The organism is Clostridium sp. 1001283B150210_160208_E6 (assembly GCF_015669365.1).
Lineage (GTDB): Bacteria > Bacillota > Clostridia > Clostridiales > Clostridiaceae > Clostridium > Clostridium paraputrificum.
In genome coordinates, this window is record NZ_JADPAA010000008.1 from 6,493 (window position 1) to 64,163 (window position 57,671).

At 29.0% G+C, this 57,671-nt stretch carries 45 protein-coding genes and 2 tRNA genes (1 of these 47 running past the window's edge); 38 read left to right on the forward strand and 9 right to left on the reverse strand.

Annotated features, from left to right (window positions below; genetic code table 11):
• The first annotated feature begins 105 nt into the window (after nt 1–105).
• The 4 genes from I4V16_RS09845 to addA all read left to right on the forward strand — a co-directional run bounded on the left by I4V16_RS09845 (nt 106) and on the right by addA (nt 8,540).
• Nucleotides 106–196, forward strand: a tRNA-Ser gene (locus tag I4V16_RS09845).
• Nucleotides 197–322: 126 nt separating this feature from the next.
• Nucleotides 323–1,309 carry a serine hydrolase gene (locus I4V16_RS09850; RefSeq protein ID WP_099329186.1) on the forward strand — a complete coding sequence of 329 codons (987 nt, stop codon included), beginning with the start codon at nt 323–325 and terminating at the stop codon, nt 1,307–1,309.
• A 105-nt stretch (nt 1,310–1,414) separates the two neighbouring features.
• The gene (gene addB, locus I4V16_RS09855) at nt 1,415–4,849 is read left to right on the forward strand and encodes a helicase-exonuclease AddAB subunit AddB (protein ID WP_195966668.1); all 3,435 of its coding nucleotides are present in this window, start codon (nt 1,415–1,417) and stop codon (nt 4,847–4,849) included.
• The gene (gene addA / locus I4V16_RS09860; protein WP_195966669.1) at nt 4,836–8,540 is read left to right on the forward strand and encodes a helicase-exonuclease AddAB subunit AddA; all 3,705 of its coding nucleotides are present in this window, start codon (nt 4,836–4,838) and stop codon (nt 8,538–8,540) included. Before addB ends, addA begins: the two co-directional genes overlap by 14 nt.
• 7 nt (nt 8,541–8,547) lie before the next feature.
• Here the strand turns inward: addA and I4V16_RS09865 are convergent, their stop codons facing one another.
• Entirely contained in the window at nt 8,548–9,756 is a 1,209-nt protein-coding gene (locus I4V16_RS09865) for a CCA tRNA nucleotidyltransferase (protein WP_099329189.1), read from the reverse strand.
• 135 nt (nt 9,757–9,891) lie between these two features.
• A complete protein-coding gene (locus I4V16_RS09870; protein ID WP_099329190.1) occupies nt 9,892–11,061 on the reverse strand; it encodes a L,D-transpeptidase in 1,170 nt (389 codons plus the stop codon).
• Nucleotides 11,062–11,208: 147 nt separating this feature from the next.
• On the opposite strand from I4V16_RS09870, the gene I4V16_RS09875 reads away from it, so the two are divergent.
• The 6 genes from I4V16_RS09875 (at nt 11,209) to I4V16_RS09900 (ending at nt 18,930) form a co-directional block, all read left to right on the forward strand.
• The gene (locus tag I4V16_RS09875; RefSeq protein WP_161954454.1) at nt 11,209–12,012 is read left to right on the forward strand and encodes a DUF1189 domain-containing protein; all 804 of its coding nucleotides are present in this window, start codon (nt 11,209–11,211) and stop codon (nt 12,010–12,012) included.
• A gap of 66 nt (nt 12,013–12,078) precedes the next feature.
• Nucleotides 12,079–13,284: an exonuclease SbcCD subunit D gene (locus I4V16_RS09880; RefSeq protein ID WP_111937731.1), complete on the forward strand. Its 1,206-nt coding sequence runs from the start codon at nt 12,079–12,081 to the stop codon at nt 13,282–13,284.
• Nucleotides 13,285–16,407, forward strand: a complete 3,123-nt coding sequence (locus I4V16_RS09885) for an AAA family ATPase (protein ID WP_099329193.1) — start codon at nt 13,285–13,287, stop codon at nt 16,405–16,407.
• Between the two features lie 159 nt (nt 16,408–16,566).
• On the forward strand, nt 16,567–17,406 hold the full coding sequence (locus I4V16_RS09890; protein ID WP_242974231.1) for a HAMP domain-containing sensor histidine kinase: 840 nt from the start codon (nt 16,567–16,569) through the stop codon (nt 17,404–17,406).
• A 71-nt stretch (nt 17,407–17,477) separates the two neighbouring features.
• Nucleotides 17,478–17,552 (forward strand) — tRNA-Arg (locus I4V16_RS09895).
• 235 nt (nt 17,553–17,787) lie between these two features.
• On the forward strand, nt 17,788–18,930 hold the full coding sequence (locus I4V16_RS09900) for a DUF1887 family CARF protein (RefSeq protein ID WP_180269501.1): 1,143 nt from the start codon (nt 17,788–17,790) through the stop codon (nt 18,928–18,930).
• Here the strand turns inward: I4V16_RS09900 and I4V16_RS09905 are convergent.
• Nucleotides 18,927–19,823 carry a phosphatidylserine decarboxylase gene (locus tag I4V16_RS09905; protein WP_049177347.1) on the reverse strand — a complete coding sequence of 299 codons (897 nt, stop codon included), beginning with the start codon at nt 19,821–19,823 and terminating at the stop codon, nt 18,927–18,929. The two genes, I4V16_RS09900 and I4V16_RS09905, sit on opposite strands and share 4 nt — an antisense overlap.
• A 332-nt stretch (nt 19,824–20,155) precedes the next feature.
• On the opposite strand from I4V16_RS09905, the gene I4V16_RS09910 reads away from it, so the two are divergent.
• Entirely contained in the window at nt 20,156–21,904 is a 1,749-nt protein-coding gene (locus I4V16_RS09910) for a ferredoxin hydrogenase (RefSeq protein WP_099329196.1), read from the forward strand.
• Nucleotides 21,905–21,963: 59 nt separating this feature from the next.
• A complete protein-coding gene (locus I4V16_RS09915) occupies nt 21,964–22,167 on the forward strand; it encodes a heavy metal-associated domain-containing protein (RefSeq protein ID WP_099329197.1) in 204 nt (67 codons plus the stop codon).
• Nucleotides 22,168–22,362: 195 nt separating this feature from the next.
• On the opposite strand, the gene I4V16_RS09920 is transcribed toward I4V16_RS09915, so the two are convergent.
• A complete protein-coding gene (locus I4V16_RS09920; protein WP_195572851.1) occupies nt 22,363–23,958 on the reverse strand; it encodes an ATP-binding cassette domain-containing protein in 1,596 nt (531 codons plus the stop codon).
• Between the two features lie 192 nt (nt 23,959–24,150).
• Here I4V16_RS09920 and ybaK point away from each other — a divergent pair, with 192 nt between their 5' ends.
• Entirely contained in the window at nt 24,151–24,621 is a 471-nt protein-coding gene (ybaK, locus tag I4V16_RS09925) for a Cys-tRNA(Pro) deacylase (RefSeq protein ID WP_049177352.1), read from the forward strand.
• Between the two features lie 95 nt (nt 24,622–24,716).
• Here the strand turns inward: ybaK and I4V16_RS09930 are convergent, their stop codons facing one another.
• Nucleotides 24,717–25,364 (reverse strand): hemolysin III family protein, encoded by a 648-nt coding sequence (locus tag I4V16_RS09930; protein WP_049177354.1) that lies wholly within the window; start codon nt 25,362–25,364, stop codon nt 24,717–24,719.
• A 214-nt stretch (nt 25,365–25,578) separates the two neighbouring features.
• Between I4V16_RS09930 and I4V16_RS09935 the strand changes: the two genes are divergently transcribed.
• From I4V16_RS09935 to I4V16_RS09945, 3 genes are read left to right on the forward strand one after another with little or no spacing between them, the layout of a single operon-like run.
• Nucleotides 25,579–26,163, forward strand: a complete 585-nt coding sequence (locus I4V16_RS09935) for a DUF1836 domain-containing protein (RefSeq protein ID WP_099329199.1) — start codon at nt 25,579–25,581, stop codon at nt 26,161–26,163.
• Nucleotides 26,164–27,864, forward strand: a complete 1,701-nt coding sequence (locus I4V16_RS09940; RefSeq protein WP_049177356.1) for an ABC-ATPase domain-containing protein — start codon at nt 26,164–26,166, stop codon at nt 27,862–27,864.
• A gap of 18 nt (nt 27,865–27,882) precedes the next feature.
• Entirely contained in the window at nt 27,883–28,368 is a 486-nt protein-coding gene (locus I4V16_RS09945) for a hypothetical protein (RefSeq protein WP_099329200.1), read from the forward strand.
• A 32-nt stretch (nt 28,369–28,400) separates the two neighbouring features.
• On the opposite strand, the gene I4V16_RS09950 is transcribed toward I4V16_RS09945, so the two are convergent.
• Nucleotides 28,401–29,744, reverse strand: coding sequence for a YjiH family protein (locus I4V16_RS09950; protein WP_195572853.1), 1,344 nt, complete (start codon nt 29,742–29,744; stop codon nt 28,401–28,403).
• Nucleotides 29,745–29,966: 222 nt separating this feature from the next.
• Here I4V16_RS09950 and I4V16_RS09955 point away from each other — a divergent pair, with 222 nt between their 5' ends.
• The 16 genes from I4V16_RS09955 to I4V16_RS10030 all read left to right on the forward strand — a co-directional run bounded on the left by I4V16_RS09955 (nt 29,967) and on the right by I4V16_RS10030 (nt 46,914).
• Nucleotides 29,967–30,827 carry a Cof-type HAD-IIB family hydrolase gene (locus I4V16_RS09955; RefSeq protein WP_099329201.1) on the forward strand — a complete coding sequence of 287 codons (861 nt, stop codon included), beginning with the start codon at nt 29,967–29,969 and terminating at the stop codon, nt 30,825–30,827.
• A gap of 108 nt (nt 30,828–30,935) precedes the next feature.
• The gene (locus I4V16_RS09960; protein ID WP_195572855.1) at nt 30,936–31,778 is read left to right on the forward strand and encodes a YitT family protein; all 843 of its coding nucleotides are present in this window, start codon (nt 30,936–30,938) and stop codon (nt 31,776–31,778) included.
• A gap of 197 nt (nt 31,779–31,975) precedes the next feature.
• Entirely contained in the window at nt 31,976–33,388 is a 1,413-nt protein-coding gene (locus tag I4V16_RS09965) for a glycoside hydrolase family 1 protein (RefSeq protein WP_195966670.1), read from the forward strand.
• Nucleotides 33,389–33,795: 407 nt separating this feature from the next.
• Nucleotides 33,796–34,872, forward strand: a complete 1,077-nt coding sequence (locus I4V16_RS09970; protein WP_195966671.1) for an AI-2E family transporter — start codon at nt 33,796–33,798, stop codon at nt 34,870–34,872.
• 41 nt (nt 34,873–34,913) lie between these two features.
• Nucleotides 34,914–35,723: a glutamate 5-kinase gene (gene proB, locus I4V16_RS09975; RefSeq protein ID WP_195966672.1), complete on the forward strand. Its 810-nt coding sequence runs from the start codon at nt 34,914–34,916 to the stop codon at nt 35,721–35,723.
• 16 nt (nt 35,724–35,739) lie between these two features.
• The gene (locus I4V16_RS09980) at nt 35,740–36,984 is read left to right on the forward strand and encodes a glutamate-5-semialdehyde dehydrogenase (RefSeq protein WP_049177366.1); all 1,245 of its coding nucleotides are present in this window, start codon (nt 35,740–35,742) and stop codon (nt 36,982–36,984) included.
• An 88-nt stretch (nt 36,985–37,072) separates the two neighbouring features.
• Nucleotides 37,073–37,516 (forward strand): GNAT family N-acetyltransferase, encoded by a 444-nt coding sequence (locus I4V16_RS09985; protein ID WP_049177367.1) that lies wholly within the window; start codon nt 37,073–37,075, stop codon nt 37,514–37,516.
• Nucleotides 37,517–37,622: 106 nt separating this feature from the next.
• Nucleotides 37,623–38,432, forward strand: coding sequence for a helix-turn-helix transcriptional regulator (locus tag I4V16_RS09990; protein ID WP_111937725.1), 810 nt, complete (start codon nt 37,623–37,625; stop codon nt 38,430–38,432).
• A 347-nt stretch (nt 38,433–38,779) separates the two neighbouring features.
• Nucleotides 38,780–39,442: an MtnX-like HAD-IB family phosphatase gene (locus tag I4V16_RS09995; RefSeq protein ID WP_111937724.1), complete on the forward strand. Its 663-nt coding sequence runs from the start codon at nt 38,780–38,782 to the stop codon at nt 39,440–39,442.
• Entirely contained in the window at nt 39,439–40,500 is a 1,062-nt protein-coding gene (locus I4V16_RS10000; RefSeq protein WP_049178331.1) for an iron-containing alcohol dehydrogenase family protein, read from the forward strand. Before I4V16_RS09995 ends, I4V16_RS10000 begins: the two co-directional genes overlap by 4 nt.
• 168 nt (nt 40,501–40,668) lie before the next feature.
• Nucleotides 40,669–40,896, forward strand: coding sequence for a FeoA family protein (locus I4V16_RS10005; RefSeq protein WP_049178330.1), 228 nt, complete (start codon nt 40,669–40,671; stop codon nt 40,894–40,896).
• A gap of 8 nt (nt 40,897–40,904) precedes the next feature.
• Nucleotides 40,905–43,028 (forward strand): ferrous iron transport protein B, encoded by a 2,124-nt coding sequence (gene feoB, locus I4V16_RS10010; protein ID WP_111937723.1) that lies wholly within the window; start codon nt 40,905–40,907, stop codon nt 43,026–43,028.
• 190 nt (nt 43,029–43,218) lie between these two features.
• The gene (locus I4V16_RS10015; protein WP_111937722.1) at nt 43,219–43,995 is read left to right on the forward strand and encodes an SDR family oxidoreductase; all 777 of its coding nucleotides are present in this window, start codon (nt 43,219–43,221) and stop codon (nt 43,993–43,995) included.
• 13 nt (nt 43,996–44,008) lie between these two features.
• Nucleotides 44,009–44,815 carry a Cof-type HAD-IIB family hydrolase gene (locus tag I4V16_RS10020; RefSeq protein WP_111937721.1) on the forward strand — a complete coding sequence of 269 codons (807 nt, stop codon included), beginning with the start codon at nt 44,009–44,011 and terminating at the stop codon, nt 44,813–44,815.
• A 57-nt stretch (nt 44,816–44,872) separates the two neighbouring features.
• Nucleotides 44,873–45,394, forward strand: a complete 522-nt coding sequence (locus I4V16_RS10025) for a putative ABC transporter permease (RefSeq protein ID WP_111937720.1) — start codon at nt 44,873–44,875, stop codon at nt 45,392–45,394.
• Nucleotides 45,395–45,459: 65 nt separating this feature from the next.
• Nucleotides 45,460–46,914, forward strand: coding sequence for a methyl-accepting chemotaxis protein (locus I4V16_RS10030; RefSeq protein WP_111937719.1), 1,455 nt, complete (start codon nt 45,460–45,462; stop codon nt 46,912–46,914).
• A gap of 52 nt (nt 46,915–46,966) precedes the next feature.
• Here the strand turns inward: I4V16_RS10030 and I4V16_RS10035 are convergent, their stop codons facing one another.
• Nucleotides 46,967–47,695, reverse strand: a complete 729-nt coding sequence (locus tag I4V16_RS10035) for a phosphatase (RefSeq protein ID WP_111937718.1) — start codon at nt 47,693–47,695, stop codon at nt 46,967–46,969.
• Nucleotides 47,696–48,096: 401 nt separating this feature from the next.
• Here I4V16_RS10035 and I4V16_RS10040 point away from each other — a divergent pair, with 401 nt between their 5' ends.
• The 3 genes from I4V16_RS10040 (at nt 48,097) to I4V16_RS10050 (ending at nt 52,766) form a co-directional block, all read left to right on the forward strand.
• Nucleotides 48,097–49,146, forward strand: coding sequence for a carbamoyl phosphate synthase small subunit (locus I4V16_RS10040; RefSeq protein ID WP_049178324.1), 1,050 nt, complete (start codon nt 48,097–48,099; stop codon nt 49,144–49,146).
• 12 nt (nt 49,147–49,158) lie between these two features.
• Nucleotides 49,159–52,362 (forward strand): carbamoyl-phosphate synthase large subunit, encoded by a 3,204-nt coding sequence (gene carB, locus I4V16_RS10045; protein WP_099329211.1) that lies wholly within the window; start codon nt 49,159–49,161, stop codon nt 52,360–52,362.
• Between the two features lie 137 nt (nt 52,363–52,499).
• Nucleotides 52,500–52,766 (forward strand): hypothetical protein, encoded by a 267-nt coding sequence (locus I4V16_RS10050; protein ID WP_242974232.1) that lies wholly within the window; start codon nt 52,500–52,502, stop codon nt 52,764–52,766.
• A gap of 51 nt (nt 52,767–52,817) precedes the next feature.
• On the opposite strand, the gene I4V16_RS10055 is transcribed toward I4V16_RS10050, so the two are convergent.
• Both I4V16_RS10055 and I4V16_RS10060 read right to left on the reverse strand, forming a co-directional pair.
• Nucleotides 52,818–53,927 (reverse strand): HD-GYP domain-containing protein, encoded by a 1,110-nt coding sequence (locus I4V16_RS10055; RefSeq protein WP_195966673.1) that lies wholly within the window; start codon nt 53,925–53,927, stop codon nt 52,818–52,820.
• Between the two features lie 157 nt (nt 53,928–54,084).
• Nucleotides 54,085–55,986, reverse strand: a complete 1,902-nt coding sequence (locus tag I4V16_RS10060) for a glutamine synthetase (RefSeq protein WP_165438813.1) — start codon at nt 55,984–55,986, stop codon at nt 54,085–54,087.
• A gap of 244 nt (nt 55,987–56,230) precedes the next feature.
• Between I4V16_RS10060 and murI the strand changes: the two genes are divergently transcribed.
• The 3 genes from murI to I4V16_RS10075 all read left to right on the forward strand — a co-directional run.
• Nucleotides 56,231–57,004 carry a glutamate racemase gene (gene murI / locus I4V16_RS10065; protein WP_027098594.1) on the forward strand — a complete coding sequence of 258 codons (774 nt, stop codon included), beginning with the start codon at nt 56,231–56,233 and terminating at the stop codon, nt 57,002–57,004.
• 166 nt (nt 57,005–57,170) lie between these two features.
• Nucleotides 57,171–57,443, forward strand: a complete 273-nt coding sequence (locus tag I4V16_RS10070; protein WP_111937717.1) for an STAS-like domain-containing protein — start codon at nt 57,171–57,173, stop codon at nt 57,441–57,443.
• Between the two features lie 199 nt (nt 57,444–57,642).
• On the forward strand, nt 57,643–57,671 hold the 5' end (the start) of the coding sequence (locus I4V16_RS10075; protein ID WP_027098592.1) for a peptidylprolyl isomerase. The gene runs 493 nt beyond the window's last position; only the first 29 of its 522 coding nucleotides appear in the window; its start codon is at nt 57,643–57,645; its stop codon lies beyond the right edge, outside the window.

The window sequence follows — 57,671 nt, forward strand, 5'->3', positions numbered from 1 at the left end:
AGTTGGTTTAAGGCACCGGTCTTGAAAACCGGCGTACCTTCACGGGTACCCAGGGTTCGAATCCCTGTCTCTCCGCCACTATATTTTTTTATTTAGAAGGCACATGGAGAATTACTCAAGTGGCTGAAGAGGCGCCCCTGCTAAGGGCGTAGGCTGGGCAACTGGCGCCCGGGTTCAAATCCCGGATTCTCCGCCAAAAAGCATCTAACTTTTGTTAGATGCTTTTTTATTTAAAATATTACAAAAAGTAACAAACTCTATTTGTTAATAATATTATATATGTTACAATTTATAATGTGGTTATAAACGATTGGGGGATAAAATGAAGAGAGAAATAAGGAATAATGTTAAGAGAAAGCAGATGTTTATAGTAACTATAATGGTTATCCTAATTTCTAGTGTTGGACTTATTGGGGTATCTAATGTAATTACAACAAAGGCAGCTGAACGAGAAAAATTAAAAATTAAGAATGAAAAAATAATGGAGTTAAATGAACAAATTAAAGGAATATATGATAATGAAAATAAGGCTATAGAGGAAGCTATAAATAACATGGTAAAAGGATCAGATAATTATGGAGTTTATTATGAGGATTTAATAAGTGGACAAGCTATAGCTTACAATGAAAATAAATATTTTACTGCAGCAAGTACAATTAAAGTAGCACTTGTTATGAATGTTGCAGATACAATACAACGAGGAGAATTAAAAGGTACTGATACAGTACTTTATACATCTGAAGAATATGAGGGAGGAACTGGAATACTTCAAGATTACGTGGTTGCTGATAAAACAGAGGTAGAGGTTTCTAAGCTTATGGAATTAGCTATAACTTATTCTGATAATATAGCTACTCAGATGTTAAAAAAGACTTGTGAACCAATATGCTCCTATGTGTTAAAAATAACTGGTGAGCCTAGAAATGATGAAATAAATAATTTAACAGCAAAGCAACAAGGAATAATATTAAAGAGATTATATGATAATCCAGATAATAATCCACTTTATGACACTATAATAGGATACATGAAAAATACTATCTTTCATGATAGGTTAGATAAGTATCTACCTTATGAGGTAGTAGCTCATAAAATAGGAAGTTATAATGAATATACACATGATACAGGAATAGTATATTCAGAAAGACCATATTCATTATCTGTTTATACTAAATCTATTAATACCGAACCTATGGCCAAGCTTTCGAAGGCAATATATGATTTAAAAATAAGTACTGATGAGCAAGTTAAATCATTAAAAGAAGCGTATAAAAATGAGTATGGTATTGATTTAGAAGAAGTTAATTAGAGTATCTACCAAAGATACTCTTTTTTTATATTTATAATACTTATAAAATAGAAATATAGGGAAAGTATTAAAAGAAGAGATTAAATTCTTATAGGAGTAAAAAGTATGGGAATAAGATTTATTTATGGTAGAGCAGGAAGCGGAAAAAGTACATATTGTTTAAATTCAATAAAGAATAGGATAAATGATAATAATGGTAATAGATTAATTTACTTAGTACCTGAACAATATACATTTCAAAGAGAAACTATGTTATTAAAAGATGTAGGAGAAGAAGGTTTATTGAGAGCCCAAGTTTTAAGCTTTAAAACTATGGCTCAAAGGGTTTTCGAGGAATGTGGTGGAAGGGTTCATGATAGAATGAGAGATGCCGGAAAGAGCATGCTTATTCATAAAATATTGCAAGAAAGTGAAGAAAATCTTCAATATTTTAATAGGATTTCAAAAGAGCAGGGATTTACAGATATAATATCAGATACTATAACCGAATTTAAGAAGTATAATGTTACTCCCAGTGTATTAAGAGAAGGAATAACTAAAATAGATGATGAGGAGTTACAATGGAAGTTAACAGATTTAGCTAATATATTTGAGAAATTTGATCTAAGTATTTCAGAAAACTTAGTTGATACTGATGATGAGTTAACATACTTAGCAAATAAGTTAAATAATTGTGGTTTATATGATAATGCAGAGATATGGATAGATGAATTTACAACATTTACTCCTCAGCAGATGGAAGTAATAAAGGTATTAGCTAAGAAATGTAAGGGGGTAAATATAGCTCTTTGCATGGATGAAGTTATCAGTGGTGATAGCAGTGAAGTAACTGATATATTTAATCCTTTAAAAACAACAGAATTAAGAATACTTAACATGATGAGAAATGAGCATATAGGATATGAGCAGCCAGTAAATTTAAATAATAATAAAAATAATAGATTTAAAGATAATGATGAGTTAAAGCATCTAGAAAAGTATTTCTTTACATATCCATTTAAAAGTTATAAGCAAGATGTAAATACTATACGTTTGTATAAAGCAAATAATTCTTATGATGAAGTTGAGAATGTAGCAAAGGAAATATTAAGGTTTGTAAGAGATAAAGGATATAGATTTAGAGATATTTCGGTTGTGTGTAGAAATATAGATGACTATGAAAAAATAGCTACAGTTATATTTAATGAATATGATATACCATTTTTCTTAGATAAAAAGATTGATATATTAAGCAATCCATTAATAATTCTTATACTATCATCAATAGAAGTGATGATCAGAAATTGGTCATATGAAAGTGTATTTAAATATCTGAAGAGTGGTTTAGTTAACATAGATAGACATGAAATAGATATTTTAGAAAACTATGTGCTTGCTAATGGGATAAAAGGATTTAAGTGGACAAATGAATTGAGTATATCAGAGGAAGATAATGATGAAATAGATCCTATAAAAGTTATGATTAAGGTTAGAGAACCATTACTTAACCTACATTCTAAAATAAGAGGTAATAAGAGTGTAAAAGCAATATGTACTGCTATTTACGAGTTCTTAGTTGAATTAGACTGTTTTAATAGGATAGAAGAATGGATAAGTGAATTTGATGAGAATGGTATGCAAGGTAATGTTATGGAGTACCAACAGGTATCAGAGATAGTGATAGATATATTAGATCAGGCAGTTGATGTTATAGGAGAGGATTTAATTACAATAAATGAATTCTATAAGGTTTTAAATGCAGGCTTTCAAAATAAGGAGATAGGTATAATACCAATAGCATTAGATCAAGTAAATATAGGAGATATAGCAAGAATAAAGGGTAGAAATGTAAAAGTACTATTTATAGTTGGAGTTAATGACGGGATACTACCAGCAGCAAATAAAGATGAGGGGATTTTATCTGATAGGGATAGGGATCTACTTAAAGAAAATGGGATAGAGTTATCATCAAGTACCAGAGCTAAAGTTTTTGAAGAACAGTATATGGTATACACTGCATTGACATTAGCTAGTGATTACTTAATGATAAGTTATCCTATGGCTGACTTTGAAGGAAAGTCATTGAGGGCATCTATTGTAATACCAAGATTAAAGAGAATTTTTCCTAAGCTAATAGAAGAAAGTGATTTATTTAATTTAAAGGAAAAATCAGATAAGTATAGTAAGGTTACTGCTCCAATACCAACCTTTAATGAATTAATATTAGCCTTAAGAAGAAATTACGAGAGTGAAGATGTAGAGGATTATTGGAAGGATGTATATTGTTGGTATAAAGATAAGGAAGAGTTTTATAATAAGTCAGGAAATATACTTGAAGGGTTAAAATATTCTAATGATGGAGAGGTAGTAGCTAGAGAAAAACTTAAGAAGTTATATAGCATAAAAGATGGTAGATTACTATTTAGTGTTTCAAGATTAGAAAATTATGCAGAATGTCCATTTTCATATTTTATAAAATATGGTCTTAAAGCTAGGGATAGAAAAGTATATGAATTTTCAGCTCCAGATTTGGGTTCTTTTATGCATGAAATTTTAGATGAGTTCACTAATAAGGTTAAGAGAGAAAGAATATCTTGGTCAGAATTAAACTCTGAAAGATGTAGGAGTATAGTATCTGATTTAATAGAAAAAAAGCTGATTGAAGATAGTAATTCTATACTTAATAGTAGTAAAAAATATAAGTATTTTACTAATAGATTTAAAAGAGTTATAGCAAAGTCTGTATCAGTTTTAGCTGAACAAATGAGAAAAGGACAATTTGAGATATTTAGTAATGAATTTCAGTTTGGTAATTTAAGAGATGGAGCCCTAATTAAGCTAGAACTACCTTCAGGAGAAGAGGTATATCTTACTGGAAGAATAGATAGAATAGATAGTTTAGATCTTCATGGAAACACTTATATAAGAGTAATAGATTATAAATCAGGTTCTAAGAAGTTTGATTTAAATGAATTATATTATGGATTACAAATTCAGTTATTAGTTTATTTAGATGCGATTCTTAAGAATTCAGAATATATACTTCATACTCAAGCTATGCCAGGGGCAATATTATATTTTAAAATTGATGACCCTATTATAAAAAGTAAGTCAGAGCTTCAGGATGAGGAGATAAGAAAACAAGTATTAGATAAGCTAAAGATGAATGGATTGCTTTTAAAGGATGCTGAATTAGTAAAAGCAATGGATAACGATATGGAGACATATTCATTAGTAATACCAGCAACATTTAAAAAGGATGGAGACTTTTCTTCAAATAGTTCAGTAATTACTGAAGAGCAATTTAACATATTAAGAGAATACGTTAATTTTAAGATGATTGAGTTATGTGAGGATATGTTAAGTGGCAAAATAAGAATAGAACCATGTAAGAATCAAAGAACTTCTTATTGTGATTACTGTGACTATTCAGCTATATGTCAATTTGATACGAGTATAAAAGACAATAAATATAAACTTGTTTTAAAGAAGGATGATAAAGAAATATGGAATGATATGATAGAAAAGGTTAAAGGAGGTTCAGAGGATGGGGGAAACTAAGTGGACAGAAGAACAGCTTAAGGCGATAGAGACAAGAAGGTGCAACTTATTAATAGCAGCAGCAGCCGGTTCAGGGAAAACAGCTGTATTAGTTGAAAGAATAATAAGAATTATAACAAATGAAGAGAGTCCAGTAGACATAGATAGATTATTAGTTGTTACATTTACTAGTGCAGCTGCATCAGAGATGAGGGAAAGAATAGCATCAGCTATAACAAAAGCATTAGAGAAAAGTCCAAATTCAAAGAACCTTCAAAAGCAACTTACATTATTAAGTAGAGCTAATATAACTACAATGCATTCTTTTTGTTTAGAAGTTATAAAAAATAACTTTCATATAATTGATTTAGACCCTGCCTTTAGAATATTAGATGAAACAGAAGGAATGTTATTAAGAAGTGAAGTATTAGAGGAATTATTTGAAGATAAATATGAAAATGATGATAAAGAGTTTTTAGATTTAGTAGAAGCGTATAGTGATTCAAAAAGTGATGATAAGTTAAAAGATATAGTATTAGATTTATATAAATTCTCAATGAGTGGACCATGGCCTCAAAGATGGTTAAGAGATAAGAGTGAAGAATTTAATATAGGTACTATTGAAGACCTAGATAAGAGTTCATGGATGAAGGTATTTATAGAAAACTTAGTTATTGAGTTACAAGGGTTGATTAGTATGGAGGAAAAGGCCTTAGAGCTATGTGAAGAAACTAGTGGCCTGGAACCTTATATAGATACCTTTAGAGATGATATAACAATGCTACAGATGATTTATGAACATTTAGGTGCCGGAGTAGTGGAGATATATAATAGATTATCTTCAGCTAGTTTTTCAAAATTAAAAACTGTAAGGAAAGCCAATGTATCTGATGAGAATGTTCAAAGTAGAGTAAAAGCTATAAGAGATGACGTTAAAAAGAAAATAAATAAGTTAAGAGATGAAATATTTTCTATGACACCAGATGAAATGTTACATTCAGTTAAATCATCATATCCTTATATGAAAACACTATCTAACTTAGTGATAGAATTCCAAGATAAGTTCTCTAATGCTAAAAAGGAAAGGGGAGCTTTAGATTTTAATGATTTAGAACATTTATGTTTGAAGATATTAACTAGTGAGAACTCAGGGGTTGCTGATAATTTTAAGGAATATTTTGATGAAGTACTAGTAGATGAATATCAAGATTCAAACGCAGTTCAGGAAGCAATTATAGATTTAGTATCTAGGAAATATAGTGATGACCCAAATGTATTTATGGTTGGAGATGTTAAGCAAAGTATATATAGATTTAGACAGGCAAAGCCAGAATTATTTCTTGAAAAGTATAATACTTATTCAAAAGAACAAGGAAAAAACGTAAAAATTCAACTTTATAAAAACTTTAGAAGTAGGGATGAAGTAATTAAAGGTGTAAATTATATCTTTAAAGAGATAATGTCTAGGGTTGTTGGTGAGCTAGAGTATACCGATGAAGAAGCTTTGAATTTAGGCGCTAGTTATAAGGACGCAGAAGATGATAACTATGTAGTTGGCGGCAAAATAGAATTAAATATATTGGATAAGTCAACAGAGGTTGAGGAAGAAATATTAATTGAAGAAGAAGAAGATTTAGGAGCTATAAACCTAGAGGCTAGAATTGTTGCTAACAGAATAAAAGAGTTATTAAGTAATAAGGATGGAAAAGTATTTAAGGTATTAGATAAAGTAACAGGAGAATATAGGCCTGTAACGTACAAGGATATAGTTATACTATTAAGGGCTACAAAAAACTGGTCAGAAGTATTTTTAGATGAACTTGGTGCTGAGGGAATACCAGTTTACGCTGATACAGGATCAGGATATTTTGAATCAATAGAGATAAGAACTATAATGTCTTTACTTAAAGTGATAGATAATCCTATGCAGGATATACCTTTAATAGCTGTATTAAGATCACCTATAATGAGTTTTTCAGCTGAAGATCTTACTAATATTAGATTAGTAGATAAAGATAAATACTTTTATGAGAATATAATATCCATATCAAATGAAGAATTTGATTGTGAAAAAGAGCTTATTGAAAAGTGTAATATTTTCTTAGAGAGATTAAATGTATGGAGAAAGAAATCTATATATACACCAATAGATGAATTTATATGGTACCTATATACTGATACTGCTTATTATGGATATGTTGGAGCAATGCCAAATGGAGTGTTAAGACAGGCCAATTTAAGAATACTTTTTCAAAGAGCTAAGCAATATGAACAAACAAGTTTTAAAGGATTATTTAATTTTATCAACTTTATCAATAAGTTAAGAAAGTCTTCAGGGGATATGGGAAGTGCTAAAGTTTTAGGCGAGAATGAAGATGTTGTTAGAATAATGAGTATACACAAAAGTAAGGGGCTTGAGTTTCCCGTAGTATTTGTGTGTGGATCAGGAAAGCAATTTAATTTAATGGATTTAAATAATAATATCTTATATCATGAAGAATTGGGATTTGGTCCAGAACTTGTTGATTTAGATAAGAGAGTAAGCTATCCAACTTTACCTAAAGAAGCAATAAAGCAGAGAATAAGGCTTGAAACATTATCAGAAGAAGTGAGAATTCTTTATGTTGCGTTTACTAGAGCTAAGGAAAAGTTAATCATAACTGGTGCTGTTAATGGATTGGAAAAGTGGATAACTAAGTGTTGCAATGCTGCAGCTTTGGATAGGGATATAATACTTCCATCAGAGGTATTAAAGGGTAAGTCGTATTTAGATTGGATTGGTATGGCTATATGTAAGCATAGAGATGGGGAAAGTTTAAGAGAGTTAGTTGGAGCAAATGACATAAGCATAAAAGATGATTTATCCACATGGAGTGTAAAAACATGGACTAAATCTGATTTGATTGTGGATAAAAAAAATTCAGATGTGGATGAAATTAATGAAGAGAACCTGTTGATAAATTTTGATTGTTCATCTGTGGATAAGGAAATAGAAAGAAGATTAGATTTTAGATATAAATTTAGAGAATCTACATTAATAAAAAGTAACTTCTCAGTTTCTGAATTAAAAAAGAAGAATTTTGAACAGGTTCCTGTAATAGATACAGAAGAATTATTTAAAGAAGATATATGCAATATAAAGCCTAAGTTCTTACAAGAAGAAAGAGGTCTTACAGCAGCTGAAAAGGGTACAGCTATGCACTTTGTAATGCAGAAGGTAGATTTAAGTAGAGTAAGTACTATTGAAGAAATAAAAGTGCAATTAAAAGAGCTTGTTGATAGGGAACTACTTAGTAAAGAAGAATATAAAGTAATAAGTCCATATAAGGTTAAGAAGTTTTTTATTAGTAAACTTGGGGAAAGAATGCTAAGTGCACATAATAGAGGAGATATAGTATATAGAGAATTACCATTCTATACGGAGATAGATGTTCATAGAATAGATCCTGATTTACCGAAGGATGTTGAAGGGGATAAAGTTAGGTTACAAGGAGTTATTGATAGTTTCTTTTATGAGGATAATGAAGTTATACTCTTAGATTATAAGACTGACTATGTTGAACAAGGAAACGAAGAAGAGTTAATAAATAAGTATAGAATGCAAATTCAGTATTATAAAGAAGCTTTAGAAAAAATAACTAAGACAAAAATAAAGGAATGTTACTTATATTCATTTTATTTAGAGAAGGAAATATTAGTTGAGGTGAACTAGAAAATGTCTAGTTCGCCTCCTTTTTTATATATTTTTTTGCTTCTTTAAGGAGAAGTGTAGTATCGTTATTTATTGTTTCATTAATAACAAGAGTTAATAGGTGGTTTAAAGTTTCACCAATTATTTTCCCAGAGTTGAGTTGAAGGTTACTTTTTAGTATGGAGCCATCTATATTAAGTTCTTTTATATACAGAGCATCTTTATTAGAAATTATATAATTAGAGTGTTTTTTAAAAATATCTAATTTTTTTTCTTCTAAGACTTCATATAAACTAATTAAATTATTAATATTATTTCTACCAACATTAGCAATAATGTTTTTTATTTCAATTTTAGAGGCAGTATTACTTAGGTACTTATAGTTGCTGATAAATAAACATATTTTATTTATTTCGTTATTGCTAAACCTAAGCTCCTTCAATAATAGTTTTACTTTATCAGGATCACTATTTTTAAATAGTCCACTAATTCTTATACAAATATCTTTAGGTAAAAGGGATAGGTTTTTATTTAAATGAATAACGTCCCCTATATTTGAGAAAATAAGTGGAGAAATTTGAGTTTCATTTAAATAATTTAATCCTTTAATAGGATTAGAACATAACAAGATTTTTTCGAGTTCATCCCTAATTCGTTCTTTACTAATGTTATTTATAAGTTTATAGTTGTTCTTTATACTAGAATAAGTTTTTTTATCAATATTAAAATTTAATTGAGCACTAAATCTTATAGCTCTAAGCATTCTTAAAGCATCTTCATTAAAACGGGTATTTGGATTACCAACACATTTTATTAGCTTACTATTTAAGTCATTTAATCCATTAAAATAGTCCAATAGACCAATTTTATAGTTATAGGCAAATGCATTTATAGTAAAGTCTCTTCTAGACAAATCATCTTTTATATTAGTAACAAATTTTACTTCATTAGGGTGCCTATTATCGATATACTGTCCTTCTGTTCTATATGTAGTAACTTCATATGGTATTTCATTAATAAGTATTGTAATAGTTCCATGTTTAATCCCAGTAGGAATAGTTTTTGAAAATAATTGTTGTGTAATATCTGGTGGAGCAGAAGTAGCAATATCATAGTCTGTTGGAGTTTTGTTAAGAAGTAAGTCTCGAATGCATCCACCCACCATGAAAGCTTCATATCCATTCTTATAAAATGTATCTATAATTAATTGTACATTGCTAGGAATATTAAAGTTCATATTATTCCTCCTAAAAAAAATTACCTCAATGAATATTATAAGATATCCATTGAGGTAAGTTAAGCTTAAGATATTTTAAATTTAAGTAATTATATGGTCTCATGCAATATTTATAAAAACAATATTAACTAGCTTTTATTTAATTATTACTTTGGTACCCTTTGGAATATTATCATATATCCATTTAGAATCTTCATCCTTTAATCTAATGCATCCATGAGATGCTGGAGTTCCTAGTGTGTAATCTACTATATTTGTTTTTTCTTTATTATAAGGAAGTGAGTGGAATAAGTAGTCACCTAAGAACTGAACCCAGTACTTCCCCCCTTGGTTATATTGCTCAGAGAAGAACCATTGCCCTTTTTCTTTGATAGTATAAACACCTTGAGGAGTTTCTTCCCCCTTTATACCTGTAGAGCAAGTAAAAGTCTTATCTAGATTCCAATTTCTTAAATTTCCATTATAAATATAAGTTTTTTGAGCATTTAAATCTACATGAATTAAATAAGGAGTCAAGCTTTCAATAACTAATTCGTTTATATTTGAAGTTGATATATTGTTGATAATAGATGCAGAGGCAGCTTGCTCAGTTTCATTTTGTTTTGCTAAATAATTAGATCTATTATTTTTTATTTCATTAGTTTTATCAAGTATTTCATTATCATTTCCTAGTATATAATTAACATCTTCAATTAGACCCAATGCCTTTGTATAATAATGATTACTAGATAATTCATCAACTTGATTTAATAAGTCAGATTTTATATTTGTTTTACATTTATTCATATAGGATAGAGCATTTTTATATTCAGGGTCACTAGAATTAATTTTATTAAATGAATCATATGCCTTGGCATATTCCTGTGAATTAAATAGGGATACGCCTTTATTAAAGTCATTATTATCTGAACTAGTGAAAAGTGCAGTATTATCTGAAGAAGATAAGTTATATCTATATATTTCTTTAGTTATGTCGAGAGCATCATTTAAAGATATATCCTCATCAGAAATAGCTTCAGATAAATAATCTAATTTATCGTTAAAGTATTGAGAAAGGTCTTTTTCTAATAAGATAGCCTTAAATGGGTTAAGGTTTTCTGTAGTTAATACAATATTATTTGCATTAGAAAACTTCTTTTCATCAAAATAATAGGTAAAGTTACGTACCAATAATTTATAACTAAAAAACTCATATATAATTACAGATACTATAATTAATACAAAAAGTAGAATAGATGAATATAATTTAAAATTTGATTTATTACGTTTATTATTAACAAATAAATGCGAGCTATTATTATACATAAAAATCCTCCTTGATAAAGCGATATATAATAATCATTGACTAAAAGCATTAATATTAATCATTAGATATATAGATATTAGTTGAATTGAGTGTTAATAAAGATGTAGAATGTATTTATACTTAATATTGAGGTTATGGAGGATATAATGAAAAATAAAAGCTTTTTTGAGAAATTTAAAAATTCTATATATAACATAAGAGAGTTTCCAAACTATATACGAGAAGGTGTTGGAAAAGCAATATTATATGCTTTAATATTAAGCATTATTGTTGGTGGTATAAAAGGTATAACTACAACATTTAGTTTAAATAAGGATATAAATTTAGCTATACAAACTTTAGAAGATGATAAATATAAGTTTAAGATAGAAAATGGTACTTTAGATTTGGTTACCTCACCACTAAAAATAGATGATGGAAATACATTAATTTATTTAGATGAGAACAAGGATATTAGTCAATCTGAGGAATTAAAAAATATAACAGTTCATGTAGATTCGTACATACTTATATTAAAGGATGGTATTGTTACAAATTCAGAAGTAATGTTAGGGTTTTCTCAAGCAAAATATAGTGATTTTTTAGGTGATATGATTATTACTAATGATAATATCGTAGAAACCCTAAGATTAAGCAGTAAATTTATTTATGCAATTATACCTATAATTACAATACTTGAAACATTTATAACGTTAATTATGGATGCATTAATAATAGCTGCAATGTTATTATTAACTAATTTTATATTTAAATTAGGGCTAAGATTTTCTCAATTATTTTCTTTAGCCATATATACATCTACTTTGCCAGCAATACTAATACTTATTTTAAATGTAATTGTTCCTAATGTATATTTGGATTCTGTAAGGGTACTTGGAACTTTCCTTTATTCTTTTATAGTATTAAGAAATATGAGAAGTGAAATTGATGAAAATATGAATATTCAATAAAGAGGTGGCTATGCCACCTTTTTATATTTTATAATTAAGTTAAGAATAAATTTTGGAGGAGTTAAAATGAAAATAATTCATACTGGTGATTGGCACATAGGAAAAATAGTAAATGAGTTTTCAATGATAGATGATCAAAGATATATTTTAAATGAACTTATTAAATTAATAAATCTTGAAAAACCAGATGTTCTTATTATTGCTGGTGATATTTATGATAGATCTATTCCACCAGTAGAAGCCGTTGACTTGCTAAATGAAGTTTTTAGTAAAATATTAATAGATAATAAGGTTAAGATCGTAGCTATATCTGGAAATCATGATAGTGGAGAGAGAGTTTCTTTTGGTAGCAAAATATTAGAAAAAGAAGGTCTATATATACAAGGAATAATTGAAGATGAAATAAAAAGTATAAGGATAGATGATGAGGAAGGTAATGTTAACTTTTATATGATTCCCTATGTTGATCCAGCAATATTAAGAAGAAAGTTTAATAACCCTGAAATAAGAAATCATAATGATGCAATGAAAGCAGTAATTAATAGGATTAAGCCAAGCTTAAATGAAAATGAAAGAAATATAGTAGTTACACATGGATATGTAACATATAAGAGAAAGGATGACATAGATAAAGATGGAGAGAACTTATATGAATTAGCTGATTTAGAAGTATCAGATTCTGAAAGGCCTTTATCAATTGGAGGAACAGACCTAATTGATAGTGATAATTTTGATTGTTTCGACTATGTGGCTTTAGGTCACTTACATGGTAGACAAAAAGTTGGAAGAGAAGAAATAAGGTATTCAGGGTCATTAATGAAATATTCATTTTCAGAGATCAATCATAAAAAAGGTGTAGTTATTATTGAGATTGATGGAAATAAGAAGATTAACATAAGGCAAGAAGAGTTAAGACCAAAAAGAAATATGAGAATTATAAAGGGACCATTAGATGAATTAATAAAAGCAGGGTTAGAAGATTGTTCTAATAGAGAAGATTACATTCAAGCAATACTAACAGATGAAGGCGAGATAATAGATCCTATAGGAAAGCTAAGAAGTGTTTATCCTAACATAATGATTCTTAAGAGAGAAGAAAAGAAGGATATAGGAACAAGCCTTACAGCTGCATCAAAAGGATATAAAAGCAAAACTGAATTAGAATTATTTGAAGAATATTATGATAGATTAGGTTCCGGCGAATTTACAGAAGAGAAGAAGGAAGTAATAAGAAATGTAGTAAATGAAGTTTTTAGAGAGGGGGGAAAGTAATTGAGACCAATAAAGTTAATAATGTCTGCATTTGGGCCTTATGCAAAGGAAGAAGTAATAGATTTTGAAATTTTGAACGGAAAGAATATATTTCTAATTACTGGTCCTACTGGTGCAGGAAAAACAACTATTTTTGATGCAATTAGCTATGCATTATTTGGAGAGGCAAGTGGAAGTAGTAGAGAGAATGACTCTTTAAGAAGTGATTTTGCACAAAAAGATACATTAACATATGTAGAACTAGATTTTGAACTTAGAGGTGAAGTATATCATATAAGACGAGTTCCTCAACAACTAAAGCCCAAGGTAAAGGGAGAAGGATTTACTAATCATTCAGCAGAGGCTGAATTGGTGTTACCTGATGGAAAGGTAAAGACTGGTGCAATGAATGTAACAAATGAAATAAATGTTTTAATGGGAATAAATAAAGAACAGTTCAAGCAAATTGTCATGTTACCTCAAGGAGAATTTAAAAGGTTATTACTTGCGGACTCAAAAGAGCGTGAAGGTATATTTAGAAAGATCTTTAGCACATATACCTATGAAAAGATACAGTCACTATTAAATGATAAGGCTAGCACATTAAGGAAAGAGTTAGAAAAGTCACAAGATAGAGTTAGAACGAATGTTAAAAACATAAAAAGTAAAGAAGTTATAAATATCGATGATTTTATAGAATTTGATTCTTTAATAAATAAGATAGATTTAATAATAGAACAGGATACTTTGTCATATAAAGAATTAGAAAAAAGGTATAACGATATTTCCAAGGAAATATTAATTTTACAGGAAGGAAGGATAAAATCAAAAAATAATAATGACTTATTGAAAGAAAAAGAAAGTATATCTGAAAAAATTAATGAGATGCTTTTGAGAAAGAGTGAAATAGATAGAAAAGAAGTTATTTTAAAAAGAGCTATTAATGCTAAGGAAATAATATATATACAAGATAATTTATCTTCTAGGGAAAGAAGCAAAAAGCAAAAAGAGGAAGAAGTAGAATATAGTAAAAATATTTTAAATAGAGTAAAGGATGAATTAAGCAAGGCAGAGGAAAACTTAAAAGCTCAAGAAGAAAAAGAAGAAGAAAGAACTAAAATTAGAGAAGAGATAAGTGTTCTTAGGGAAAAGGAATCAAAGGTTAAAAGTATTGAAGATAAAAAAAGTAAGATAAAGATACTTAATAGAAATATAGACTTAAATAAGTTGAAAGCAGAAGAAGAAAATAGATTAATAAAAGGGCTAAAAAAAGAAAAGGAAGAAGTTACTGAGAGATTAAAAGTTATTAATGAGTTAGAAAAAGATAGGATTAAGTTAGAAGGTATTGAGAAGGAAAAGAATGAGTTAATTATTAAGGTTAGAGAAGTTTACAAGAATATAGCTAGATTTTATGAAGAGAAAAAGAAACATAGAGAAATTGCAGTAACATTTGAGGGAATTGAAGTTTCCTATAAGAACCAAAAAGAAGAGTACGAAAGAAAAGAAGAAATATACATGAAGGAGCAGGCAGGAATATTAGCTCTTAACTTAAAGAAAGATACTCCTTGTCCTGTATGCGGCTCTTTAGAACATCCTAGTCCAGCAAAAAGGATGGATAATATACCTACTGAAGAGGAATTAAAGAGTATTAAAAATATATATGAGAAAAAACAAGATGAATATAATAAGGTTCTAATGGAAATGGCCAAGGTGAAGCAATCAGTTGATGTAGTAATAAGTGATGCTATAACTCCTAGGTTAAAAGAATTATCTAATGAAATTAATTGTAGTGAGATATTTAATGAAAATTCATTTGAAGAAATAAAAATTAAAGGAATAGAGTTAAGCAATGAATTAAAGAATGTAAAAATTCAAAGAGAAGAGCTAGAAAAAGAAATAAGTAAAAAGGAAAAACTTGAATTAAGATTATCAGATATAGAAAAGTTACTTAATGATAAAGAGGATACTTTAAATAAGTTAAGTAATGAATATACAAATTTATTTGGTGAATTAAGAGCTGAAGAAGAGACTTTAAATAATATAGAGAAGGAAGTTCCAGAAGAATTAAGGTCGTTAAACTTATTAAATAAAAAAATAGTTAGTCTTGAAGAGTATTTAAATACATTAATAAAGAGTTTAGATTATGCAAGAGAGTTAAAAAATAGCCTTAATAATAAGTTAACTTCAGAGCAATCAAAGATAAAAGAATTAGGAAAATCAATAGATGAGTTAACCAATGATATAAAAGATATTAAAACTAGTATAGATACTAAGCTGAAAGAGTTAAACTTTATTGACTATGAGGAATATGAAGATTCTAAAAAGTATATTTCATTAATAGATTCTTATACCCTAGAAATTAATTCTTATAAGGAAGATATAAAATCTTTAAAGGATAGAGAAAAAGATTTAATAAAAAAGACAGAGAACCTTAAATTTGTAAATTTAGAAGAATTAGATTGTGAGATAAGCAGCAAACAGGCTAATTTGAAAGAAGTAGATCAAAACATAAAAGAAGTTTATTCCCTAATTAATAATAATTCAGCAATATTAAAAGAAATAAAGAATGTAGAAAAGTTAATTTCATATAAAGAAGAGGAATATAAAGTAATAGGTGAATTATCAAATCTAGCAAATGGTAAAAAGAGTCCATATATTACATTTGAAAGGTTTGTTTTAGCATCATACTTCCAAGAAATAATAGATTCAGCTAATATAAGATTATCCAAAATGACTAACGATAGATTTATATTAAAAAGAAAAGAAGATAAGGGAAAAGGAACATCGCAGCAAGGGTTAGAACTAGAAGTATATGATAATTACACAGGCAAAAGCAGACATGTTAAGACTTTATCTGGAGGTGAAAGTTTTAAGGCCTCATTATCATTAGCGCTAGGGTTATCTGATGTAGTTCAAGCCAATGCAGGGGGAATATCATTAGATACTATGTTTATAGATGAAGGTTTTGGAACATTAGATCCTGAATCCTTAGAAAATGCAATAAATACATTATTAGAGCTACAAAGAAGTGGAAGACTAGTTGGAATAATATCGCATGTACCAGAATTAAGAGAAAGAATAGAAGCTCAATTAGAAATAAGTGTATCTGCAGAAGGTAGTAGTACAAAATTCAATATAAATTAGTTTAGAGGGAGAAATCCCTCTATTTTTACAATATTTATTCCCTTTTTTTTACAAAAATAAATTGTCTTAATGATTTGAATGTGATAATATGTATATATAATTTCAAATATATGGAAAAAATGCGAGATATAATTTAATTGTATAATGAAGGGGATTAATATGACAGAGAATATTTCTATAAATAACATGACTAAAGAAGAGTTGGTAGAAAAAATTAATGAGCTTAATGGGAAAATTAAATTACAAGAAGATTTTCTATTAAATATATCACATGATTTAAGAAGCCCTATAAATGTAATATTAAGTATACTTCAATGTTTTAAATACACTAAGTCTGAAGATAAAAAAGAAGAATATAATGAAATAATAAAAAGAAATAGCCTAAAGATAATTAAATTAATTGATAACCTAATAGATACTACAAAATTAGAGAATCAATATTATGAATTAAATAAAAAGAATATAGATATAGTATGTGTTGTAGAGAATATAGTTGATTCTATAGAAAAGTATTCACAATGTAAGAATATACAAATGGTATTTGATACTAATGTGGAAGAATGTGTAGTAGCGGCAGATCCTAATGCAATAGATAGAATAGTTATGAATTTATTATCGAATGCCATAAAATTTGCTCCAAGTAATTCTGATATATTAGTTAATATTATAAAAAATAATAATACAGTAAATATATCAGTAGAAGATCATGGTCCAGGGATACCTAAAGTTGAGCAAGAACTTATATTTAATAGATTTAAGCAATCTACATTAAATAAGGAAAATGAGTATAAAGGAAGTGGAATTGGATTAGATTTGGTTCACTATCTAACTAGATTGCATAATGGAGATGTAAAGTTAGAAAGTATTGAAGGAAAGGGCTCAAAATTTACTGTATCTTTACCTATAACATTAGTGGATGGAAAAAAGAATTATAATGATTTATTTAAAAGAGATAAAGTAGAAATGTTAGAAATAGAGTTTTCAGATATATACCTTTAAATAATTACCATTAATTAGTCTTGATATATTTCAGCCTTTATGATAATATAATTTTGTTATTTATATTATATGGGGTGTTAGTTAAACGGATATAACATACCGCTACGGACGGTAGATTATGGGTTCGATTCCTGTACGCCCTGCCATTAAGAGAGTCTTTTTTAAGACTCTCTTTTTTTATATCTAGGAAAGTATAAAATTTTAATTAGCTATAAATCAAAGGCATTATTACATTTTCATACCTTTTTTAATTTTTTAGAAATATTTCGTTTGAACAATTTGTAGGTAACTTAAAGGTAGAATTAGAAGTCTAATATATGGATTAAAAAATGGCTAATTGGTTAAATTAAAATGGAGAATAATGAGAAGGAAGATAGTTTGATGAAATTTAATTTGCTTATTAACCAATTAGATGAACATAATGAAGTTGGAATTTTATTAGCTCAAAAATATAAAATAAAATCTGTAGTAATGCTATATAGAAATAAAGAAAAAAAGAAATTAGATAAATTTAAAGAATTGTATTTAGATTTAAATAGAATAGAAGTAATTGATGAGTTAATAGAGGAAGATAATTATGATAATCTTAAAAATATAATTTCAAAATACAAAGAAGAAGAGATAATAATTAATCTTACAGGTGGTAATAGAATAACATCTTTAATAATGTTAAAAATAGCAATTGAATTAAATTTACAGTGTGTTTATGTAGATTTATTGAAAAAGAGAAGATACATTTTTGATAAGGAGTATAGAATAATAGAGCAACCTTTAGAGGATATAAGTATATCTGATGCTATACATCTGTCTGGAGCTAATATAACATTAGATTCTACTAGTTTGGCAGAAAAAAGCGATATTCAAGAGTTTACAAAAGCAATATTAAGTAATTTAGATATATGGCATAAATATAAACAGAAGTTATATGATAATAATATTTTTAAACATGATTACAAAGATACTTCAAGGATAAACATAAATAAGTGTCTTGTAGAAAATGAAGAGTTTAAATTAATTTATAGTATATTGAATTATTTAAAAGAAAAGAATGAAATTGAGTTTATGGAAGATAAGGACAATATTGAAGTAGTATTTAAAAATGATTATTTAAAGGGATTTATATTTAAGAGTGGTACTTGGTTAGAAGTATTAACTACACTAGTAGTTCAAAGTATTGAAGATATTGATGAGGTAAAAAGCGGCTTAACATTTTATTGGGGTGATGACTTAAAAAGAGTACGTAATGAATTAGATGTTGTAGCTATAAGAGATTCAGTTTTAATATGTATATCATGCAAAGATAGTGATAAGTATGATGAAGATGCCTTAAATGAACTACAGGTTTATAGTGAAAGGTTAGGGGGAAGAAATGCTATAAAAATATTGGTTGCTACAAAGCAGCCTGTAAAAAAGACTGTATTAGATAGAGCAAAAGAAATGAATATTAACATAGTTATTTTAGATAAAAATATAGATATATTTAAGAAGGTATTAATAGACTTGATAAAAAAGAAGACAGTTTAATCTGTCTTCTTTTTATGTCCTATTTTTTCACCTAATTGAACTTTACATTCAAAACCAAAGTCAGTTTGAGCAAGGATATCTTCATCAATTTCAATCATATCCTTTTTGAAGAATAGTATTGTTGTTGAACCACCAAATTTAAAATATCCTTTTTCTTGACCTTTAAGGACCTTTTTACCAGGTTCATAAGTTTGAATTATTGTACCAACACAAGTTGCACCAACTTCTATATGAATAATATCCCCAAAATTTTCAGATTCAAAAATTGACCATTCTCTTTTATTTTGGCAGTATAACTTTGGAATTCTTTCTAAGGCTGTAGGATTTACAGAATAGTAAGAGCCATCAATAAAGTGACTTTCTTTAGGTATACCATTATCAATAAAATGAAATCTATGATAATCTGTAGGACAAAGTCTTAACACCAAACAAGTACCACCTTCATATTGGTAGGCTACCTTACTATCTCCTATTAATTCAGAGAGACTATAAGTAATTCCTTTTACTTGTACAAGCTTATTCATAGAGATATTTTCATAAGCAAAAAGCCTTCCATCTCCTGGAGATACTAAAATATCTGAATTCATATCTATAGGTCTTGAATTGGTATTAAGTTCTCTAATGAAGAAATCATTGAATGATGAAAAATCATTAGGTTTTTTAATAGCCATATCAATATCTATATCAAAGTCTTTTATGAATTTAGGGATTTTCTTTTTACTAAGTTTTGTATCACAGTATTTTCCGTATATCTTTGACACTAGTTTCTTTTTTATCATTAATTCTGTAAGGCTTTTGCCAATAGGCGATTCATAACACCACTTTATATATTTTGATCCAGCTACTTTTTCTATCTCATAAGAATCTTTTTTTCTATCGTAAATTTTTATCATATATTACCTCACGCAAATATTAAAATATTCTATTCTAAATTAAAGTTTACCACATAGTTTTATTGTAAACAAAATTTATAATACTATTAAAGAAAGAAAAATGAAGTTATTTATAAAAATTCAATTATATTCTTATGAAAAGTATACTTCAACAACATTGGCTTTAATTCACATTGAACTAATTCTTTTTTAGCGTTAAAATAAAGGTGATGAACAGTTTGATAAAAAATTAACGAATTGTCTGAAAATTACAGGTTTTTCAAATTTATATGATAAACTAGAGGAAGAAAATAGAATTTTGATTTATAAGAAGAAATTTATGGAGGTACAGGATGAAGAATATCATAATCAATGATAAGGTGTGCAAAGCAACGGAAGGTAAAACAGTATTAGAAGTTGCAAGAGAAAATGGAATTGACATACCTACTTTATGCTACTTAAAGGAATGCGGTAATGTTGGTAAATGTGGTGTATGCGCAGTTGAAATTGAAGGGAAAAATAATCTGGCTTTAGCTTGTTTAACAAAAGTTGAAGATGGAATGGTTGTAAGAACTGATACAGAAAAGGTTCAAGAAAGAGTAAAAGCAAGAGTTTCAACAATACTTAATAAGCATGAATTTAAGTGCGGTCCTTGTCCTAGAAGAGAAAATTGTGAATTATTAAAGTTAGTTATAAAAACTAAAGCTAAAGCAACTACTCCTTTTGTTGTAGAAGATAAAGAAGAGTATGTTGATGTTAGAAGTAAGTCTATAACAATAGATAGATCAAAATGTATTTTATGTGGAAGATGTGCAGCAGCATGTACTGAAAAAACAGGTACAAGCTCTATTAAGTTAGTAAATGTTAATGGTAAAAGAATAGTTACTCCAGAAGAGCAAAAATGTTTTGATGAAACAAATTGTTTATTATGTGGTCAATGTGTAGCTGCTTGTCCAGTTGGCGCTTTATCAGAAAAAACTCATATTGATAGAGTAAAAGAAGCTTTAGAAGATCCAGAAAAACATGTAATAGTAGCTATGGCTCCTGCTGTAAGAACAGCAATGGGAGAACTATTTAATATGGGCTATGGAGTTGATGTAACTGGTAAGTTATATACTGCATTAAGAGAATTAGGATTTGATAAAATATTTGATATAAATTTTGGCGCCGATATGACTATTATGGAAGAAGCTACTGAGCTTTTAGAAAGAATAGAGAAAAAAGGTCCATTCCCTATGTTTACATCATGTTGTCCAGGCTGGGTAAGACAAGTGGAAAATTATTATCCAGAGTTATTAGAAAATTTATCTTCTGCTAAGTCGCCTCAACAAATTTTTGGTACAGCAAGTAAGACATACTATCCTCATATAACTGGAATAGCTCCAGAAAAAATATTTACAGTAACAATTATGCCATGTACAGCTAAGAAGTTTGAAGCAGATAGAGAAGATATGGAATTTGATGGATTAAGAAATATAGATGCAGTTTTAACTACGAGAGAGTTAGCTAAACTTATAAAGGAAAAGAAAATTGCTTTTGCTAAGCTAGAAGATAGTGAGGCAGATCCTGCAATGGGAGAATATACTGGAGCAGGAGCTATATTTGGAGCTACTGGTGGGGTAATGGAAGCTGCTATAAGAACTGCAAAAGAATTTGTTGAAAAGAAGGAAATAGAAAACTTAGATTATACAGAAGTAAGAGGATTAAATGGAATTAAAGAAGCTTCTGTAAATATAGGTGGAGAAGACTATAATGTTGCAGTAATTAATGGTTCTGCCAACTTATTTGAATTTATTGAAAGTGGAAGAATGAATAGCAAGGAATATCACTTTATAGAAGTTATGACATGTCCAGGTGGATGCGTAAATGGTGGTGGACAACCTCATGTTAATAATTTAGAGAGAGAAAAAGTTGATATTAAATCAGTAAGAGCATCTGTTCTTTATAATCAAGATAAGAGTGCGAAGAAGAGAAAGTCACATGAAAATGTTGCTTTAATGAAAATGTATGATGAGTATATGGGACAACCAGGTCATGGAAAAGCTCATGAACTATTACACTACAAATATAAGAAAAAAGAAGCTTCAGAAGAAGTTATTTAATATAAAAATGTGAACTTGAACATACTATTAATGTTAACTTGTGAAAAGGAGAAATAGTTATGAATAGAGTTCACTATGAAGTAAATAATTTAGTTAATTCAACAAGTAAAACACAGCTTAAGAATGCTCTAGATAAAGTAGAAGGGGTTCAAAACGTTTGTGTTGATATGGCAAGAGGCACTGTAGAAGTTATTTATAGTGATGAAGCTAATGAATCAAAAATTAAAAGTTGTATAGAAGATTCAGGATTCAATGTTGAATAATAATAAGAGCTGTACGAATTTTAGTACAGCTCTTATTAGTTAAAATAGAATTTCTAAATTAAAGATTAAAAATATATATTTATATATTTTTAAGAAGTTAAGAAGTTAAGAAGTTATAGGGAAAATGCGGTTTTGAAGCAAATTGGTAAGAAGCAAATAAAAATAGGTTTCGTAAAAATACGAAACCTATTTTTATTAGTTTATTGCATTAGAAAATTCTAAGTATTCATCAAATGTCATATTTCTATCAACTATAGAACCATCATACTTAATATCAATAATTCTATTTGCTATTGTTTGAACGAATTGGTGGTCGTGTGAAGCAAATAGTATATTACTGTTGAAGTCTTTAAGACCATTATTTACAGCTGTAATTGATTCAAGGTCTAAGTGGTTTGTAGGCTGATCTAGCATTAATACATTTGCATTTGAAAGCATCATTCTAGATAGCATACATCTAACCTTTTCTCCTCCTGATAAAACAGAAGCTTCTTTTAATGCTTCTTCACCAGAGAATAACATTCTTCCTAAGAATCCTCTTATATAACTTTCTGCCTTTTCATCAGAGTATTGTCTTAACCAATCAACTAATGATAAGTGGCAATCATTGAAGTATTGAGAGTTATCTTTAGGGAAGTATGCGTTAGTTATAGTAATTCCCCACTTAAATTCTCCGCTATCTGCTTCCATTTCTCCAGCTAATATTTTAAATAGTGTAGTAACAGCAATTTCATTACCTATTAAAGCAATTTTATCACCTTTGTTAACCATAAAGTTTACATTGTCTAAAACCTTAACTCCGTCAATAGTTTTAGATAGGTCTTTTACTGTTAATATATCATTACCAACTTCTCTTTCAGGTTTAAATCCAACGAATGGATATCTTCTGCTAGATGGTTGAATATCATCTAAAGTAATTTTATCTAATAACTTCTTACGAGATGTAGCTTGCTTTGACTTAGATGCATTAGCACTAAATCTTGCAATAAAGTCTTGAAGTTCTTTAATTTTTTCTTCTTTCTTCTTGTTTTGATCCTTAGCCATTTGTAAAGCTAATTGACTTGATTCATACCAGAAGTCGTAGTTACCAACGAATAACTTAATTTTACCAAAGTCAACATCAGCCATATGTGTACAAACTGTATTTAAGAAGTGTCTATCATGGGATACTACTATAACAGTACCCTCAAATTTTGATAAGAAATCTTCTAACCAATTTACAGCCTTAAGATCTAAGTGGTTTGTAGGTTCATCTAGAACTAGAACACCAGGGTTACCAAATAAAGCTTGAGCTAAAAGAACTTTAACTTTTTCAGCACCTGTTAATTCTGAAACCATTTTGTAGTGAGATTCAGTTCCAATTCCTAAACCTTGAAGTAGGGATGAAGCTTCAGATTCTGCTTCCCATCCATTTAAGTCTGCAAATTCACCTTCTAATTCAGAAGCTCTTATACCATCTTCATCGCTGAAATCTGGCTTTGCATATAATTCATCTTTTTCCTTCATAATTTGGTAAAGTCTTTCATTACCCATAATTACAGTTTCTAAAACTTGATAATTATCATATAGGTTATGTTCTTGTTTTAATACAGACATTCTTGTATTTGGAGCCAAAATAACTTCTCCTGTATTTGGTTCAACGTCACCAGATAAAATCTTAAGGAATGTAGATTTACCTGCACCATTTGCGCCTATAACACCATAGCAGTTACCTGGAGTAAATTTTAAGTTAACATCTTCAAATAATTTTCTACCGCCATATCTTAAGCTAACATTAGATACTGTTATCAATAATTTCTACCTCATTTCATTTATTATTTCATTCAGTTATTATAACATAGAATAACGCTTTAATCGACAAGCAGAGTTTTTAATATAAGTAAATTTTTACTATAAGATAGAAAAAGATAGAACTTAGAATATTTTAAATGAAAATTATTAGGAGTATAATAATAAACAAGAACAATTATGAGGAGTAGAGCTATGCAAAAAACGAACGCAATGAGAATTTTAGATAAAGCAAAAATAAAATATAATACATATGCATACGAAGCTGGAGATGGTCATATTGACGGGGTATCTGTTGCAAACAAACTTTCACAAGATGTAAGTATGGTATTTAAAACATTAGTTGTACAAGGAAACTCAAGAGAATTATACGTATTTGTAATTCCTGTTAGTGAAGAATTAAATTTAAAAAAGGCTGCAAAAGTTGCAGGTGAAAAGAATGTTGAAATGATACACGTAAAAGATATAAATAAGTATACAGGATATATAAGAGGTGGATGTTCACCTATAGGAATGAAAAAGTTATATAAAACATTTATACATGAGTCTGCTAAAGGATTAGAAAAAATTATTTTCAGTGGTGGAAAGATAGGAATGCAAATTGAAGCAAATCCAGATGATATATTAAATTTAATTAATGGAAAGTATGAAGATTTAATAATGTAAAAAGAGAAAGCAAGTTGGCAATGGAGGTAGCCAAATGCTTTCTTTTATTAATTCATTAATTTGGAACTTATCCGAATTAATGAAGAGTAGGCTTATTACAATATATATTTAAAGAAACATATGAAGTGGCATAGGGAACCAAGCATTATGAATATATGGAATATTTCATGTCCACCAAAAGCTCCAATTCTTAGTTTATCAGATTTAATAGCATAGATAACTCCACCTATAGTATATAAAATTCCACCTAAAACTAATAAAAATATAGCTATAGGATTAAGGGCTTTTGATAAAGGATAAATTGCAAATATAGCAAACCAACCAATGGTTATATACATAACACTACTAACCCACTTAGGACAAGTAATCCAAATCATTTTGAAAATTATTCCTAAGACACCTGTAGTAGCTACAATTCCAAAAAGAATATATCCAGTTTTATTGTGTAATGCTAGCAGACAAGGTGGTGCATAGGAACCAGCTATAAGTATAAATATCATTGAGTGATCCAATCGCTTTAATGTTTTTATTACTTTATCGCTAGATATAACAGAGTGATAAGTTGCGGAAGCAGAATATAAAAGAATCATACTTAATCCAAATATAATTGCAACAGCATATTCAAGTAATGTTCCATTATCTAATGAAATTTTTATTATCATAAGTATTAGACCTATTAATGAAAGTATAGCCCCTATAAGATGAGTTAATCCGTTAATTGGTTCTCTAAGATATTTATCCATAAAATCCTCCAATCTAAATCAGGTAGTTTTAATAACTACTTGAAATCATATTTAAATTATTATATATAGATATATTATAGTCAAATCTAATAAAAAAGTTTCATAGCTGTTCTAAATAATAAAGTATACCATTTTCTTGAAATATCTCTTATTTACTATTAAAATTGAAATATAACAATAAGTAGTTTTTAAAACTAGTTTAAGGAGATTTACTATGATTGAAACAAGAGTTGATGAAATAATAAAGAAGTTAGCTTTAACTGAAAGAGTAGAAGAGAAAGATATACCAGAAATAGATTTATATATGGATCAGGTAATTCAAATATTTGAACAAAAGCTATCTAGCTCGAAAAGGAAGGAGAATGATAAGGTATTAACTAAAACAATGATTAATAATTATGCTAAAGCAAAGTTATTAATGAGTATAAAAAATAAAAAGTATTCCAAAGAACACTTATTATTGATGAGTATGATATATGATTTAAAAGGATCTCTATCAATAAGTGATATTAAAGACTTATTTGATAATATAGTAAAAAAGTATGATGAAGATAAAGAATATGATTTAAGAAATCTGTATAAGTTATATTTAAATATAACTAATTCTAATTATGAAGATTTTTTGGGAAATATAGATAAACAGATAAAGTGTGTAAAAGGAATTATAGATGATAGTGAAGAATTTAATGAGTATGAAGAAAAGTTCTTATTTATATGTTCTATGGTTTCAATGAGTAATATGTATAGAAGGGTAGCGGAAGCCATGGTAGATGAATATTTTGCAGAAGGTGATAAATAAATGAAGAACTTAAATGAATTAAGAAAAATGCTTTATGATATAGATGGTAGAGGTTATAAGGCATATAAGTCGTTAGAAGGAATATACGACTTCAATAACTACAAATTAGCTATAGATCATGTTCAAGGGGATCCATTTGCATCCCCATCTAGAGTTAGAGTAATAATGAGTCAAAAATATTCTCAAATACCTAATAATTTATTTGATAACTATAATAAAAAAGTTGCAGTTCAAGACTTTTTAGTTAGAATTTTCTACAAAAATATAAATAAGTATAGTTCAAAGGTTTTTGGATCGGGAAAAAGTGGATTGATTTCTATTAGTAAGTGTACTCAGGAGATATTAGATAGAACAGCTATATTAATAGATAATGATAAGGTAGAAGTAAGAATAGAAGTTGGTTTTCCTTCAAGGGGGAGAAGTGTATTATCTAGAGAACTAGAAAAGATATTATATGAGTATCTTCCAAAGATAATAGATGATTCAATAATTTATAACAATCTTAATAAAGATGCTTTAAAGAAAAGAGTAGAATTAGTTGAAGATCAACAATATATAAGGCAAAGTTTAGAAGAGCATGGGTTGGTTGCTTTTATAGGAAATGATTCAATACTACCAAGAGAAAGTGGGATATCTTCAAAGCCTCTTAAGAATGGTATTAAATTTATTTCGCCAAAGGAATTAGAGGTAAGCTTTAATACTCCTAATTCAGGGGAGATCAAAGGTATGGGAATACCTAAAGGAATAACTTTAATTGTTGGTGGAGGATATCATGGTAAATCTACTTTACTAAAGGCATTAGAGCTAGGAGTATATAATCACATTGAAGGTGATGGAAGAGAATTTGTAATAACTAATGATTCTGCAATGAAAGTAAGAGCAGAAGATGGAAGGGTTATTCATAAGGATGACATATCGTTATTTATAAATAATTTACCCAATAAAAAGGATACAAAGAACTTTGTAAGTGATAATGCAAGTGGAAGTACATCACAAGCAGCTAATATTATTGAGAGTATAGAGTCTGGATCAAAGTTAATTTTAATTGATGAAGATACATCAGCAACTAATTTTATGATTAGAGATGATATAATGCAGAAATTAGTAGCAAAAGATAGCGAACCAATAACTCCTTTTATTGAAGTAGCTAAAGCATTATATGAACAAATAGGGTTATCAACTATAATTGTAGTAGGTAGCTCCGGAGATTATTTTGATATAGCAGATAATGTTATACAAATGGAAGCTTATGAGCCAAAGGTCGTTACAAATGAAGCTAAGGAATTAAGTAGTGGTAAAATCCTAGAAAGAATAAAAAATAATAATATTGAAATAAATATTGATTTTAATAGAGTAGTAAAAAAGGGTAGTATTGAAAAGGGACCTAAGGGAGTAAAGGTTAAAGGACTTGGACTTGATGGTCTAAGTATTAATAAGGAAAATATAGACCTTAAATTAGTAGAACAATTAGTAGATAGTGAACAGGTATATGCAATAGGAGAGATAATTAAGTGGGCTGAAGATAATATTATAGATAATAAGCTAACGCTTAGAGAAGTAGTAGATAATATTATGAGTTATATAGATAAGAATGGATTAATAAAAGTAAATAAAATTGTTGGTGGAAACGGAAGATTATCAAAACCAAGACGTCAGGAGATTATGTGTGCATACAATAGATTTAGGCTATTAAAGTTATAAAGTATGGAGAGAAAAGGTATGGGGTGTAATTATTATATTATAGATTCTGCTTATGGAAATAAAAGTAGGTATAATATAAAAGATGATAGTGGCAAAAGTTTATTTTATTATTGTATTAGTGATGATGATAATAATAAATTTGAGTTATTTGATTTAGAAAATAATGAATTAATACTTACTACATGTAGTGTTAATGATTTTGAATTCCAAAAATATAGTGTATCCGATGATAAAGGAAGAAAAATTTTTAATATATTTAAAAATTATTACTTTACAAGTATGAATATAAGAGGGATATTTGGAGATTTTACAGTAAGTAAAACAGTAACACATAAGAGAAGTTTTGAATTGTTAAAGAATGGATTAGTCATAGCTAATATAGATGAAAAAAATAAGTTTAACGATAATCACCTTAGTATAAGAATTAATAAGGATGAATTTGCATTAGTAGCACTAGTAGTTTATTTACTTATAGATATTAATGGATTATTCGATAGATATTAAAATAAGCCAAGTTTTACTTGGCTTATTTCTATTTAAAAGATTATGTTTGCTATCAATGTAATAATAGGTAGAGTAACTAAAGTTCTTTGAATAAAGATTATTATTAAGTCTTTTAAGTTAACAGGTATCTTTGAACCTAATAATAAGCCCCCTACTTCTGACATATATATTAGCTGAGTTACTGATGTTGCAGCTATTATAAATCTAGTTATTTCACTTTCTATTGAAGAGGCTAATACTGAAGGAATAAACATATCAGCAAATCCAACAACTAATGTTTGAGAAGCTTGTACGGCTTCAGGAATTCTTAGTAATTCTAAAAGAGGAATAAAAGGCATTCCAAGTAGTTGGAAGAATGTTGTATATTCAGCAATCATAACTGCAATTCCGCCCATAGCCATAACAACAGGTAAAACACCTATCCACATATCTAAAACATTCTTAAATCCATCTAATAAAATCTTTTTAACACTAGCATTTTCTTCAGCTTTGTTTAATGCATTATATAATCCCCATGAGAAAGTAGTGTATCCTTCTGGAATTAAATCAACATCTCCCTTTTTAGAGCTTCCATCAATATATGTATCTGGTTTTCTTGAAAGAGGAGGTATTCTAGATATAATTATTGCTGCTATAATACCAGCTAAAGTAACTGTTATGTAAAAAGGAACAAACATGTGAGATAGCCCAACTTGAGATATAACCATTAAACTAAAAGTTATAGATACTGCAGAAAAAGAAGTACCTATTATTGCTGCTTCCTTTTTAGTATAAAATCCTTCTTCGTATTGTTTACTTGTTAAAAGAATTCCTATTGTTCCATCCCCTAACCATGAAGTAATACAATCTATAGATGATCTTCCAGGTAATTTAAATATAGGTCTCATTATTTTTGTAAATAATGCACCAACGAATTCTAATAATCCATGATTAAGTAGAAGTGGAAGAAATAAACCTGCAAATAAGAATATTGATGCTAATACTGGTAGTAGATCAAATAAGATCATAGAGCCAGTACTTTCAGACCATATAAATTCAGGTCCAATTTTAAAATAGGACATTATAGCAAGTACCATTCCAGTTATCCTAGCAAAAAGCCAGATTGGTGAAACAGAAAAAAGTTCATTTAAAACTTTATTTTTAGGTTTTATAAGCTTTACCAAAATACTTCCTAAAGCGGAAATTGAAATAAGTGATACAGCAATTAAAGGAAGAACATTACCAATTAAATTAACTGTATAGTTAGAAAGAAAAGCTATTGGTATAGTAACTTCACCACCTATATTTATAGGTATCATAAAAAGTAGTATACCTATAATAGAAGGAATAAAAAATTTTAAAAAAGATGAAATTTTTATATTTGAATTTTTATTCATTTTTGTCTCCTTTAAATTTATAATTATGCAATGATTATATTTTATTATACTTTCTACAAAAAAGATAGTATAAATAATCAAAAATATTTAATAATTATATAGAAATATTAAAAAAATAAAGAATTAATTATCGAAAGTATGTAGTGGAAGTATTAAATAATAGTACTAGACAACATCTGATATAATATTAAAGGAATGTTAATGAAAAGGGAGGATATGAAGTTGATAAAGGTAATAGCGTCAGATATGGATGGAACATTATTAAATTCTCAGCATGATATAACAGAAGAGAATGTAAAGGCTATATTAAAAGCTAAAGAGTTAGGAGCACATTTTATAGTAGCAACAGGAAGAATGTATGATGGTGTAAAACCTTTTATGGATAAGCATGGAATAAAGTGTGAGTATATACTTATGAATGGTGCAGAGTTTAGAGATGAAAATGGTGAGCTTATTGAAAGCATAAGTATGGATAAAAGAAAAATAAAAGATATACTTAATATTCTTTGTAAAGAAGATTTAATAGTTGAACTATATACTGGTGATGGTTCATATACAACAAATACAAAGGAAGAAGCTTTAAAAGAAATGGTTTATAGGGTACAAAACTTTGAAAAGGTTCAGGACTATGATAAAGCCTTAGAAATAGCTAAGGAGCATGAGCATTTTAAAACACTTAAGTATATAGATGATATTGATAAGTTCATAGAAAGTAGTATAGAAATAAGAAAAATAATTACATTTAGCAATGATGAAGAAATTATTAAGAAGACTAAGGTAGAGTTAAATGATATTGGGGGCTTAGCTGTTTTATCATCTTTTATAACTAACATTGAGATAACAGATGAAAGAGCTCAAAAGGGTTATATATTAAAGAAAGTTACTGAGAAGATGGGAATAAAAAATGAAGAAGTTATAGCTTTTGGAGATAGTTTTAATGATTATTCATTATTCACTGAATTTGAAAAAGCATATGCTATGGAAAATGCTATTCCAGAGATAAAAGAAATCGCTAAAAATATAACGGATACTAATGATAATAGTGGAGTAGCTAAAGCTATATATAAAGAGTTAGGGATTTAGAAATATTTAATTCTTATATAAAAAAATTAAATTATCTATTCTAACCTATAAAATAAATACTATTGTGTTAATATATATTGTAGATAAATACATAATAGGGGGAACAAGATGAAAAAGGTAAAAGAGTATGTGATTATAACATTTGGAGTATTATTGGTAGTAGCTTCATTTATATTTTTCTTTTTTCCTAATAATATAGCATGTGGTGGAGTATCGGGGTTAGCTTTAGTATTACATGACATAACTGGAATAGAGTCAGGAATTATTATGTTTGTTGCCAATATAATATTATTTGGTGTTGCATTTATATTTATTGGTGGAGAGTTTGGAATAAAGAGTATTTATGCAGCATTTGGTCTTTCAACAATACTTTCTATAACTGAAAAATCAGGAATATCATTTGCATTAACAAACAACTTAATACTTGCAACTATTTTTGGTAGTGCATTATTAGCTATGGGAACAGCTATAATGTTTACTCAGGATGCCTCTACAGGTGGAACTAGTATAATAGCTAAATTATTAAGCAAGTATTTTCATATTGGATATGGTATGGGACAGCTTATATCTGATTCTATAGTAATATTACTTGCTATGCATACATTTGGTATGGAGCTAGGGTTATTTGGATTATTAAGTGTTTACTTAATTGGAACACTAATAGATAAATTTATAGATGGTTTTAATTCTTGTAAACAAGTACTTATTTTTACTCAAAAGGAAGAAAAGGTTGTAGAATACATTAATAAAGATGTAGATAGGGGTTGCACTGTATTTAAAGGTAAAGGCGGATATACGGGAAGAGAAAATACTGTTATATTAACTATTTTAAGTAGAAGGCAATTTATACAATTAAAGCAATTTATAAAAAAAGAAGATCCAGAAGCATTTATAACAGTTAATGCTACAAGTGAAGTTTTAGGAAAAGGATTTATGAATTTATTAGAATAAATAAAAGCTTGCTGATACGGCAAGCTTTTTTTAACGTCTAGAAAATTATAAAAATTTTTAAGTAGCGAAATCTTATGGATACAGAGCTTGAGCGGTAAAAAAACTGTTTGGGTACAGTGTGAGTAAATGGATGTGTAAATCAGAAGAAACATGAATTAGAATGAAGGTATAGAAGGGAAAATTAGGAGGTATAAAATATGTATCATAAAGTTGAGAGTAAATTTCCAAAGAATTTTTTATGGGGGGCATCTACATCAGCCTATCAAGTAGAAGGCGCTTATAATGAAGATGGAAAAGGAGCATCAGTACAAGATACTAAAACGCTACCAGAAGGAACAGCTGATTTTAAAGTATCAAGCGATCATTATCACCACTATAAAGAAGATATAGCACTATTTGCAGAAATGGGTTTTAAAACTTATAGATTTTCAATATCATGGACAAGAATTATTCCAAATGGCACTGGAGAAGTTAATAAGAAGGGTATAGAATTTTATAATAATTTAATTGATGAGTTAAAGAAGTATGATATTGAGCCATTAGTAACAATGTATCATTTTGATTTACCAGATGTATTACAACAAAGAGGAGGATGGTCTAACAGGGATACAGTAGATGCTTTTGTAGAATATGCAAAGGTATTGTTTGAGAATTTTGGAGATAGGGTTAAGTACTGGTTAACTATAAACGAACAAAATATGATGATTTTACATGGTGCGGCAATAGGTACTGTAAATGAGGGTTGTGAAGATATACAAAAAGAGTTATATCAGCAAAATCATCATATGATGCTTGCGCAAGCTATGACTATGAAGTTATGTCATAAGATGGTTGAAGGTGGTAAGATAGGACCTGCACCAAATATAAGTGCTATATATCCGGCATCACCAAAACCAGAGGATGTACTAGCTGCTCAAAATTTTAATGCAATAAGGAACTGGCTATACTTAGATATGGCTGTATATGGAAGATACAATGCAATAGCATGGAGCTATATGAAGGAAAAGGGAATTGAACCTAAGATAGAAGATGGAGATATGGAAATATTAAAGGGGGGAGATCCTGACTTCATAGCATTTAATTATTATAGTACATCTACAGTTAGGGAAAGTAAAATTGATGATTCAGAAGGTAAATTTGTTGGTGGGGATCAACAAATTGCTACAGGAGATTTAGGAGTATTTAATGGAGCACACAATGATTTCTTAGAGAAAACTGAATTTGGATGGGAGGTAGATCCAGTAGGATTTAGAACAACATTAAGAGAGATATATGGAAGATATAACTTACCATTAATAGTAACTGAAAATGGTTTGGGAGCTTATGATAACTTAGAAGATGGTGATACTATAAATGATGATTATAGAATTGACTATTTAAGAAAGCATATAAAGCAAGCAAAACTTGCTATAACTGATGGCGTAGAGTTATTAGGTTATTGTCCATGGTCTGCTATAGATTTAATTAGTACACATCAAGGATTTAAAAAGAGATATGGTTTCATATATGTGAATAGAGATGAGTTTGATTTAAAAGATTTAAGAAGAATAAGAAAGAAGAGCTTTTTCTGGTATAAGAATGTAATTAAATCAAATGGAGAAGAAATATAGTGCTGTATGGGTACAGCGTTTAAATTTTACGGTTTATATTAAAAAGTATATATATTAAAATTGAGGTAGAGATAGCTGAATTAAGCCATCAAGCTAAAGTTATTTAAAGAAAGTATGAAACTTGCCAAGATTAATTAATCTTTGATAACTTTAGACTCATGAAATAATACTATCCCCAGTATTATTCTGTATTAAAATTTCTATTAATATTAAAAGGAGTTTAGATGATTATCTAAACTCCTTTTAAATTTATTCGGAACCTTTAGCCATCATATTAATAAAAGTAAACGTATTGAAAGGTTCCTATAAAAACCGTAAGGTTGTGAAAAAATTTCATATAACTATCTCACAAATAGAATTTTTAATTGTTTTATGGATAAACTAACCCTAACAAAGGAGAGTTTATTATGGATAAAAAGAAAGTTATTAACAATTTAATTATAGCTAACTTAACAATATTTTTCTTATATATGTTGGATAAATTTAGTATAATACATGAATTTTTAGAGGTTATATTATTAGTAATAGTAGCACCTATAATATTTGGGGTATTTCTTTTTTATATTCTAAAACCATTGAATGATATATTCATAAGAAAAGGAATGAAAACTTCAAAGGCAGCTTTATTAACACTATCAATAACAGCATTTATATTAGCGGCTGTTATTAGATATTTTGGAGAATACCTTGTAGTTCAGTTATTACAACTTAAATCACTAATACTAACTTATATAGATAGAAATCAGATATCTGAATTTACTAATGATGTTATGAACAATGATAGTATACAATCATCAATAAGTTCATTATGCACAGGAATAATGAATTATATTTCATTATTAGTTACAAATGCTAAAGATATATTCGATAAAGGAATGATGTTATTTTCTAATGTGTTATTAGTTATATTAATTACATTCTTTTTATTAAGGGACGGTCATAATTTTAAAAATGTTGTTTTAAAATATTGCCCAGGAAAATATAAAGATACTGTTGAAAAATTATTGCCTAAATGCGATGATATTCTATCTACATATATAATAGGTCAGGCTATAGTAGCATTATCTTTAGCAACTATGGTTTTTGTGGGGTACATAATAATAGGTATGCCTAGTGCATTATTATTAGCATTTACTACATTCATACTAGCTTTTATTCCATTTGTAGGATTTTTTATTTCTATGATAATTCCATATATAGTTGCAACAATAATAGGCTTTAACATGTTGATAAAATTAACATTGTTATTTATAATAGCTCAAACATTAAAGGGAAGAGTAGTTGTTCCATTTATAATGGGAAAAACAATGAATATACATCCAATTACTGATATATTTTTAGTAGTAGGTGGAGCAGCAATAGGAGGACCATTGGTTGCCTTTTGCATAGTACCAATATATTCTTTATTAAAATTAATAATAAAAAGCTTTATAGAAAGTAAGGACGTAAAGATCCCTTTTATTGATAAGATAAAAAAGGTATAGTAATATAAATATTATAAATAAGATATTAAGGGGATGTAGAAATGGGCTTTCGTAAACAATTAAAAGAAGTAAAAAGGGTAGTAGTTAAAGTAGGAACTTCAACGCTAACTTATGAAAATGGAAATATTAATTTAACAAGAATTGAAAGATTAACAAGAATATTATCTGATATGATGAATTCAGGTAAGGAGGTTGTACTTGTTACATCTGGTGCAATTGGAGTTGGAGTAAGCAAATTAAAGTTAAAAGAAAAGCCCAAGACTATAAGAGAAAAACAAGCAGTAGCAGCTGTAGGACAATGTGAATTGATGCATATATATAGTAAATTCTTTGGTGAATATAGCCATGTTGTAGGACAGGTTTTACTTACTAGAGATGTTGTTGAGGATGATCACATAAGAGAAAATGTATGCAACACATTTGAAACATTATTAGAAAATGGAATAGTTCCAATAGTAAATGAAAATGATACGGTTTCTATAGATGAAATTGAAAATATAGTTAGATTTGGGGATAATGATAACCTATCTGCAATAGTAGCAGGATTAGTAAAAGCAGATCTTTTAGTAATATTATCAGATATAGATGGGTTCTACGATTCAGATCCAAGAAGTAATGAAAATGCAAGGATGTTAGAAATAGTAGAAGAGGTTACTCCTGAATTAGAAGAATGTGCTGGTGGTGCAGGATCCAACTTAGGAACTGGAGGAATGATTACTAAGTTAACGGCAGCTAAAGTTTCTGCAGATGCTGGAGTTAATATGGTATTAGCTAATGGAAGTGAACCAAATATATTATTAGATATATTAGCAGGAGAAAACGTTGGTACTTTATTTTTAGGTAAAAAGTAATATAAGGGGGCAAAAAATGAGTAAATTAATTTTAAAAGGGCAAAGAGCAAAAGAAGCATCATATGAACTTATGAATGCAACTACAACACAAAAGAATGAAGCTTTACTTAAGATGGCTGAAAAACTTCTAGAAAATAAGGATTATATAATAAAAGAAAATAAGAAGGATTTAGACAGGGCTATTGAAAAAGGTACTACTGAAGCTATGTTAGATAGACTAAAGCTAGATGAAAAAAGATTAGCTGATATGGCAGATGGATTAAAGGAAGTAGTAGCATTAGCTGATCCAGTTGGGGAAGTTACTTCAATGTGGAAGAGGCCAAATGGATTACAAATAGGTAAACAAAGAGTTCCTATGGGGGTAATAGGAATAATATATGAAGCAAGACCTAACGTTACTTGCGATGCAGCAGGGTTATGTTTAAAGACTGGTAATGCAGTTATATTAAGAGGTGGTAGTGAAGCTATAAATTCTAATATGGCTATAGTTAAGGCTTTAGTGGAAGGAATAAAGGAAGCAGGACTTCCAGAGTATTCATTACAACTAGTAGAAGATACAAGTAGAGAAGTTGCAACAGAAATGATGAGGTTAAATGAATATATAGATGTGCTTATACCAAGAGGGGGAGCAGGTCTTATACAAGCTGTAGTAAAAAATGCTACAGTACCAGTTATTGAAACTGGAACAGGGAACTGTCATGTTTATGTTGATTGTGATGCAGATTTAGAAATGGCTAAAAATATAGTTATAAATGCAAAGACAAGTAGGCCAGCTGTTTGTAATGCAGAAGAAAAGCTTCTAGTAAGTGAAAAGGTTGCTGATAAATTTATACCTATGGTTATTAATGCATTAAGAGAAAAGAATGTACAAGTAATAGGTGATGAAAAGGTTAGAACTATAATAGAAGATGTTCAGGCAGCAACTGAAGAAGATTGGGGAAAAGAATATCTTGATTATATTATTGGAGTTAAAATAGTTAAAGATGTAGATGAAGCTATTTCACACATAAATAAGTATGGGTCAGGACATTCAGAAGCAATAGTTACTAAGAGTTATGATAATTCTCAAAGGTTTTTGCAAAGAGTAGATGCTGCTGCTGTATATGTTAATGCATCAACAAGATTTACTGATGGAAGTGAATTTGGCTTTGGCGCTGAAATAGGAATAAGTACCCAAAAGTTACATGCAAGAGGGCCAATGGGATTAACTGAATTAACAACTACAAAATATATTATCTATGGGAATGGACAAATAAGATAAATTTTTAAGAAGCTACTAAGGTGGCTTCTTATATTTATATATTTTTAAAAATATAAATATCTAGATAGTTAGGAGAGAATATTTAAGAATGAACTGGAAGATAAAAAGATTTTATGATTTAACGCTAGATGAGTTATATGAAATTTGTAAAGTAAGGTATGAAGTCTTTGTATGTGGACAGAAAATTTATCAAGAGAATGATTTTGATGATGTTGATAAAAAGGTATTTCATATATTTTTAGAAGATGAAGGGAAGATAGTTGCTTATGCTAGATTAATTCCTAGTGGAATAACATATGATACTGCAGCTATAGGAAGAGTATTAGTATTAAATGAATATAGAAGAAAGGGAATTGCTTCTGAATTAATGAAAAGAAGTATTGAATTTATACAGAAGGAATTAAAAGAAAATAAGATTACTTTGTCTGCTCAACTATATGCCAAGGATCTTTATGAAAAAGTTGGTTTTAAGGTGGTTTCAGATGTATATGAAGAAGTTGATATACCTCACGTAAAAATGATTTTAGAATAAAGTAGTTGAAAATACACAGTTGCAACTGGTGGTTGACAAAAAGAAAGGGATAGTTGGTAGAGTTTTATATGAAAAGTTACTATAATTCTTCATGGAGGTGAGAGGCATGCAATTAGGTGAGAAGCTGCAATTATTAAGAAGTAGGAATGGAATATCTCAGGAAGAATTAGCAGAGAAATTAGGGATATCAAGACAATCAGTTTCAAAGTGGGAATCTGGACAATCGATACCAGATTTAAAGAAATTAATAATATTATCAGATATATATAATGTTACTATTGATAGTTTAGTTAAAGATGGTGATGAGTATGATATATTACAAGAAACAGATGCTAAGGTAATAGATAATGATACTAAATCAACTCAAGTTATTATAAATCTTCACGGAGGAAGATTAGAGTATGAATATAAGAGCAAAAGGACATTACTTGGCTTACCACTTATTCATATTAATATAGGCAAAGGATTTAAGAAAGCCAAAGGAATAGTTGCTATAGGAAATATATCATATGGAATTGTATCAGTAGGTATTATTTCTTTAGGAGTATTAAGTTTTGGTTGTATGGCCATAGGTATAATTAGTCTAGCAGCTATATCAATAGCATTACTTCTAGCTATTGGTGTTATATCTATAGGAACTTTTTCAATCGGAGCTATATCTATTGGAATTTTTTCTATGGGAGCGCTATCTATAGGAAAATATTCAATTGGAGCAGCGGCTATAGCATCAGATATAGCCATAGGAGATTATGCAAGAGCTAATATAGCTATAGGAAATAAAGCACAAGGAGCAAATGTATTACCATTAGATACTCCAATAGAAGATATAAAAATGTTAATAAAGAAAGAATATCCTAATATAAGTGCTTGGCTTAAGAATTGTGTTGAATTCTTCGTTAGAAATATTAAGGTGTAGACAAGATAAAAATTAAAAGGTTAGTTATTTATATTAAATAACTAGCCTTTTTTCTTATTGCTTTAGTTTAGATCCCTTAGCATATCTTTTGATTTTGATTAATCTACATATATGGAAATAAATGATATAATTTAGTAAAGAAAAGTTAGTTGGGATAAATTAAATGAAATATATAAATAAAGACATATGTAAAGAGTTAAAAATAGATTAAGAAATAGAAAGATGGTATCAGGAAGACTAAATTTAATTGGATCAGATCTCATTGGACTGAATAAGAAAGATATAGTCTAGTATAAAGAGAGATAACTAAGGAAAACTAAGATAAATAACTTAGGAGGTCATAGATTATGGAACATAAGAAGTTTGCTTTTATATCAGATTTTGATGGAACATTAACAAATAAAGATTTTTATAAAATGATAATAGATGAATACTTAGGTGAAGAAGGTAAAGAGTTATACAAAGCATGGCGTAGGAATGAATACAAAGATAAGGATTTTTTACATAAGATTTATAGTTCAATTAACAGAGATGAAGATGAAATATTAGAGGATATATTAAAGATTGAGTGGGATAAAAATGCAGATAAAGTAATTCAAAAAGTAAAAGAAGCTGGTGGAGATTTTATTATTTTAAGTGCAGGAACTAGTTACTATATAGATAGATTGCTTAAGGAAAAAGGACTGTCAGATATTAAAGTTTATTCTAATCCAGGGGAATATAAAAATAGAGGTATTCATTTAAATATAGATGAAAATAATCCATATTATTCTGAGGTGTATGGAATAGATAAGGGTAAGATTGTGGTTGATTTAAAACATAAATATTCATATGTTTATTATGCAGGTGATAGTGCTCCAGATATTCCACCATGTAAGTTAGCAGATACATGCTTTGCAAAGGGAACACTTCAAGGAATGTTACAAGAGGAAGGTGTAAATTTTATACCTATGAGTGATTATAGGGATATAGAAAAAAGTTTAATTGAAAAGGGGGTAATAGAAGAATGAAGGTAAAAGCACATAGTATTTCTATACCAGCTTTCTTAAAGGTTGGGAGAGGTACTTTAGGATATTTAGGTGAGTTCTTAAGTGAAAATAAGTTTAATAGAGTGTGTATATTTTTTGGTAATGGTCTTATTGAATTGTTTGGACATATAGTGTTTGAGTCCTTAGAAAAAGAAGATATAGAGCTTTTGCATCATGAAGAACTAGATACTACCGATATTGAGGATATTACAAGGTTAGCTTTTTCAATTCCTAATAATACAGATGCAGTTATAGGTATTGGAGGAGGCAAGGTAATTGATGTGGCAAAGTATGTTGGTTTCTTAAGAAAAATACCATTTATAAGTGTACCAACATCATCATCTAGTGATGGGTTTTCAAGTTCTAGTGCATCATTACTTGTAGATGGTAAGAGAACCTCAGTACCGGCAAGGTTAGCTTATGGAATAGTAGTTGATTTAGATGTAATAAAAAGTGCACCTGAAAAGTTCATTTATTCAGGAATAGGTGATTTAATTTCTAAGATAACAGCTTTATATGATTGGATTTATGAAGCTGATAAAGGTGTAGGCGAATTAGATGATTTTGCATTAATGATAGCTAAAAAGGCAGTAAATAGTTTTATTAGAACTCCATTTAAGTCCATACAAGATGACTTGTTTTTAAAAGAGTTAGTAGATTCTCTTGCTATGAGTGGAATAGCCAATGAGATAGCTGGGAATAGTTCTCCAACTAGTGGTAGTGAACATTTGATCTCTCATGCTTTAGATAAGATATTAGATGAGCCACAGCTTCATGGAGTACAGGTTGGAATTGCTACATATATTATGAGTAAAGTTCAAGAACATAGATATAAAAGGGTGAATGAAGTATTAACTACCACAGGATTTTGGAATTATGTAAAAACATTAAAAATTAAAAGAGAAGACTTTGAAAAGGCTATTGACATTGCGCCTAGCATAAAACCTAATAGACATACATTTATTCATGAAGAAGAATATAGAAAAGAGGCAAAAGAACTATTATACAAAGATGAAATTTTAAATTCTATTTTTGAATAATATAGAGGTTGGTAAATTTAAGTACCAACCTCTTTCTTATAATTAATCTTAATATAAAAATTTATGCTGATTAAAGACACAATATACATTAATCTGTCATAGGTTAAAAATAGGGATAAATATATACAAATAAGTCTATATCTAAAATTAAACGAGGGGAGAAAAAATATGAATCTAGTAAATGCAGATTTAGCTTCAACCGTTAAGGTCGTAGGCATAAATGCTGAGGGTGAACTTAGGAGGAGGTTTTTTGATTTGGGGATAATTGAGGGGACTAAAATAGATGTCATGTATAGAGGACCATTTGGTGATCCAACAGCCTATTTAATAAGGGGAGCCCTAATTGCAATAAGGGGAGAAGATGGTGCAAAGATTCAGGTAGTAAGTTATAAGTAGGAGGAGACATGGGCTTAAGTAAAAATTCAACAGGTATTGGAGTTCTATCAGGAGAAAAGGGTAAGGTTAGTGATGATTATAAGTATAAGATAGGGCTGGCTGGTAACCCCAATGTAGGTAAAAGTACAGTTTTTAATGCATTAACAGGTTTAAATCAACACACAGGAAATTGGCCTGGGAAGACTGTGGCAAATGCTGAAGGCATATTCCAAGTGAATGAAGAAAAAATTAAGGTGGTAGATTTACCTGGAACTTATTCATTGTTATCTAATTCTGAGGAAGAAGAGATTGCAAGGGATTATATTTGTTTTGAAAATCCTGATTTAGTTGTAGTAGTAGCAGATGCTACATCCTTAGAAAGAAACTTAAACTTGTTCTATCAGATATCTGAAATAACAGAAAAGGTCATACTTTGTGTTAATTTAATAGATGAGGCTAAAAAGCAAGGAATAACAATTAATGAAAAAAAATTAGCTAAAGAACTTAATACTTGTGTTGTTATTACAGCAGCTAGACAAAATGAAGGAATAGATGAGCTAAAGAAGAAAGTTTTAGAGGAAATAAATAGGAAAAGAGATACTTATGCTCTTGTGAAATATAAAGAAACAATTGAAGAATCTATAAAAGACATACAAGCTGTTCTATCTAATAATGAAAAGTTGTCTAATGATAAGAAAAAGTTAAGGTGGGCTTCTATTAGGTTATTAGAGAATAATGAGGGAATAGTAAGCTCATTAGTTAAAAAATTTAATATTAGTGATGTTTCTATGGATAATGTGAACAAAATAAGAAGAGATGTAAACCTTGAAAAATCTATAGAAGATGAGATAGTAGAAACCTTAGTTAGGAATGCAGAAGAAGTTGCAAGAGATGTAGTAAATGAAAGAGATAAATATAATGAATTCCATAAGAAGGTAGATAAATTATTAGTATCTAAGGTTACCGGAATTCCTATAATGATACTTTTGCTATTGGTAATTCTTTGGATTACCATAACCCTTGCAAATTATCCATCACAATTATTATCAGATATGTTTGGTCATATTGAAGTTTGGTTAAGAGGAGTACTTGCTGGTAGTTTTATACCTGCATGGATTAGTAGTGTTTTGATGGATGGAATATATGTTACTTTGGCTTGGGTAATATCTGTTATGTTACCTCCAATGGCTATATTTTTCCCTATGTTTACTTTACTTGAAGACTTGGGATATTTGCCAAGAATAGCTTTCAACTTAGACAAATGTTTTAAAAGGTGCTGTTCTTGTGGTAAACAAGCTCTAACTATGTGTATGGGGTTGGGGTGTAATGCCGCTGGGGTAATAGGATGTAGAATAATTAATTCACCAAGGGAAAGATTAATAGCTATATTAACTAATGTTTTTATGCCTTGTAATGGAAGGTTTCCTACCTTAATAACAATAGCATCTTTATTTATAGGTGGTTCTGTAATTGGTGGGGTTACAGGTAGTCTTGCATCAGCTTTGGCAGTAACTGCAGTTGTAATAGTAGGTGTATTTATGACACTTATAACATCTAAGATTTTATCAAAGACTCTATTAAAAGGAATACCTTCAAATTTTATTTTAGAATTACCTCCATATAGAAAACCACAAATAGGTAAAGTTCTTGTTAGGTCATTATTAGATAGAACATTATATGTTCTTGGAAGATCAGTGGCAGTAGCAGCACCTGCTGGAATAGTTATATGGGTTTTTGCTAACGTATCTGTAGGAGAGGTAAGTTTATTAACTTATTGTGCAGATTTTCTACAACCATTTGCTAATGCAATAGGATTGGATGGTTATATTTTAATGGCATTTATACTAGGATTGCCTGCTAATGAAATAGTTATGCCTATAATTATAATGAGTTACATGAGAGCAACTACTATGTTAGAGTTTGATAGTATGATTGCATTAAAAGAATTATTAGTTGCTAATGGATGGACATTGCTAACAGCTATTAATATGATGATTATTTGTCTTATGCACTATCCTTGTGGCACAACATTATGGACAATCAAGAAGGAAACAAAAAGTTGGAAGTGGACTATACTATCCTTCTTAATTCCAACTATAGCAGGAATAGTAGTTTGTTTAATAACAACTCAACTTTGGAGATTAATAGTTTAGCAAAAGGAAGCTGTTTCTTTATTTAAGAAGTAGCTTCCTTTTGTAGGTTATGAGGAACTTATATATTTAAAAAAATATATAAACATATAAATATAAAAATATATAAATATGCGTTCTAATATAAAATTTTTTATCAATGTAATTCTTCAATGATATAATTGGATTAATGTTTAAATATGAGGTGATTGTGATGAAAGATAAATTCACATTAATAACTGGCGGAAGTGAAGGGATTGGTTTTGAATTAGCAAAGTTATTTGCTAATGATAATAATAATATTTTATTAGTTGCTAGGAACAATGATAAATTAAATGAAGCAAAAGAATATTTGAAAAAGAATTATGATGTGAATGTTATTACAATTAGTTTAGATTTATCAGTGGATAACTCTTGTGAAAAACTATTTGAATTTGTGGAAGAAAATAATTTGATTGTGGATAACTTAATAAATAATGCTGGAATAGGTTCATTTGGTTTTTTTCATGAAGAAGATAATGGATTTGAAGATAAGATTATAGATTTGAACATAGCTTCCTTAACGAAGATAACAAAATATTTCTTAAGACAAATGATCAAAAGAAAAAGTGGTGGAATATTAAATGTAGCATCAACAGCAGCTTTTGTTGGAGGCCCTAAGATGGCTCTTTATTATGCAACAAAATCTTATGTATTAACTTTAACTGAAGCAATTCATGATGAAGTACAAGAATATGGAGTTAAAGTAAGCTGTTTATGTCCAGGTCCAGTTAAAACATCATTTCAAAGTAAAGCTGGAATAAAGAAATCAGAAAGTGCAAAAAAGTATTTAATGAATGCAGAGGATGTTGCAAAGATTGGTTATGCTAATTATAAAAAAGGAAAAACAATAATTGTACCAGGAATTAAGAATAAAGTTTTGGTTATAGGAAATAAACTTATTCCTAGAGCGTTAAGTAGAAGAGTTGTCTTAAAGAGCAATAAGTATTAGGGGGAAGGAAATAGTGAGTAAAACTTTTGACGGATATGTATTGGTTTCAGATATGGATGGAACTTTAATTGGAAGTGATAAGATAATATCTAGTGATAATAGAGAAGCAATTGATTATTTTATTAATGAAGGCGGATTATTTACAGTAGCAACAGGTAGAATGTTACCATCAGTATTAGAATATAGGGAAAGCTTAAATTTGAACTTACCAATTTTAATTCATAATGGTGGAAAGATATATGATGTTATAAAAGAAGAAATAATAAGTGAAGTGTATATAGAGGGAAATAGGAAAGAGGCAATAAAAAGAATAGCTAATGACTATCCTAGTTTAGGAATAGAAATATTTTCTGATGAAGTTGTATATGTATATCAAAGTTGTAGATTTACAGAAAGATATAATAGACACAATTATGAGATTGTTTATGATGTAGATGATAGTTTGTGGAACAAAAATTGGGTAAAGGTTCTTATTATAGGGGAAGAGGAAGAACTAAATAGAATAGAAGAGGTATACTGCAGTAAATATGATTCTGGATCAGCTTATAGAAGCGGGAAAAATTATTTTGATATAGTTGCAAATGGAGTATCTAAAGGACAAGCATTAGAAAGTTTAATTAATAAATATAAGTTAGATAAAAATAAAGTTATTGCAGTTGGGGACAATATGAATGATTTAGAAATGCTTAAAGTGGCTAAATATGGGTTTGTCGTAGAAAATGGAGAAGACAGAGTAAAGGAAGAAGTTGACTTAATAGCAGCCTCCTGTGATGAAAGCGCAATTAAGTTTGTAATAAATTATATAAAGAATAAAATATAAGTAATTTTTTAAGCCAATTCTGTTAATACTAATCAATAAAAGGTGAGGAGTGTTATTATGAGTTGGCTTAGTTATATTCTTTTTATATTTATTTTGTACTCATTTTTAGGATGGGTATTAGAAGAAATATATTGTTTTATAGTTACAGGGCGATTTAAAGAGGATGGCTTTTTGAATGGACCATTTAAACCAATGTATGGTTTTGCTATGGCAATAATAATATATATAAGTGAATTCACAATGATTAGTAATACCTTGTTGTGGACTTTATTTTTTATAGTTCCTACAACAGTAGAGTACATTAGTGGATACCTTATGAAGAAAGTATTGAATAAGATGTATTGGGATTACAGTGATCATAAGTTTAATATAGATGGATTTGTATGTTTAAGATTCTCTTTATATTGGATCTTTTTAACTGCTTTTGTAGTATATATATTACAGCCATTAGTTAGTATAATGTTTTATAATTACTTTGATTTTATATCAAATATAAGTCCTTTATTTATTGGGTACATATTAATAGATTTTGTTATGACCACAAGTAGTCTAAATATTAATTATAAAGCTAAGGATTAGAGATTAAGAAATATTATTTCCACACGATAAGTAATGTAAAAGTTATTTGAGTTGAGGGGATAAATATGATAGTTAATAAAAATAAATTGGTTGAAGAGATAATAAACAATATATCTTTTTTAGAGGAGCCAAGAGAAGGTATAAAAATAAATAATGATAATTTAAAAAGAATAAAAAATATTTATTTAAGAATTGGTACTGGTAAAGAAGTATTTGAACAAATTGCAAAAATTGTTTTAAACTCTGTAATGCAAATGAGTAGCTTGGATTTATTACTTACTGATAAGGTAAGGGAGATCGAAAAGGTAAGTAGCAGTATAGATAATTTAACAGGTAAGTTATCTGAGGCAAGTAGAGTTGTAATTGATTCATCAGAAGAAGTATCTGCATCACATGCATCTATGACAGATTCAATTAATAAAATGTCCGTTAATTCAGATAAGTTGCTAGAGGATATTAATAAAAGTGACAAAGAATTATGCGAAATACAAGACTCATCAAAGAGAGCTATGGAAAGCTCAGTTAATATGAAGGAAGATATGAAAAAATTAATGGATGTATTATCAAACATAAAAAATGTAATAACATCTATTTATGATATATCTGAACAGACAAATTTATTAGCACTAAATGCATCAATAGAAGCTGCTAGAGCTGGTGAAGGTGGAAGAGGCTTCTCTGTAGTGGCAGAAGAAATAAGAAAGTTGGCAGATGAAACAAAACTGTTAACATCCAATATGGGTGGGTTTGTTAAGGCTATTGGAGATGCATCTACTAAGAGTGATAAAAGTATTGATAATACAGTGGAAGATCTTAAAAAGATAAATGATAGTATTGATAATATGGTTAATGCAGGAAAAAGGAATAGGGAGACTATACATAATATGAGTGAAGAAATTAGTGTAATTGCAGCTAATAGTGAAGAAATTAGCTCTGCTTTTGAAGAAGTTAATGAAACAATCAGATTATGTGGAGATCACGTAGAGAAAATAAAAGGGAGCTCAGAAGTTTTAAGTACTAGTAGAAGTGATTTAAGAAATATTATAAATCCACTTTCTAATATGGAGGAGGAGCTACATAATGCAGCAACCTTAATAGGGAAAGTTGTACAAGATCCTTATTATAGAGTAAATAATACATTATTTATAGAAACAGTTGAAAATGCTATTGTAGCCCATAAGAATTGGTTGCTTACTTTAAAAGAAATTATAGATAATAAAAAAGTAGTTCCATTACAAGTTAATGAGCATAAGTGTGCATTTGGACACTTCTATTACTCTATATCTCCTATAAACAAAGAAGTATTAAATATTTGGGAAAGCGTTGAGGATAAACATAAAAAGTTTCATAGTTGTGGAAAAAGTGTTATAAAAGCAATTAATAATAATGATTTAAAATTAGCAAATAGTATATATAGTGATGCACAGAAGTTGTCGTTAGAATTAATAAAAGATTTTACTGTAATAATAGATAAAGTTAATAAGCTAGATAAAAAGAATATAAGTGTTTTTTCTAGTTAAATAAAAGGAAGTAATATTTCACTCAGATTTGTGTGAAATATTACTTTTCTATTTATAAATCAGTTAATCTACCCTTATTTTTAAGATGAGCTATTAATTTGTTAGGATCATTCATTATCAGTTCTTCTGGGAAGTTAATGGATTCTAACATTTCTATAGCTTTATCAAATTGACCAATACTAAATGAGATATGAGCATCAGATGTAACAATTATTTTTGCATTATGCTTTTTGCAGAGTTCAGCAATTTGCTTACAGTTTGATTCGCTTCCTTTTCTTGAGTTTCCTAATAAAGATGAAGTGTTAATTTCTATCATTATATTTTTTTCTTTAACCTTTTTAACTATAGATTCATAATCAAGCTTATATGCTGGATTGCCCAAGTGGCCTAAAATTTCTACCTTTTTATTATTATCAATAGCATTAAATATAGCTTTTGTATTGTTTTCTAATGTATCAGGAGTAAATACAGGCTCATGAAAAGATGCAATCATATAGTCAAGGTATTGAGATTCACGTTCTGAAATATCTAAGTTACCGTCTATATCTAAGATATTAGCTTCACATCCTTTAAATAATATAACCCCATCAATTTCTCTAGGTACAACTCTAAGGTTTCCAAAATACCATTGATGAGGTGCACCAGGCATAGTTGGACCATGTTCTGAAGTACCTAATATTTTAATTCCATTTTCAGAACAAAACTTTATGTTTTCCATTAAAGTTGTATAAGCATGCCCACTAACAATTGTATGAGTATGCAAATCCGATAGTAGTTTCATTAAAACTCCTCCTTTGTAATAAATAAAATATATAATTAGTATAGTTTAAATAGATTAATTAATCCAATCCAATCTATAATACCTAAATTTATTAAAAATGCTATTAAATAAACTTGACAGTAAATAATGTATAAACTAGAATAATATAAAAGAATAAAAATGAATAAGAAAAGATACACTTTAAATTGGTCCAGAGAGGCCAGAAAGGAGTCTGAAACTATGTTTAATGCTTTAGAAAATATTTGCATAGCTTTGTCTTTAAAGACATTTAAAAATTATAAATATAATAGGATAATGAGGAGACCAGAGTTTCTGTAAGTCTCTTTATTATCCTTTTCTTTTTATATTAAATGTCGATAAAGTGTTATCTTAACTTCAACATGAAAGAGGGAGGGCTAAGCATGAAAGCAAAGCTTATTTTAGAAAATGGTATGGTATTTGAAGGTAAAGCCTTTGGTCACCTAAAAGATAGTGTTGGTGAAGTAGTATTTACAACTGGTATGACTGGATACCAAGAGGTTTTAACTGACCCTTCATACTATGGACAAATTGTAACAATGACATATCCTCTAATAGGAAACTATGGAATAAACCTTGAAGACATGGAATCTGATAGCCCAAAGGTTAGAGGGTTCATAGTAAGAGAAAAATGTAATTTACCAAATAACTTTAGATGTGAGTTAGAATTAGAAGATTTCTTAAAGCAAAATAAGATAGTTGGTCTTGAAGGTATAGATACAAGAGCTCTTACGAAGGTTTTAAGAAACAACGGTACAATGAGAGGAATCATTGCAATTGATGAATTAGATAAAAGCGATATAGATGAAAAAATTAAGTCTTTCTCAAATAAAGAAGCTGTAAAGACTGTAACAACAAAGAAGTCTTACACAGTTGAAGGCAAAGGAAAGCATGTAGCTGTAATTGATTTTGGGATAAAGCAGAATATATTAAGATGCTTTAAGAAGAGAGGATGCAAGTTAACAGTATTCCCAGCTGATACAAAGGCTGAAGATATTTTAGCTATAAATCCAGATTTAGTATTCTTATCAAATGGACCTGGGGATCCAGAAGATTTACCAGAAGTAATTGAGAATATAAAGAAGATAGTTGGAAAGAAGCCAATAGTAGGAATCTGCTTAGGTCACCAGTTATTAGGGTTAACATTAGGTGGACAAACAGCTAAGCTTAAGTTTGGGCATAGAGGATGCAATCACCCAGTTAAAGATTTAGAAACAAATAAGGTTACTATAACCTCACAAAACCATGGATATGTGGTTCAAACTTTACCAGAAGATGTTGAAGCAACTCATATCAACATAAACGATGGAACTATAGAAGGAATGAAGCATAAGAAGTTACCTATATTCTCAGTACAATTCCATCCAGAAGCTTCGGCAGGACCACAAGACAGTGAATATATATTCGATAAATTCATGGAATACGCACTATAGGAGGTTAGTATTATGCCATTAAATAAAGATATTAAAAAAGTATTAGTTATAGGATCAGGACCAATAGTTATAGGACAAGCAGCAGAGTTTGATTATTCAGGAACTCAAGCTTGCCAAGCTTTAAAAGAAGAGGGAATTGAAGTTGTATTAGTTAATTCTAATCCAGCTACAATTATGACTGATAGAGAAGTTGCAGATAAGGTTTATTTAGAGCCATTAACTGTAGAATTTGTAGAAAAGGTTATTGAAAAGGAAAGACCAGATAGTTTACTTGCTGGTATGGGTGGTCAAACAGGACTTAACCTTGCAGTTGATTTACATGATGCAGGAATATTAGAAAAATATAATGTAAAAGTAATAGGTACTTCTATTGAATCTATCAAAGAAGGTGAAGATAGAGAATTATTCAGAGATATGATGAATAGGATACAAGAACCTGTTATTCAATCTGAAATAATTACTGAATTAGAAGCAGGAATTGAATATGCTGGTAAGATTGGATACCCAGTAATAGTTAGACCAGCCTATACGCTAGGGGGAACTGGTGGGGGAATAGCTAATAATGAAGAAGAGTTAAGAGTTATTCTTGAATCAGGATTACAATTAAGTACAATAGGACAAGTTTTACTTGAAAAGTCAGTTAAGGGATGGAAAGAAGTAGAGTATGAAGTAATGAGAGACTCTTACGGAAACTGCATAACTGTATGTAACATGGAAAACATTGACCCAGTTGGTATCCATACAGGTGATAGTATAGTTGTAGCTCCTTCTCAAACATTGTCAGATAAAGAATATCAAATGTTAAGAACGGCATCTATAAACATTATAAATGCTGTAGGAATAGAAGGTGGATGTAACGTACAGTTCGCTTTAAATCCTAACTCGTTTGAATATGCTGTAATAGAGATTAACCCTAGAGTTTCAAGATCTTCAGCTTTAGCATCAAAGGCTACTGGATATCCAATAGCAAAACTTGCTGCTAAGATAGCTTTAGGATATGGATTAGATGAAATAAAGAATGCAGTTACTCAAAAAACTTATGCATGCTTTGAACCAACATTAGACTATGTAGTATGTAAGATTCCAAAGTGGCCTTTTGATAAGTTCTACGGTGCAGATAGAGAACTTGGAACTAAGATGATGGCTACAGGGGAAGTAATGGCTATAGGTGCAAACTTAGAACAAGCATTACTTAAGGGAATAAGAAGTTTAGAGATAGGAAAATACTCATTAGACCACAAGAAGTTTAGAGAGTTCAGTATGCAAGAGCTTAAGGAAAGAGTGATGTCTCCAGATGATGAAAGACTATTTGCATTAGCTGAAATGCTTAGAAGAGACTATAGGGTAGATAAAATCTGTAAGATTACAGGAATAGATAGATTCTTCGTAGAGAAGTTCAAGTGGATAGTTGAAGAGGAGCAAAGATTAAAGTTAAGTAAGATTGATGACTTAGACAAAGAATGGTTATTAAACTTAAAGAAAAAAGGATTCTCAGATAAAGCTATAGCAGACATGTTAAAGGTTTCTCCTGAAGACATTAATAGATTAAGAGATATCTGGAATATAAAACCTGCATATAAGATGGTTGATACATGTGGTGGAGAATTCGAAGCATTATCACCTTATTACTACTCAACTTATGAACAGTATGATGAAGTAGAAGTATCAGATAAGAAAAAGGTAATGGTTATAGGTTCAGGTCCAATAAGAATAGGACAAGGTATTGAATTTGACTATGCTTCAGTACACTGTGTATTAGCACTTAAGAAGCTAGGAATAGAGACTATAATAGTTAATAACAACCCAGAAACAGTAAGTACAGACTTTAATATTTCTGATAAGTTATACTTTGAACCATTAACAGAAGAAGATGTATTAAGCATAGTTGAAAAAGAAAATCCAGATGGAGTTATACTTCAATTTGGTGGACAAACAGCTATTAAGCTTGCAAACTTCTTAAAGGAAAAGAATATACCAACATTAGGAACTACAGCAGATCAAATAGACATGGCTGAAGATAGAGAAAAGTTTGATGCTTTACTAGAAGATTTGGGAATTTCAAGACCAAAGGGGAAAGGAATCTGGTCAGTTGAAGAAGGGCTAAAAGAAGCTGAAAGATTAGGATTCCCTGTACTTGTTAGACCTTCATATGTAATTGGTGGTCAAGGGATGGAAATAACTCATGATGAAGAAGAATTAACATTCTACTTAATGCATGCTTTTGAAAAAGATTCAAAGAATCCAATACTAATAGATAAGTATCTAATGGGTAGAGAAATAGAAGTAGATGCGATTTCCGATGGAGAAGATGTTCTTATACCAGGTATAATGGAACACTTAGAAAGAGCAGGGGTTCATTCAGGGGATAGTGTAACTATGTATCCAACACAAAATGTTAGTGAAGATATTAAGAGTGCGATACTAGATTATACTAAGAAGTTGGCTTTAGCAATAGGAATAAAAGGAATGATAAACATTCAGTTTATCGAATTTGAAGGGCAATTATATGTAATAGAAGTTAATCCAAGAGCTTCAAGAACTGTACCTTATATCAGTAAAGTAAGTGGAGTTCCAATAGTAGATATAGCAACTAAGGTTATGCTAGGAAGTAAGTTAAAGGACTTAGGATATGGAGTAGATGTATATAAAGAACCAGAATTAATATCAGTTAAGGTTCCTGTATTCTCAACTCAAAAGCTACCAAATGTTGAAGTATCATTAGGACCTGAGATGAAATCTACAGGAGAGGTTTTAGGAGTTGGTAAAACAGTTAATGAAGCTTTATATAAAGGATTTGTAGCAGCTGGAATGTTCCCTAAGAAGGGTGAAATATTAGCTACTATAAATAAACATGATAAGGCTGAATTCTTACCAATGGCAGTTAGATTGTCTAAATTAGGATATAAGTTTGTAGCTACAGAGGGAACTTGTAACTTACTTAAGGACGCAGGTATAGATGCTAAAAAGGTAAGAAGAATATGTGAAGATTCACCTAATATACTAGATGTTATAAAAAATAAGGAAGTAGAACTAGTTGTAAATACTCCAACTAAAGTTAATGATTCAAAGAGAGATGGCTTTGTAATGAGAAGGGCAGCTGTAGAGAGAAATATAGGTGTTATTACAGCTCTAGATACTCTAAGAGCTATAGTAGATGTTAAGGAAGAGCATTTTGAAGATAATAAAGCATTAGAAGTTTACAACTTAGGAAATTAATATAATGAAAAAGAAGACTATATTACTATATGGTCTTCTTTTCTTATATTGGAATAAAAGTATAAATATTTGTTGACATACGAACAAAAGTTCGATAAAATTAAATCAACAAACAAATGTTCGTATGGAGGGCTATTATGAAGAATAATGATATATTTGTAAAATTAAATGTTAAAAGCATCGGAGAGGTTAGAAGTTTAATAATAGACAAAGATAACTTAAAAGAAAATGACGGAAATAAATACATAATGTGCGCGGGTAAATATGATAGAAATGGATGGACAATAGTCTTTAAGGCTAGAAATTATAAAGAAGCGGAATACATAATTGAGAATACACCTTTAAAGGCAAAGAAAAGTTGCAATATTGAATTATTTGCAAAGCCTCACCCAATATATTGTTAAATATAAACGCAATAAAAGCTATTTATATTAGACATGCTAAGGATAAATAGCTTAAATGTTATATTCTACATTATTAATTACTACTGATAATTCATTTATAAGATTAAGAAGCTTTCCTTCATTTTTTGAGTCTGAGCTTTTTACAATCTTAACAACAGGTCTTAGAGGATAGTTTAGTTGAGTTTCTTGCACAACAGCAATATCCCCAGTGCTTAATTTTACTATAGTTCCAAAAGGGAATGGAACTATTATTTTTGAAAATACCTGAACCATATTAAAATCAAATAACTTATTAACATTTGCCATTATATATTCTAAAGCATCACTTGCACATAATGCACGTCTATAGCACCTATCAGAGGTAAGTGCATCATATACATCTGCAATTGATAAAATTTTAGCTAATTTATTTATCTCATCACCTTTTAAAGCATTTGGATAACCTAATCCATCAATCCTTTCATGGTGTTGAAGAGCAATTACTTTAATACAAGACTTTATGGATGGACTTTTATTAATATAGTCATAACCTAATCTAGGATGCTCTTTAATTTTCAAAAATTCTTCATATGTTAATGGGCCTTCTTTAGTTATTAAATCTTTAGGAATAAACACTTTTCCTATATCATGTAACAATGCTCCTGTGCATAAATCTATAAGTTCAGACTTTGGCAGTTGTAAGCCTATCCCAAGCACTAAAGATATAACTGCAACATTTACGCAGTGTTGATATGTATACATATCCATGCTTTTTATATCTACTAAGCTAACTAATAAGTTTTTATTTTCCAATATATTGTTTAATAACTCTTCAGCAATATCGTTAATAGATTTAAAATAGTCTTCTTGTTTCTTTAGAATATTATTTTTTTCTTTCGAATTAATTATATTTAAACTAGATAGTTTTTCGATATTGTTAAAACTATCCTTTATTATTGAAGCTGCTTTGTTTCTAAGTTCTGGCTTAATTATATCTTCAATTTCACCTTGACTATAGCCATCTTCTATGTAAATTGAAAATATATTTACTTGTTTAATCTTTTTAATTAAACCTTCAGTGAGAAGAACTCCACTTTTTAAGAGAGTTCTACCAGAATTATCATATATAGTTTTACCTAAATAGGATCCTGTACGGACAGACTCTATTGGAACCAGTCGCATCAAAACACCTCTCTTAACATATAAAATCAATAAAATTATATCATATTTTGTAATAAAGTGCTATTAATTGGATAATTCAAAAAGAAAAACTCAGGTTTTGTTGAACAGCTCCCTGCTTACTTAATAGGGGCCGTTCAATAACTTGAGTTTTTCTACATTATATATCTAATAAATTTTTCTTGTATGAAGAATATAGGTTTCTAAGCTCTTCCATTTTACACTCTAGTTCTAGATAAAGTTCAGAGGCATTTGAATAATCTTCATTGATAAATGCTGATTTGATTTTTGTAAATAAACTTTTACTTGTATAAGAATCTTTCATTATATAATGTCTTAATTCATTGATTTTCATCCAATTAGATACATCTAAATCTAAAGCTTTATCAAGAGAATGTAGTGGCTTGAAGCTTCTTATTTCATGAGTGTACTTATTGATTATTCTATTACCTATTTCAGTACACCATCTTTGAAGGGTAGCCATTTTAAAACTATTAATTAATTGATCTGTAAGTACATCGTTTCTTTTTAAAACATTGATTTTTTCTGGATACTTATCTAATGCAGAAAGATTTTCATATATAGTAGCTGGTGCGGTTCCATACATTTTATTTCTTTCTTCTTCAGTGAAATCTTCAAATACATCATCTTCACTTCTGTAAGATCTGTTCTTTTCTAGATAGTCTGCATCTTCTCCGTATTGTTTTGATAACTCTTTAAGAAGATCTTCTTCAGTTTTGTTATTGTTCACTGCATATAGTATACCATCTAACATTGCCATATATGAAACAGCCATTGCAATATATGCATTAGAATGAGGGTTTGGTGAACGCAATTCAAATCTAGTAGCAGCTGGATTGGATAAGTCCCTTATTAAACCTACAAGAACAGTTCTATTTCTTGATGGGTTAGTTGGATGTAATCCAAGGGAAGTTACTATACATATTGGAGCTTCAAATCCAGGCCTTAGTCTCTTTAAAGCGTTATTAGTTGATGATATAAATGGATTCATAACTTCATAGTTCTTTAATATACCCATTAATGCACCATATCCCATTACACTTAAAAAGTCTTCTTTAGTTGCATGGAATAAGTTGATTCTTTTTCCGTTCTTCAATTTTAAACTTACTCCTAGATGTATATGCATACCAGAACCTGCTACGCCATCAAGTGGCTTTGGCATAAATGTTACTTCAAGTCCATTTCTTCTAAATGTTTCTTGAGTTAATATTTTTACAAACAATTCATTGTCAGCAGCTTGAACTGCATCAGCGTATTTCCAGTCTACTTCAAGTTGCTCCATTATGTGATTGAATTGACCTGATGAATCAAGCTTAGCTCGTACTCCACCTACTTCCTTATGTCCCATTTCTGGCTCAAATCCATAAGCCTCCATAAGTAGTAAGGTTTCTTCTAAAGCTGTTCTTACAGAGCCTTTTGTTCTTGTCCAATAATGTTCATGTAATACTTCAGAAGTTGATAGTTCTTCTACTTCCGCATTATCATTAGGTGTTTTAACCCAGAATTCTAATTCTGTAGCAGATGTAATAACTACTTCATCTATATCTTCCTTAGTTATACCATAAGCTTTTATTATCTCGGGTTTTTTATTAAAGATATCAATAAGGTTTTCTTTAAATGTTTTTATAGCTGAACTAAGAATATGTCTTGAATCTACAGCTTTACCATCATGATATAAGAAACAAGGAATTCTTAAGGTACCTATTGGCTTATCAAGAGAAGTATCTATAAAGTCATAGTTATAGTCAACGAACCATTTACAATCTAAATCTGCAACCATATCTACTTTTGCATTATTAAGAGTAGCAATTCCAGGAAGAACAACAGAGGAACCATCAGTTTGCACTGCAACGCCATATAGAAATGAATCTAAGTCATCTAAGAATACTTTAACAGGTATTTTTTCATCAGTATCATTACCAGAAAGGTCAATACCTACAAATGAAACAAATTTTATTTCTGGGTGATTAATTAATATAGATTTTACATCTTCTTTGCTATGTTTATCCTTTGGGATGGTATAAATTAAGTTGTTAATCATAGTATAAATTCTGCCATAATAAATAAAAAATATGAAAATTAGGCGAGAACTTCTTCACATCCTTTCATATATAAGTCGAATAAAATTAATTATATAAATTATAACATTCGTATATGCTTACTTCAAGAAATTATTATGATATAAATAAATTATTCATATTAGTAAATAAATATAATGTATAGATTTATTCCATGTAAAGTAATAAAATAGTTATAGATAAATAAAGTAAATGGAGTGAGAAACTTTGGATAAGAAGAATATGCCTATTGGTTTTTTCGATTCAGGAGTAGGTGGATTAAGTGTCTTAAGAGAGGCTATAAAACTTATGCCAAATGAAGATTATATATATTTTGGAGATTCAAAAAATGCACCATATGGAGTAAGGACGACTGAAGAAGTGAAAGAACTTACATATAGAGCGGTAGATAAGTTATTTTCTAAGGGAGCTAAAGCTATAGTAATAGCATGTAACACAGCTACTAGTGCAGCTGTTGCAGCATTAAGGTTAGACTATCCTGATGTGCCTATAGTAGGTATAGAGCCAGCAGTAAAGCCGGCAGTAAAAATGAAAAGAAGTGGGCCTATAATTATAATGGCTACTCCTATGACTCTAAAAGAAAGAAAGTTTAATAATCTAATGAGTAAATATAAAAATGAAGCAGATATAATACCAATGCCTTGTGCAGGGCTTATGGAATTTATTGAAGCAGGTGATTTAGATAGTAATGAATTAAAGTTTTATCTAAAAGAGAAGTTTAATAAATATGAAAATAAAGATATTGCTGCTATAGTATTAGGGTGCACTCATTATCCATTTATAGCAGATAGAATACATGAAGTTATAGGGGGGGATGTTCCAGTAATTGATGGTGGATTAGGAACTTGTAAAGAATTGAGAAGAAGGTTAGAATTACATGATTTACTGACTGATTCAAGTAAGAAGGGGTCAGTGAGTATATATAATTCATTAGAAGGTAAAAAAATAATTCAATTAAGTAAAAATTTATTAGGAATATAAATCTAAAAGAAGCAGTTGTTAATAGTATTACAACTGTTTCTTTGCGTTATAAAATAAATATAGAAAAAAAGTTTGTTAAATAGTTGACAAATAAAATGGAAATTGCTATATTATATATAGAGAAGAAATTATCAGAAAATTAAAAAAATAAAGAGAGGTGCTATTTATGATAATTAATGTTAAAGAAGTATTAGGAGATAAAATAAATATAGAAGATGCAATTATATTAAGAGATATAATAAAGAGCAGTATAAACGAAGGAATTACATTAGACTTCTCAGGAGTTGAAAATATTCCATCAACATTTTTAACATGTTTATTCGGAGATATAATTAATCAATCAGGAAGAGAGATGATTTTTAACAATGTTAATGTTAAAAATTTATCAAATTATAATGATTACTCAAGAGTAGTATTGGGAACAGCTTTTATTAGCTAAAGCTTGAGTAGGAAGGAACGATAATGAGTAGCTTAAATAAATTAAGGAATCACTATTTAGGATAATATCTAAATAGTGATTTTTTCTATTTTAATTTATTTATTATATTCAATGAATAAGATATAATTAAAACATGAATTATCAAGGAAAGGTATGATAATAATACTAAATATAATCAAAGAAAGGTAGGATAATTATTATGAAGAATCCAATTGTAACTATAACTAT

Excerpts from the sequence above, each read along its gene's own strand:
- I4V16_RS10070 (WP_111937717.1), top strand. The coding sequence starts at position 57,171 with ATGATAATTAATGTTAAAGAAGTATTAGGAGATAAAATAAATATAGAA.
- I4V16_RS09850 (WP_099329186.1), top strand. The coding sequence starts at position 323 with ATGAAGAGAGAAATAAGGAATAATGTTAAGAGAAAGCAGATGTTTATA.
- I4V16_RS09945 (WP_099329200.1), top strand. The coding sequence starts at position 27,883 with ATGGGGTGTAATTATTATATTATAGATTCTGCTTATGGAAATAAAAGT.
- I4V16_RS09880 (WP_111937731.1), top strand. The coding sequence starts at position 12,079 with ATGAAAATAATTCATACTGGTGATTGGCACATAGGAAAAATAGTAAAT.
- I4V16_RS09950 (WP_195572853.1), bottom strand. The coding sequence starts at position 29,744 with ATGAATAAAAATTCAAATATAAAAATTTCATCTTTTTTAAAATTTTTT.
- I4V16_RS09905 (WP_049177347.1), bottom strand. The coding sequence starts at position 19,823 with ATGATAAAAATTTACGATAGAAAAAAAGATTCTTATGAGATAGAAAAA.
- I4V16_RS10050 (WP_242974232.1), top strand. The coding sequence starts at position 52,500 with ATGAAGAATAATGATATATTTGTAAAATTAAATGTTAAAAGCATCGGA.
- I4V16_RS09900 (WP_180269501.1), top strand. The coding sequence starts at position 17,788 with ATGAAATTTAATTTGCTTATTAACCAATTAGATGAACATAATGAAGTT.
- I4V16_RS10055 (WP_195966673.1), bottom strand. The coding sequence starts at position 53,927 with ATGCGACTGGTTCCAATAGAGTCTGTCCGTACAGGATCCTATTTAGGT.
- I4V16_RS09960 (WP_195572855.1), top strand. The coding sequence starts at position 30,936 with ATGAAAAAGGTAAAAGAGTATGTGATTATAACATTTGGAGTATTATTG.
- proB (WP_195966672.1), top strand. The coding sequence starts at position 34,914 with ATGGGCTTTCGTAAACAATTAAAAGAAGTAAAAAGGGTAGTAGTTAAA.
- I4V16_RS09965 (WP_195966670.1), top strand. The coding sequence starts at position 31,976 with ATGTATCATAAAGTTGAGAGTAAATTTCCAAAGAATTTTTTATGGGGG.
- ybaK (WP_049177352.1), top strand. The coding sequence starts at position 24,151 with ATGCAAAAAACGAACGCAATGAGAATTTTAGATAAAGCAAAAATAAAA.
- I4V16_RS10000 (WP_049178331.1), top strand. The coding sequence starts at position 39,439 with ATGAAGGTAAAAGCACATAGTATTTCTATACCAGCTTTCTTAAAGGTT.
- I4V16_RS09935 (WP_099329199.1), top strand. The coding sequence starts at position 25,579 with ATGATTGAAACAAGAGTTGATGAAATAATAAAGAAGTTAGCTTTAACT.
- I4V16_RS10035 (WP_111937718.1), bottom strand. The coding sequence starts at position 47,695 with ATGAAACTACTATCGGATTTGCATACTCATACAATTGTTAGTGGGCAT.
- I4V16_RS10060 (WP_165438813.1), bottom strand. The coding sequence starts at position 55,986 with ATGATTAACAACTTAATTTATACCATCCCAAAGGATAAACATAGCAAA.
- I4V16_RS09995 (WP_111937724.1), top strand. The coding sequence starts at position 38,780 with ATGGAACATAAGAAGTTTGCTTTTATATCAGATTTTGATGGAACATTA.
- addA (WP_195966669.1), top strand. The coding sequence starts at position 4,836 with ATGGGGGAAACTAAGTGGACAGAAGAACAGCTTAAGGCGATAGAGACA.
- carB (WP_099329211.1), top strand. The coding sequence starts at position 49,159 with ATGCCATTAAATAAAGATATTAAAAAAGTATTAGTTATAGGATCAGGA.
- I4V16_RS09970 (WP_195966671.1), top strand. The coding sequence starts at position 33,796 with ATGGATAAAAAGAAAGTTATTAACAATTTAATTATAGCTAACTTAACA.
- I4V16_RS10015 (WP_111937722.1), top strand. The coding sequence starts at position 43,219 with ATGAAAGATAAATTCACATTAATAACTGGCGGAAGTGAAGGGATTGGT.
- I4V16_RS10030 (WP_111937719.1), top strand. The coding sequence starts at position 45,460 with ATGATAGTTAATAAAAATAAATTGGTTGAAGAGATAATAAACAATATA.
- feoB (WP_111937723.1), top strand. The coding sequence starts at position 40,905 with ATGGGCTTAAGTAAAAATTCAACAGGTATTGGAGTTCTATCAGGAGAA.
- I4V16_RS09915 (WP_099329197.1), top strand. The coding sequence starts at position 21,964 with ATGAATAGAGTTCACTATGAAGTAAATAATTTAGTTAATTCAACAAGT.
- addB (WP_195966668.1), top strand. The coding sequence starts at position 1,415 with ATGGGAATAAGATTTATTTATGGTAGAGCAGGAAGCGGAAAAAGTACA.
- I4V16_RS09910 (WP_099329196.1), top strand. The coding sequence starts at position 20,156 with ATGAAGAATATCATAATCAATGATAAGGTGTGCAAAGCAACGGAAGGT.
- I4V16_RS10005 (WP_049178330.1), top strand. The coding sequence starts at position 40,669 with ATGAATCTAGTAAATGCAGATTTAGCTTCAACCGTTAAGGTCGTAGGC.
- I4V16_RS09985 (WP_049177367.1), top strand. The coding sequence starts at position 37,073 with ATGAACTGGAAGATAAAAAGATTTTATGATTTAACGCTAGATGAGTTA.
- I4V16_RS10040 (WP_049178324.1), top strand. The coding sequence starts at position 48,097 with ATGAAAGCAAAGCTTATTTTAGAAAATGGTATGGTATTTGAAGGTAAA.
- I4V16_RS09990 (WP_111937725.1), top strand. The coding sequence starts at position 37,623 with ATGCAATTAGGTGAGAAGCTGCAATTATTAAGAAGTAGGAATGGAATA.
- I4V16_RS09875 (WP_161954454.1), top strand. The coding sequence starts at position 11,209 with ATGAAAAATAAAAGCTTTTTTGAGAAATTTAAAAATTCTATATATAAC.
- I4V16_RS09890 (WP_242974231.1), top strand. The coding sequence starts at position 16,567 with ATGACAGAGAATATTTCTATAAATAACATGACTAAAGAAGAGTTGGTA.
- I4V16_RS10025 (WP_111937720.1), top strand. The coding sequence starts at position 44,873 with ATGAGTTGGCTTAGTTATATTCTTTTTATATTTATTTTGTACTCATTT.
- I4V16_RS09865 (WP_099329189.1), bottom strand. The coding sequence starts at position 9,756 with ATGAACTTTAATATTCCTAGCAATGTACAATTAATTATAGATACATTT.
- I4V16_RS09930 (WP_049177354.1), bottom strand. The coding sequence starts at position 25,364 with ATGGATAAATATCTTAGAGAACCAATTAACGGATTAACTCATCTTATA.
- I4V16_RS09940 (WP_049177356.1), top strand. The coding sequence starts at position 26,164 with ATGAAGAACTTAAATGAATTAAGAAAAATGCTTTATGATATAGATGGT.
- I4V16_RS09980 (WP_049177366.1), top strand. The coding sequence starts at position 35,740 with ATGAGTAAATTAATTTTAAAAGGGCAAAGAGCAAAAGAAGCATCATAT.
- I4V16_RS09870 (WP_099329190.1), bottom strand. The coding sequence starts at position 11,061 with ATGTATAATAATAGCTCGCATTTATTTGTTAATAATAAACGTAATAAA.